The organism is Streptomyces sp. NPDC002004, from assembly GCF_053593975.1.
In genome coordinates, this window is record NZ_JBSFDP010000022.1 from 54493 (window position 1) to 110152 (window position 55660).

Below are 55660 nucleotides of genomic sequence, written 5' to 3' on the forward strand. Positions count from 1 at the left end.
GGCACTTCGACGCGCATCTGTCGGCGAACCGCATGTGCGAGATCGGCATGGACCGTGCGACGGGCCGGAAATACCACTCCGTGCTGGTGGAACTCGAGCGGGCGACACGACCGTGAGCGGGGCGCGCGTCGATCCCGGCCGGCGTGTCGACACCTCGGCGTCCCGGCCGGACGCACCTCCCTGCGCGCCACCGCACGTGCGGGCCCGGACAAGTGCGCGCTCGGGCACGTCCACGCTCGGACACGTGCACGCTCGGGCACATACGGGCTCCGCACCGCCGGCCGTACCCACAACGGGCTCGGCTGCCCCGCCGCACCCACAACGGGCCCGGCTGCCTTGGCGCTCCCCGGCCGGCTCAACAGCGCCGGCGGTCCTCGGTGAGCGTTCCCTGGACCGTGACAAGACTCCGGTCGTAGCAGCCGTCCGCCCCGTACAACCGGTATCGCTCGCTCGTCGTCGCGATCGCATGGCGCTGCTCACGCGGCACATTCGCGGTGTAGGCCGCGTCCCCGGAGTACGAGTCGTCCGACGTGGACCAGTCGGTGCGACGCCCGCCGCGCGTTTCCTGGAGCGTCGCGCGGTCGCCCAACGCGAGGACGGTCCGCAGCCGGTCCCCGGCGCCGAGCGTCGTGCTGCCGTCCATGGTGTACGTCCGGCTGGTGCTGGTCACACGCTGCGGGCCACGACCGTCCGTGGTGACCGTCTCGTCGTCGGTCCAGGCCGCCGTGAGCGCGTCCGTGGTCTCGCCGTCCGTCCAGCGGTGGGCGGACGTGTTGGCGAGCGCACGGGTCACCGTGGTGGTGACGCGACCGTGCGAGGTGTCGACGTATCCCGCGACCGTGAACTCGTGGGCGCCCCTGGTGTCCACGCGCGGCTCCGAACCGGGCGTATAGGTGGCGGTGTTGGCGAGCTCGCCCAGGTGGTGACGGGTGAGCGCACCGGTCACATGCGCGCGGTGGGCATCCTGCCAGACGAGGACGTTGACGGGTGTGCTCCAACCCGCCTGGCCCTGTGGGACGCCCACGACGGACACCTCGACGCGGTGCGCGCGGCCGTCGTTCAGTACGCCTGCGAAGGGCGTCAGGTCGTAGACGACGGGCCGCACGTCGAAGGCCCGTGGTCCCGGGATCACGTACCAGAGGAACGGATTGGACCAGCCACCGGTCCATACGGTCGGAAACGGCGCCGCGATCCCTGCGGTCCGCCCGTCGACCGTGATCTGCACCTCGCGGTAGGGGCCGCCGTCCGCCTTGCAGGAGTACGGCGCCGCGTCCGGCACCGTCAGGTACCAGAACTCCTCGCATCCGCCGCCCGATCCGGTGGCGTACACCTCGGCGAGAATCCGCTCGGAATTGCGGGGTGTGGTGAGGGTGCCGTCCTGGAGGGTGAGCACCCGGTCGGGTGCGGCTGCCGGGGTCTTCGCCGACCCGGCGGCATAGAACGTCAGGGTGGCCTTCACGTCGATGACCCCCGTGTAGGTGTCGTCGACGACGTTGCCGATCAGCATCTCCACCGGCTGGGCGTGCCGCAGCGTGTCGCTGTACCTGGTGACGTCCTTCTCCACGGACCAGGAGATGCCGTCGGGCGAGGGCTCAGGTGTCGATGTGCGGAGAACCTCGACGCCGCCGATGTGCAGATAGCCGAGCCGGTCGAACTGCCGCCCCTTGACTTTTCCGTCGAGCCGCAGCACCACCTTGCTCCAGCGGTCACCGCAGTCCCGCGGTGGCTCGTAGGTGCCCCGGTAGGGGGTGAAGTCCCGGAACTGTGCCTCGGCGACGGTCACTTCGCAGGACTTCGAGTGCGGCCTCGCCAGCGGCGGGGTCGCGGTGATCGGATCGTGCCAGTCGGTGCCGAACTCGGCCGGGGGCTGCGGTCCGGCGGCCGCCGCGAGGGGCACTCCGGCGAACAGCGCGCTCGCCGCCAAGGCCGTCACGGCGAGCATGAGCATGACCATCCGTCTCATCATGTGCGCCGTTCTACGGGCCCCACGGCCCCACGCGCAATGCGCCCGTCCGAGCCGGCGCTCCGGTTCGGTCAGGCCTTCAGTGACGCCTTGTCGCCCATCACGACGACCGGGTGCTGTCCGGGATCGAGGGTCCGGAGCAGATACTGCATCCCCGACTTCGACAGGCTCACACAGGCCGACGTGCCACTGCCGTGGTCCATGTGCAGCCAGATGCTGCCGCCCTTCGACTGCCCTTCCGGGCGTGCCTGGTCATTCGGCGGGGTGCCCTTGACCCGGTTGTAGTCGATGGCGATCACGTAGTCGAAGTCGTGCCAGTGCGACTTGGACCAGTAGTGCGGGGCCTGGAAGGCCGCCGACTCGGTGTACGGAAGCCGCGCCCCGGGGTCGGGCAGCACTCCGCCCGCGTCGCTGAGCGTGAAGACGCCGACCGGGCTGCGCCGGTCGCCCTCGTGATGGTCGAGGGTCCAGCCCCGCTTGCCGTTGTGCCCGGCCCAACTGCGCGTCCGGTGCCAGATGTCGCCCTGCTTCGTGTAGAGCACGACCGTCGAATCGGCCGAATCCTTGCCCTCGCCGTAGACCGCTATGACCTGACGCGACTCCGCGGGGATGCGTTGCTGGAGCTTGTCACCCACATCGGGGATGCGCTTGACGTCCACGGCGTCCGCGCCGGCGCCCCCGCCCGCAGCATGCCGGGCGCCGTTCTTGCGCGCGTCCCCGTCACCCGAACTCCCGCAGGACGTCACGGACGTGACCAGAACACCGCAGGCCGCAGCCACGACCGCCATTCGCACCGCACCAGCTTTCCGCATGGGATCCATGGTCGCACCACGCGGCCGGTGCCCCGACCCGGGCCCCTGCCCCGGGGCAGAACCATGGGCCGAATCTTTGCCCTGCGCCGGAAAACCGTTTGCCTCGCCCCAGGCCACGCGCGAACCTTTCACGGCTCGCACCGGCTCGCACCGGCCGGTGCGCTCCGCGGGAGCGGGGGATTTTTGGGGTTTTAAATGGTTTGCCTGTTTCACCAGGTATTCGACATTTTCTACTAGCCAGCTTGTGACTTGGGGTTCGGGGCCCCCTCCCCCTCCCCACCCCGCCCCTCTCCCCCTCCCCCTCCCCCTCCCCCTCCCGCAGTGCACCCCCTCCTCCGACCATCCCTCCCCATCCGTGCCCTGGGACGTCATGCAGATTCGAGATCTCCCCTACCCCGACCCCGGTGTCCCCGACGTGCGCTCGGGCCCCAGGTTCCTGCTGTGGCTCGGCCGGAATCAGCTCGGCGGACAGCTCAAGTCCCTCGCCTGGGGGCTGCTGCACTTCCTCGCCGTCGGCGCCCTCCCCTACGCCGTCGGCTTCGCCGTGCAGGCGGTGCTGGAGCGGTCCGGCACGCGGCTCGCCCTCGCGGGCGGGCTGATCGCCGTGGCCGGCGTGGGCATCGCGCTCGGCGACACGATGCTGCACCGCACTGCGGTCACCAACTGGATCACGGCTGCCGCGCGCGTTCAGCAGCTCCTCGCCCGGAGGACCGCCGTCCTCGGGTCCGCGCTCACCCGTCGGGTCGCCGCCGGCGAGGTCGTCGCGGTCTCCACGGGCGACGTCGAGAAGATCGGCTGGTTCGTGGAGGCGCTGTCGCGATTCGCCGCGGCCGCGGTCACCGTGGTCGTGGTGTGCGTCGGGCTCGTCGTGTACCAACCTGCACTCGGCCTCGTCGTGGCCGCGGGCATGCCGCTGATCGCGCTCGCCGTACTGCCGTTGCTGCCTCCCGCGACGCGTCGCGCCGATGTCCAGCGGGAGAAGGCGGGACGCGCCACCGAGCTGGCCTCGGACACGGTCGCGGGTCTGCGGGTGCTGCGCGGCATCGGCGGCGAGGAACTGTTCCTCGACCGCTACCGCCGTGCGTCGCAGGAGGTGCGAAGGGCGGCGGTGCGCAGTGCCCGTATGTGGTCGCTGATCTCGGCCATCCAGGTACTGCTGCCCGGGCTGCTCCTCGTCGTCGTGATCTGGCACGGGGTCGGCCTGGCTCGCGACGGCAGGGTCTCCGTCGGTGAACTGGTCACGGTGTACAGCGCGATCACCATCCTCAACTACCCTCTGCGGCACTTCGAGGAGATCGCCATGGCGTACTCCTTCTCCCGCCCGTCCGCGAAGCGCGCGGCACGGGTGCTGGCACTGGAACGGGACACCGGTCCCGACGACCGTGCCGAGGACACGTCCGTCGTCGTGCCCGGTGGTGAGCTGTACGATCCGGCGACCGGTCTGCTCGCACCCGCCGGCCGGCTCACCGCCGTGGTGTGCGGCGACCCCGACGCGGCCGGCCGGCTCGCTGAACGTCTCGGTGGACACCCTCCTTCCGACGACACCCCGCGGCCTTCCGTTCTCCTCGGCGGCGTCGCCCTGGACACGGTCCCCCTGGACGCCGCGCGCACCGCGGTCCTCGTCCAGGACAAAGACCCGATCCTGCTCTCCGGCACCCTGCGCGAACTCCTGGACGTGCCCGCCTCGGGATCGGTGGGTTCCGCGGCGGCACTGCAGGCGGCACAGTGCGTCGATGTGCTCGACGCCCTTCTGCAGGGCGCCGTCGGCGCGACGGACCCGCTGGACGCCCACATCACCGAGCGGGGCCGTTCGCTCTCCGGCGGACAGCGGCAGCGACTCGCCCTGGCCAGGTCCCTGATCACGGACCCGGAGGTGCTCGTCCTCGACGAGCCCACGTCGGCCGTCGACTCGCACACCGAGGCCCGGATCGCGGGTGGTGTGAAGGCTCTGCGGGACGGACGGACGACAGTGGTCCTCACCTCGTCGCCGCTGTTCCTCGACCAGGCCGACCATGTGGTGTTCCTGCACGAGGGCACCGTCGCCGCCACGGGAGTGCACCGCGAACTGGTCCACGCCGATCCCCGGTACCGCGCGGTGGTCTCCCGGGAGACCGACGAGGAAACCGCCCGCGGGGACGGCACTGCGGTCCCCGAAGCACCGGCAGCCCGCGAAGCCCTGAAGACGCTGCCCGACATCGGCGCACTGGAAGAGATCGAGGAGACCGCATGATCGGCGTGGCGCCCCCGGACTACGACCCGGCGGCCCCGACCACGGCGCACACCCTGCCCGTCGGTGCCCCCGCAACGGTCCGGGCGTATGCCCGTGGACTGTTCCGGCGTCACCGCCGGGCCTTCGTGGCCCTTGTCACCGTGAACGCGGTCGCCGTCGTCGCCTCCATGGTGGGCCCCTATCTCCTCGGCTCCCTGGTCGAGCACGTGTCGAAGGGCGGTGCGGGGCTGCGCGAACTCCATCTGGGGCGCACCGTCGCACTGTTCGTCGTCGCTCTGGGCGTGCAGGCGGTGTTCGTCCGCCAGGTGCGGCTGCGCGGCGCGGTGCTCGGTGAGCGCATGCTCGCCGATCTGCGTGAGGACTTCCTGGTGCGCTCGGTGGGTCTGCCGCCCGGGGTGCTGGAGCGTGCCGGCACCGGCGACCTGCTCTCGCGGATCACAACGGACATCGACCGGCTCGCGGACGCGATGCGGGAGGCCGTGCCGGAGCTGGCCATCGGCGTGGTCTGGGTCGCGCTGCTGATCGGTGGTCTTGCCGTGACGGCACCGGAACTCGCGCCGGCCGTCCTGGTGGCGGTGCCGCTCCTGGTCGTCGGCTGCCGCTGGTACTTCAGGCGGGCGCCCTCGGCATACCGGTCGGAGGCGGCCGGATACGCGGCGGTGGCAGCCGTTCTCGCCGAGACGGTGGACGCCGGGCGCACCGTGGAGGCCCACCGGCTGGGCGCCCGTCGCATCGCGCTGTCCGACCGCCGGGTCGCGGAGTGGACCGCCTGGGAGCGTTACACCCTGTGGCTGCGGTCGGTGCTCTTCCCTGTCGTCAACGTCACGCATGTCACCGTGCTGTGTTCGGTGCTGATGATCGGCGGGGTGTTCGTCCTGCAGGGCTGGATCGGCGTGGGGCAGCTGACGACGAGTGCGCTCATCGCCCAGATGCTGGTGGATCCGGTGGGACTCATCCTGCGGTGGTACGACGAGCTCCAGGTCGCCCAGGTGTCGCTGGCCCGGCTGGTGGGTGTGCGCGAGATCGCGCCCGACGAGGGGGACGGCTCGGTCGCCCCGGAGGGGCGCAGCGTCCGGGCCGACCGTGTCCATTTTGGCTACCGCCCGGGTCTCGACGTGCTCCGCAAGGTGTCGCTGGAGGTGGAGCCCGGTACCCGGCTGGCGCTCGTCGGGCCATCGGGGGCGGGGAAGTCGACCCTGGGGCGGCTGCTCGCCGGGATCTACGCCCCGCGGGCCGGACGGGTCACGCTCGGGGACGCCGAACTGTCGCGGATGCCGGCGGAGCGGGTCCGGTCGCATGTCGCGCTGGTCAACCAGGAGCACCACGTCTTCGTGGGTTCCCTGCGCGACAACCTTGTGCTGGCACGGACGGGCGCCGAGGACGCCGAGCTGTGGGCGGCGCTCGCCGCGGTCGACGCGGACGGCTGGGCCCGTGGGCTGGAGGGCGGGCTGGACACCGAGGTGGGTTCGGGAGGGCTCGCGCTGACGCCGGCGCAGGCGCAGCAGGTCGCTCTGGCGCGGCTGGTCCTCGCCGATCCGCACACGCTGGTGCTGGACGAGGCGACGTCGCTGCTCGACCCGCGCGCCGCACGGCATCTGGAGCGTTCGCTGGCCCGTGTGCTGGACGGGCGCACGGTCGTGGCGATCGCGCACCGTCTGCACACCGCGCACGACGCGGATGTGATCGCTGTCGTCGAGGACGGCCGCATCAGCGAGCTGGGCAGTCATGACGATCTGGTCGCCGCCGACGGGGCGTACGCGGCGCTGTGGCGTTCCTGGCACGGGTAGCGGGGTACCGGCGACGTCCACGCGGCGCCGCCGGTCGGCCGTGTCCGGCCGGCGGCCGGGGCCGGGGTGGCCCGGGCGGCGGCCGACGGGGCTCAGATGAAGTTGAGCGCCGCGGCCCCGCCGATGCCGCCCAGCAGCATGAACGCCGGCATCAGTACCTTCAGCTCGACCCAGCTGCCCGCCCGGAAGCGCAGGGCCTTGGGCGGGCCGAGGGGGTACCAGCGCTTGCGTCCGACGGGGATGGGCCACAGGATCGGGCAGCCCGATACGGTGAGGGCGTCGCCGATGTCGTGCACCAGGGCTCCGAGCAGGATCGGCAGGCCCAGCCACAGGTACTGCTGGCCGGGCGCAGTGAACAGCCAATCCGATCCGTTGCCCGGCTTGTCCAGCACTCCGGCGAGTATCCAGGCGCTGCTCGCGCCGAGCAGCCAGACGAGGACGTCGCTGGAGACCCGGGCCGCCCGCCACAGGAGGCCTTCGACGGCGAGCACCATGTGGATGAAGAGGATCACGAGGACCGCCCAGCGGCCTCCGACCGCGGCGAGGGCGGAGGCTCCCGCGCCGATCAGCACGGCCCACAGCCAGGTGTGCGTCAGGGTGCGATGGCCTCCGGAGCGCCGGGCGTCGCCCGGCTTGCGGGTGGCCTTGTAGACGGCGTAGGAGAGCTTGTCGACGATCTCGCACAGGCCCCGCGAGATCGGCCCGAAGGCGCGCGAGATGGTGGCCGCCTTGTGATCGAGGTCGGGGGCGAGCGCAGCTCCGGCAGAGATCAGTGCGCCGGCGAGGAGGACCGGCCAGGGCATGGCGTGTCCTGCGGCGGCTGCCGCGGCTCCCACCCCCAGCCAGGCCGCTGCCCCGGAGAGTGAGTGTGCCGGTCCCATCATCGCTGTGCCCCGCCCCATTCTTCTTGCGCGGACACGGTGTTGTCCGCGCACGTCGACGCTCTGTCGGCGCATCAGCGTAGCGTTCATGATCTTCGCACGGGCGTCCGATTCCCTGATCGGGTCGGAAGGCAGGCAAGATGGGTGCGTGACCCTTATCGATCAGCTGCCGCGGACCGCCGACCCCGATGCCCTGTACGAAGCCTTCGAGTCGTGGGCGCAGGAGCGCGGTCTCACCCTCTATCCGCACCAGGAGGAGGCGCTGATCGAGGCGGTCTCGGGTGCGAACGTGATCGTTTCGACGCCCACCGGGTCCGGCAAGAGCATGATCGCGGCGGGTGCGCATTTCGCGGCGCTGGCCCGTGACGAGGTCACCTTCTACACGGCGCCGATCAAGGCGCTGGTCTCGGAGAAGTTCTTCGAGCTCTGCAAGCTGTTCGGAACCGAGAACGTCGGCATGCTGACAGGCGATGCGTCCGTCAACGCGGACGCGCCTGTGATCTGCTGTACCGCCGAGGTGCTCGCGTCGATCGCACTGCGTGACGGCAGGGGCGCCGACATCGGCCAGGTCGTGATGGACGAGTTCCACTTCTACGCCGAGGGCGATCGGGGCTGGGCCTGGCAGATTCCGCTGCTGGAGCTGCCGCAGGCGCAGTTCGTTCTCATGTCGGCGACGCTCGGTGACGTCTCGATGTTCGAGAAGGACCTGACGCGTCGCACCGGTCGCCCGACCGCGGTGGTGCGCTCCGCCACGCGGCCGGTTCCGCTGTCCTACGAGTACCGTCTGACACCGCTCACGGAGACCCTGACGGAGCTGCTGGGGACGAAGCAGGCGCCCGTCTACATCGTTCACTTCACGCAGGCACAGGCGGTGGAGCGGGCGCAGGCGCTGATGAGCATCAACATGTGCTCGCGTGAGGAGAAGGACCAGATCGCCGAGCTGATCGGCAATTTCCGGTTCACCACGAAGTTCGGGCGGAACCTGTCCCGGTACGTCCGGCACGGCATCGGCGTGCACCACGCGGGGATGCTGCCCAAGTACCGGCGCCTCGTGGAGAAGCTGGCGCAGGCCGGCTTGCTGAAGGTCATCTGCGGTACGGACACGCTGGGCGTCGGTGTGAACGTGCCGATTCGCACGGTCATGTTCACCGCACTGACGAAGTACGACGGCAGTCGTGTCCGGACGCTGCGCGCGCGGGAGTTCCACCAGATCGCGGGCCGTGCCGGGCGGGCCGGTTTCGACACGGCGGGCTTCGTCGTGGCGCAGGCCCCCGAGCATGTGATCGAGAACGAGAAGGCGCTCGCGAAGGCGGGCGACGATCCGAAGAAGCGGCGCAAGGTGGTCCGCAAGAAGGCGCCGGAGGGCTTCGTCGGCTGGACCGAGAACACCTTCGAGAAGCTGATCGCGTCCGAGCCGGAACCGTTGACGTCGCGCTTCCGGGTGACGCACACGATGCTGTTGTCGGTGATCGCTCGTCCCGGCAATGCCTTCGAGGCGATGCGGCGCCTGCTGGAGGACAATCACGAGCCGCGCAAGCAACAGCTGCGGCACATCCGCCGGGCCATCGCGATCTACCGTTCGCTGCTCGACGGAGGCATCGTCGAGAAGCTCGACACGCCGGACGCGGAGGGTCGCATCGTCCGGCTCACGGTCGACCTCCAGCAGGACTTCGCGCTCAACCAGCCGCTGTCCACGTTCGCGCTCGCCGCGTTCGAACTCCTCGACCCGGAGTCGCCGTCGTACGCCCTCGACATGGTCTCCGTCGTCGAGTCGACCCTCGACGACCCGCGCCAAATCCTCGTGGCCCAGCAGAACAAGGCGCGCGGCGAGGCCGTTGCGGCGATGAAGGCGGACGGTGTCGAGTACGAGGAGCGGATGGAGCGCCTTCAGGACGTCAGCCATCCGAAGCCTCTGGAGGAGCTGCTCTTCCACGCGTACAACACCTACCGGCGCAGCCACCCGTGGGTCGGTGACCACCCGCTGTCGCCCAAGTCCGTGATCCGGGACATGTACGAACGGGCGCTGTCGTTCACGGAGTTCGTGTCGTTCTACGAGCTGGCCCGCACCGAGGGCATCGTCCTGCGGTACCTCGCGAGCGCGTACAAGGCCCTCGATCACACCGTGCCCGACGACCTGAAGTCGGAGGATCTGGAGGACCTGATCGCCTGGCTCGGCGAGATGGTGCGTCAGGTCGACTCCAGCCTGCTCGACGAGTGGGAGCAGCTCGCCAATCCGGAGGAGATGACCGCCGAGGAGGCCCAGGAGAAGGCCGACCAGGTCAAGCCGGTCACCTCGAACGCGCGGGCCTTCCGCGTCCTCGTGCGCAACGCCATGTTCCGCCGGGTCGAGCTCGCCGCGCTCGACCATGTGGACGAACTCGGCGAGATGGACGGCGACTCCGGCTGGGACGCCGATGCCTGGGGCGAGGCCATGGACCGGTACTGGGACGAGTACGACGACCTCGGCACCGGTCCCGATGCGCGCGGCCCCAAGCTGCTGCAGATCGAGGAGGACACGGCGGCCGGAGTGTGGCGGGTGCGCCAGACCTTCGCCGACCCGCGTGACGACCACGACTGGGGCATCAGCGCCGAGGTCGACCTGGCGGCCTCCGACGCCGAGGGCCGTGCCGTGGTGCGCGTCACCGAGGTGGGCCAGCTCTAGACGACGGTCGCGACGTGCGCCATGGTCGCGTCGCAGAGTCCGGCACGGCGGTGGGCACGGGAGGAGACAGGGCATGACGAATCCGGCAGAGCGGCTCGTCGATCTGCTCGACCTGGAGCAGATCGAGGTGAACATCTTCCGGGGCCGCAGTCCGCAGGAGTCCCTGCAGCGGGTGTTCGGCGGCCAGGTCGCCGGGCAGGCGCTGGTTGCCGCGGGCCGCACCACGGACGGCGACCGCCCGGTGCACTCGCTGCATGCGTACTTCCTGCGCCCGGGACGGCCGGGCGTGCCGATCGTGTACCAGGTCGAGCGGGTCCGTGACGGGCGTTCCTTCACCACCCGTCGTGTCACCGCCGTGCAGCAGGGCCGCACGATCTTCAATCTGACCGCCTCCTTTCACAAACCCGAGGAAGGGAACTTCGAACATCAGCTGCCGCCGGCCCGGGAGGTTCCCGATCCCGAGGCGTTGCCGACGCTCGCGCAGGAGCTCAGGGAGCACTTGGGCGCGCTCCCGGAGCAGCTGGAGCGGATGGCTCGCCGCCAGCCCTTCGACATCCGTTATGTGGACCGTCTGCGCTGGAAGCCCGAGGAGATCGAGGGAGCGGAGCCGCGCAGCGCGGTGTGGATGCGGGCTGTGGGAGGACTGGGCGACGATCCGCTCGTCCACACGTGTGCGCTCACCTATGCGAGCGACATGACGCTGCTCGACGCGGTCCGCATCCCGGTCGAGCCGCTGTGGGGCCCACGTGGTTTCGACATGGCGTCGCTGGATCACGCCATGTGGTTCCACCGCCCGTTCCGCGCGGACGAGTGGTTTCTCTACGACCAGGAGTCACCCGTTGCGACGGGTGGCCGGGGTCTGGCACGGGGTCGTATCTACGACCTGGAGGGCCGTCTGCTGGTGTCGGTCGTCCAGGAGGGGCTGTTCCGCAAGCTCGGCTCCTGACGCCACGGCCGGGCGGCTCCTGGTCGCGCTCTGTGCCGCCGACTACCGCCCCTGCCGGTTCAGCGGCGTGTACGGCGGAGCCAGGTGAGCAGGCCATGGGTTCGACGTCCCCTTGCCGACGCCGTCGTCTCGGATGTCCCCTCGGGGTCCTCGGTGGGCGGCGGCGTCCGTTCGTCGTCCGCGGGTGGTGCGGCAGGCGGGGTGGAACGGGGCGCCGGGCGCTTTCTGCGGGCCTCGGCGAGGGACAGTCCCAGGCCGGTGCGGAGCAATTGGATCTCGTCCGGGTCGTCCGCGGTGAGGAGCCGTGCGACCACCTGGGCCGCGGGTGAGTCGGGAGCCCTGCGGACCGGGCGGTCGGGTCGCAGCCGGTTGAGCAGAGCGCGTTCGTAGGGATCGCGGACGAGGTCGGCGACCTGCACCGGGCCGAGCATCGACGCGGTGATCGCGGCTCGCTTCCACGGGTCGTCCGTCTGCCGCAGGAGGGATCCGGCGCGCCGACTGCGCCAGTTGCGGGCCCGCCGGTCCACGCCCGCGTCGAGCTGGGTCAGCAGTCGGTGCGGCGTGCGGCCCGCGAGCAGGGGGCGGTTGATCTCGGCCGCCGCGAACTGTCGCAGTTCCCGGGCGAGATAGAGCCAGACGACGGCCCGGTATCTGTTCAGGTAGAACGTCGCGGGCGTGAGCAGTCCCACCCGTGCCAGCTTGGTGAAGCGTGCGGGCGTGATCGCCATGAGCTCGGCGCCCTGCGCGGTGCCCACAGTCCGCACCTCGTCGAGCAGCGCGTCGGGGAACCCCTCCGCGGAGCGCACCCGGGCGACCTCGTCGCAGGCGACGCGGCGCCCTCCGCCGCCGCCCTCGTCCGGGACGGTGCGGATCCGCCCGAGGTGCACGGCCAGGTCCAATTCGATGCGTTTCAGGCCCAGCTCCCTGGCGGCACGGCCCCGGCTGACGGAGCGCGGGTGCGGCGATCCGGCCGACAGGGCCGGAGCGGGCTGCGTGACGGTGTTGCCGGTCATGACGGTTCTCCCCGTGAGATGTGATCGCTCGCGGGAAAAACCGTAGCCCGATCGCCGCCCTTCGTGGTGAGCCTGTGGACAACTCCGCCTACGACTGCGTTTTTGCAGGTCAGACGCGCGGGGCGGACCGGTTCACAGGTCGATGTTCGGTGTGCGCTCCGGCTGTCGCGCGTCGACGCCGAGGTGCTCGCCGACGCGGTTCACCAGCAGTGTCATCTCGTAGGCGACCTGGCCGATGTCGGCCTCCGCCGTGCTCAGGACACAGAGGCAACTGCCGTCGCCCGCCGCCGTGACGAAGAGCACGGCGTCATCGAATTCGATCATGGTCTGGCGCACTGCGCCGGCCCCGAAGTGCCGTCCGGACCCCTTGGCGAGGCTGTGCAGCCCCGAAGAGACGGCCGCCAGGTGCTCGGCGTCCTCCCGCTTGAGCCCCCCGCTCGCTCCGGTGACCAAGCCGTCGTTGGACAGCACCAGCGCGTGCTGCACATGCTCGACGCGCTGGGTGAGGTCGTCCAACAGCCACCCGAGTCCTTGGTTCTGTGCCATGATCCGGTCTCCCCGCTCCCTGTTCCCCCACATCGACTCCCCCTGGCCGGAGGATCCGACCGCCAGCCTTCCCCACCGTCGCCGTCCCGGCAAGGAGGATGGAGGCATGGCACAGAAGATGAGCGACCAGGAATGGCGGGACTTCGTCTCGCACGGCACCCGCACGGGCAAGTTGTCGACCGTCCGGGCGGACGGAAGTCCGCACGTCGCACCGGTGTGGTTCGTGCTGGACGGGGACGACGTGGTGTTCAACACCGCCAGGGATTCCGTGAAGGGGCGGAATCTGGCGAGGGACGGCCGGGTGGCCCTCTGCGTGGACGACGACCGGCCTCCCTTCGCATTCGTCACCCTGACTGGTCACGCCGAACTGTCCGAGGACCTGTACGAGTTGCGGCGCTGGGCCGCCAGGATCGGTGGCCGTTACATGGGCGAGGACCGTGCGGAGGAGTTCGGGGCGCGCAATGGCGTCGCCGGGGAGCTGCTTGTGCGTATGCGGGTCGAGAAGGCCCTCGGCTACTCGGACGTGGCGGACTGAGAGCCCCGCGACGCGTGGGGACGCCGTGCGCGGGACCGCGCTCCTCCCGAATCTCCGGGAGGAGCCGGGGCGACATGCCGTCCGCCGTGTTCAGCCGACTGAGTCGAGCAGCCGGGCGGTGTGCATCCGCCCGGCGTACTCGACGAGCCGGACCAGCACCTCCTTTCCGGAGTCGCGGTCGCGCGCGTCGCACAGCACGACAGGGGTTCCCTGCTCGAGGTCGAGGGCGCAGGACACGTCGTGCGCGCCGTAGGTACGGGCGCCCGGGAAGCAGTTGACGGCGACGACGAACGGGATGTGCCGGTGTTCGAAGAAGTCGACCGCCGGGAAGCAGTCCTCGAGCCTGCGGGTGTCGGCCAGGACGACTGCGCCGAGGGCGCCCTGTGCCAACTCGTCCCAGAGGAACCAGAAGCGGTCCTGTCCCGGGGTGCCGAAGAGGTAGAGCGAGAGCCCCGACCTGATGGTGATGCGGCCGAAGTCCATGGCGACGGTCGTGGTGGTCTTCCGGTCCACGCCGACGGTGTCGTCCACCGCCACCCCGGCTTCGCTCAGCCGTTCCTCGGTGTGCAGGGGACGGATCTCGCTCAGGGAGCCGACGAGGGTGGTCTTGCCCACCCCGAAGCCGCCGGCGACCATGATCTTCAGGGCCAGGGCGGTCGTGTCGACGGCCGTGGTCTCAGAGTGCTCGGAGCCCATCGATTACTTCCCTCAGGATTCTTTCGTCGGGTAGCCGGGCGGGCGGCACGGGTCGTCCGACCGTGACGCATCCCAGCTCCAGCAGGTCGCCGAGCAGCACCCTCACCACGCCTACGGGGAGATCGGCGCCTGCGGCGAGTTCCGCGACCGACTGGGTCTCGGAACGGCACAGCTCGATGAGTGTGCGGTGTTCGGGTCCGAGAGCTGTGTCGTCGCCCGGGCCCGGTGCGTGCTCGTCGAGGGTGACGAGTGCGATCAGGTCGAAGCGCACTCCGGTCGTGGCGGGCTCGGTTCGGCCGCCCGTCATCGCATAGGGGCGCACGATGGGGCCGGCCTCGTTGTCGTACCACTGGCTGCCGGGCCGGGCCGGCGGATCGCCTCGGGAGTCCTCGGTCATCGCGGTCCGCCGCGCCCGTCAGCCGGCCACCGGCGGCCACGCCGCCGAGCGCGGCGGGGTGTGCAGGTGCTCGCCGACCCGCTTCACCAAACGCGCCATCTCGTACGCGACGAGCCCGATGTCGGCGGTGACCGTACTCAGCACCGCGAGGCAGGAGCCCTCGCCCGCTGCGGCGATGAACAGGAATCCCTCGTCCATCTCGACCATTGTCTGACGTACTCCTCCGGCGCCGAAGTGACGCCCGGTGCCCTTGGCGAGGCTGTGGAACCCCGAGGCGACGGCGGCAAGATGTTCGGCGTCCGCGCGGGTGAGGGCGCTGGACGCACCGACGGCGAGACCGTCGTTCGACAGCACCACGGCGTGCCTCACCTGGGCGACGCGCAGGACCAGGTCGTCCAGCAGCCAGTCGAGTTCGCCGGACCTGCGGGCCGTGCCCGCGCTCGATTCCTGGATCATGCGGATTCTCCTTCGCTGCCGTTGGTGCGCCGTGCGGGGTCGTCGGTACCGGGCCGGGAGGTCCGGCCGGGCGGTCGTCCGCCTCCTCGGGTCCATCCGTCCCGGTAGGCGGTCATGCGGTCCCGTACCGATTCGGGGGTGCGGTCCTCGTCCGGGCCTCCGCTCTCCGTGGCGGTCGCGGGCCCGTCCGGGTCCTGGGCACGCAGTTGTGGGGCGAGGTTCGCCTGCCGGACCCGTCTGGGCAGCCGGTCCGGCGGGTCGTCCCCGCCCTCCGTGGGCGGGCGATGACCTCTCAGCGTCGCGACGCCGGGCGGGAGTGATGCCTCAGCGGGTATGTCCGAGGCTTGGACGGTGGCGTTCAGGGGGGCGACCAGAACGGGACGCGGCGGGTGAGGGTGGTCCGCCGCTGCGGATGCCCCGGGCGGGTGAAGGGCGCCCGCAGTGGCGGGCGTTGCGGACGGATCTATGCCGGGCACGTGGGCGTGCCCGCTTTCGTGAACTTCCGGGAGGGCCGTCGCGGCCCGTTGGCCCGCAGGCTCCGTGGCGTCGCCGTGCAGGAGTGACGTGGGCAGCAGCACGACGGCTGTCGTGCCTCCGTAGGGGGAGGTACGCAGGTGCACCTTGATGCCGTGGCGTGCGGAGAGCCGGCTGACGACGAAGAGCCCGAGCCGGTCACTGTCGAACAGGTCCAGGCCTTCCGACTCCTCGATGCGGCGGTTGGCGTCGGCGAGCATCTCCTGCCCCATGCCGAGCCCGCGGTCCTCCACCTCCAGCGCGTAGCCGTTGCCCACGGGTTCGCCGCCGATGAGCACCCTTGTGTGGGGCGGCGAGAACTGGGCGGCGTTCTCGACGAGTTCGGCGAGCAGGTGTGTGAGGTCCGCGACGGCGCTCCCGACGACGGCCGCTTCCGGGAGGTGTCGTACCTCCACGCGCGCGTAGTCCTCGATTTCGGAGACTGCGGCCCGCACGACGCTCGTGAGCGGCACGGGGATCCGCCAGGCCCGGCCGGGTGCCGCGCCGGAGAGGATGATCAGGCTTTCGGCGTGGCGCCGCATCCGGGTCGTGAGGTGGTCCAGCCGGAAGAGGTCGCTGAGTTCGTCCGGATCCTCGGCCCTGCGTTCCATGGTGTCGAGGAGGCCCAGCTGCCGGTGGACGAGAACCTGGCTCCTGCGGGCGAGGTTGACGAAGACTGCGGAGATGCCGCCGGCGAGTTCCGCGCGCTCGATCGCGGCGCGCAGGGCCGCCCGGTGGACGCTGTCCAGTGCCTCGGACACCTGCCCGATCTCGTCCTCGGCGGGAGGGCCCAGGGGTGCCTCTGCGTCGATGTCGACCGCTTCTCCGGAGCGGAGTCTGCGGATGGCGTGCGGGAGTTTGCGGCGGGCTATGTCCAGGGCGTTGTCGCGCAGGCCGGTCAGTTCGACGACGAGACCCCGGCCGATGCGGACGGAGATGAACAGGGATGCGGCGACCGCGACAAGTCCGAGCAGGACGGCGGCGCCGGCGGCGCCGAGGAACTCCCGTGTGAACGGGTCGGCCCGGTCGGCGGCGCTGCGGACCGCGGTGGATTCGATGGCGCGGAGCCCGTCGCGCACAGTGGTGCGGCTTCGGTCCCAGGTGCTCCGGGTCGCGGCGGGGATCGCGCCGCGACCGGTCCCGGCTCCGCTCACCTCGTCCTCGACGCCGAGCACGCCGGTGTAGGCGCTGCTCTTCGCCAGGCGCTGCCAGGCGGCACGTTCGGGTCCGCGCAGATCGGCCGTGGCACCGTCGGTGAGGGTACGCCGGGTCTGCACGGCCCCGATGAACAGGCGCAGCCGCTGTTCGTCAAGGGTTCCGGCGGGTCGGGCGCTCGCCATCAGGGCGTCCTCACGGGCCAGTTGCTCGGCCGCCCGGAAGAACTCCAGCAGGACGCGGGCGTCGGGGCCGGGTCCGGCGTCCTGCACGACGGTGAGGGCTCCGGCGGCCGAGAACGCGCTCTCGATGGTGCGCGTGTACTGGCCGTATGCGTTGTCCCAGCCGCTGCGCCGGTCCAGCACGGCGGTGCGCAGGTTTCGCAGCCGTCGGACGTCGGAGACGAAGGCGGCGAGACGGGAGGCGACGGCGGGCGGGAAGCCTGCTCCGTCGGCAACGGTGTTGTGGTCGCCCAGGCGCAGTGCGGCGACGGCCCGGTCGGTACGGGTGGCGTGGTTCCTGAGGTCCTCGGCCCGATCGGCTGTCGGAGCAGCGGCACAGCGCACGGCCGTCGTGCGTTCGGCCTGCAGGGCAGCGACAGCTTCGGCCACGGGAGTCCCCACCTGTGTCTGTGCCCGCTGGACCTGACGCAGTCGGACCATGTCCTGCGCGGTGCTGACCGTGGCGTACGCCCAGAGGGCGAGCAAGGACATGACGGGCACCATCAGCAGGCACACGATCTTGGCGCGCACCGCGGCCGGGCGCAGTCGGCGACGTCCCCCGCGGGTGGGGGACGCGTGGCCTGCCGTCTCCGGAGGGTCTTCGGGTGCCCCGCTCTCGTCGGCCGGTGGTCCGGCATGGGCGCGGCGGCCGCGTACGGGGGGTGCGGTCGGCTGCGGCGCCGCGCTCGTGCGGGCTCTACGGGGTGTGCGCATGGCCTCCTCGCTCGGGTGGTGTTCGGGCGTGGTCCTGCGGGGACCGGCACCCGTGGCTAGGGGGCGGCGCTGCCGACGGGCCGTCGGGCCGATGCGAAGGCCCCGCGCCCACCCGCGGTCGGGGAGAGCGCGACGAAGGCACAGGTCAGGAAGAGAAAGGACCCGAGGCCGACGGCGAGGGGGAAGATGAACTGCATCGCCGTGGCCCCGGGCAGTCCCTCGGCGGCAGGCACGACGTGCACGCTCACCGCGATCATGCCGGTGTAGTGCATGCTGCTCACGGCCCCTCCCATGACGAGGGACGCAACGGCGACCGCCATGGGCGACTCGATGTTGAGCGCCGCCCACAGGGCCGCTGTCGCCGCGACCACGGCGATGGCAACGGAGACTCCGACGAGCACCGGGTCGTAGTGGATCCGGCCGTGGAGTCGGAGTGCGGCCATGCCGAGGTAGTGCATGCTGGCGACGCCGAGTCCGGTCGTGAGGCCGCCGAGGGCCAGGGCGCGTCTGCGGTCGTGGCCGTATCCCACGGCGAACACACCCGCTCCGACGACGGTCACGGCGACGAGCAGGCTGAGGATCGTGAGCGGCACGTCGTACCGGATGTCCGTGCCGGTGACTCCGAATCCGAGCATGGCCACGAAGTGCATGGTCCAGATGCCGGTGCCGATCGCGGAGGCGGCGGTGAGGAGCCAATTGCGGCGTGAGCGCCCGGTCACGCCGAGCGCCCGGACGGTGCAGCGCAGCCCGAGAGCCGCGCCGATGCAGGCCATTCCGTACGACAGCACGGGGGTCAGCCACCCGAAGGTGGCATGGTCCAGGTGTCCCATGGCCCAGGGACGCTAGACCCGATGGGGGGAACTCAAGGGGGCGCATTTCGAAAGCTATTGGAATATGACAGAGAGGAGCGCCAGGGCGATCGCATACGACTCGAACGAGTGCACCGAACTCGCGTTCACGTCCATGCGGGATCATGCGGTACATGAGCGACGACCAGACACACGTCCAGGAGTTCTTCGCGGCACGCGCGGCCGACTGGGACGCGCGCTTCCCCGGTGACGAGCCGGCCTTCCGTGCCGCCGTGGAGGAGCTCGGGCTGCGCGAAGGGGACAGGGTCCTCGACGCCGGGTGCGGCACGGGCCGCGCCCTTCCGGCCCTGCGCGGTGCGGTGGGGCACACCGGGGTGGTCCTGGGCATCGACCTGACCCCGGCGATGCTGGAGGCCGCCGTGCGGGCGGGCCGGGACCACGACGGGCAGCTGCTGCTCGGCGACGTGAGTCGGTTGCCGTTGCGTACAGGGTCCCTGGACGCGGTATTCGCGGCGGGGCTGATCGCCCATCTGCCGCGGCCGACCCAGAACCTGCGGGAGCTGGCGAGGGTCGTGCGCCCGGGCGGCCTGCTGGCGCTCTTCCATCCCATCGGCCGGGCGGCGCTGGCGGCGCGTCACGGACGGCAGCTCACCCCGGACGACCTGCGCGCGGAGGACAATCTGCGGCCGCTGCTCGGGGCGGCGGGGTGGCGCATGACGGCGTACGCCGACGAGGACACCCGCTTCCTGGCGCTGGCCGTCCGGGAGAGCTGAGGCCCGCCGCGAGGCCTTGGGGCCGCCGGGACACCCTGAGGCCCGCCGCGACGCACTGAGGCCCCGCGGGACGCGCCGAGGCCCGCCGGAACGACGGGCGGCGTCCTCACCGTGTGCGCGCGACGGCGGCGACGAAGGCGTCGGGGTTGTCGAACATGACGTTGTGGCCCGCGCCGGGAACGGACACGACCTGAACCCCTGCGACCTGCAGTCCTTCGTGACCGGACAGTTCACCGCTGAGCTCGCCGTGCAGAAGGATCCGCTCGACCGCGAGCTCCGACAGCAGGTGCCGCATCGTGGGCCGCGTTCCCTCCACGAGCCCCACGGCACTGCGGTGCAGGGCGAGCGGATCGGCGAGCCGCATGGTCGCCGCCCACAGGGGACCGACTCGTTCCAGCACCCGCGCGTGGCCGCCGCCTTCGACGAACTCCCGCTCGTCGTAAGCGGCGATACCGCTGCTGCCCTCCGTGAGCGGAGGGGCGGGGTCGAGGTTGGGCTCCGTGACCACGAGGCGCGACACGAGGTCGGGTCTGCGATGGGCCAGCACGATGGCGACCGAGCCGCCCATGCTGTGTCCGATGATCTCCGCCTCCTTCACCGACGCCGCGTCGAGGGCTGCCGCGAGCGCCTCCGCGTGGTCCTCGAGGGTGTAGCCGAAGCCGGCCGGACGGTCGCTCAGGCCGTGACCGGGCAGATCGACGAAGAGGGAACGCCGTCCCGCCAGTTCGGGGCGCGCCGCAATGTGGGCGTGATACGCCGCCGAGGTCGCGCCCAGACCGTGCACATAGATGCGCGCCGGCTCCACCCCCCGGGCCTCCGTCCAGCGAATACGGCTTCCGTGCGTGTCGAACTCGGCCTGCTGCATCCCGGCTCCCCCTCGTGTGCCCTTGCGCGGTGGTCGTGATGACGCACGTGGCCGTGTGCCGTCACCACACGCAATATACATCGGACCCGATGTATAGCGCATGCGATGTACGCCGACGTTGCGGCAAAATACAGGCATGCTGGAGTTGGCCATCCTCGGATTCCTCTGCGACGCCCCCCTGCACGGCTATGAACTGCGCAAGCGGATCACCGCGCTGACGGGCCATGTGAAGCCGGTGGCGGAGAGCACGCTGTACCCCGCGATCAAACGGCTGGAGAAGGCGGGGTTCCTCGCCCGGGAGACGCAGCCCGGCAGCGTGGCGGCACCCCGCCATGTCCTCAGCCTGACGGAGGCCGGAAGCAAGGAGCTGCGCAGTCGCCTCGCGGACCCGTCACGCTCCGACATCACGGACGAGAACCGGTGGTTCACCGTGCTCGCGTTCCTGCGGCACCTCGAAGAGCCCGGAATCCAGGCGGAGGTACTGCGCCGCCGCCTGGCCTTTCTGGAGGAGGAGACGAGCTTCTTCTACGAGGGGGACCGTCCGCTGCGCGCGGAGGAGCTGGACGACCCCTTCCGCCAGGGCGTGCTGACCATCGCGCGGGCGACCAGCCGTGCGGAACTCGCCTGGCTCAGGAAGACTCTGGCCGGACTCGAGTCACCACATCCCTGACGGACGGCGCCGGGAACGCTCAGTTCGGCGTCGCGGAATCGCTGTGCCGCATGGGACAGCCGCGCAGTCCGGGAACCGGGAACGTCCCGAGCTCCGACACCTCGTAGCCATTCGGATAGCCCTTGATCTCCCAGTTCTGGCGAGCGTAGTGCGGAGCCCTGCGGGGCGGCAGAAGGCGAACCGCGCGCCCCCGGAGCCGAACGGCGCCCCGGACCAGTGTGCGGACGGCAGGGCCCGGTTGCTCGTAGCGGAACGCGCGCAGCAGGGATTCGTCGAGCAGCGCCAGCGTCGCACCACGCAGGAGCGGCGCCAGCGGGCGCGGATACCAGGAGGTCATGAGGTCGAGCGTCGCGTCGGACACCCGCCGGGCGCCCTCGTCCCAGCCGAAGTGAGCCTCTTCGTAGGCGTCGAGACAATCCTCGAACTCGTCGTAGGAACGTGGAATGTCCTTGATCCCCATGTGCCGCCCCAAAGTGGCGTAGTAGCGCGCCGAGGCGGCGACCTCGTGACTCGACATCCGACGCCAGCCGTAGGCGTCGATCCACCGCTTGGGCATGACGACGAATGTGCACAGCACATACCGCATGTCGTCGTTGCTGATGTCGTAGCTCCGGTGCATCTGGTTGATGCGCCGGATCGCCGTACGCCCCTTCTCGTTGTCGAAACCGTGCTCGACGACGGTGTCCAGCAGCAGCGCCGTGTCGTCGTACCGCTTCTGGGAGCGTTCGGTCAGCTCCGCCGTCCTGTCGAGGAGGCGTCCGATACCGGGGACGGCGTAGGTGCGGTAGAGCGCGAGTTCCAGGGCGCGGGTGAAGTCCCAGGGGAACTCGTACGTCGACGACAGACGGTAGATCGTCAGGAAGTCCTTCTCCGGGTCGAGGCGACGGATCTCCTCAAGACGTGCGAAGCGCTTCACCGCACGGGCCCCCCTTCTGCCGCTGATGTTCCAACTCTACTTAGGATCACTGCACATGGGCGTCATCCGGGCGCCCGAAGAGGGGAAGGCGGCCGCGATGTTCGGCAGACTCCGCGAGATCTGGCATGCGCGCACGAAGGACAACGGGAAGCAGCGGTCGCACAACCTCTTCGAGGCGGCGGCGGTCTATGTGTCGGCGTCCGCGGAGGACGATCAGGAGCGCATGGAGGAGGCCGCGACCTGGGTCTCCCCGGAGGCGCTCTCGTTCGGCGTCAATGAGCTCGCCTCCCGGGCCCTGATCGCCCTGGCGCGCGAGCGCGGCGAGACTCCGGGCGCTGTGGCGCGGGCTCTGCTCGGCCTGCCCGCCGCGTGATGCACCCGTGGGGGTTGTGTGCATTCGGCAAGAGGAGCGCACCCGGCGTGCACGCGGGTGAAATTCCCGCTCGTCCGGCCTCGACGAGCCCGCTGACCTGTGGTTAGGGTGCGCCGACAGAAGAAGCAATGGGGAGGGCTGGCATGACCGGGACGGACGACTCCGCCGCCGCCGGGGACGATGCACTGTACGTGCTCACGGCGGTGCTGCTGACACCGGCGAAGTTCCCGAGCGTGTTGGGCGACGACTATCCCGAGGCGTGCGAGGCCCTCGGACTGGCGCCGCTGGCCGACGGCTACGGTCTCGTCCTCGGCCAGGACGGCGGGGGCGCCCGGTGGACGGTCGTCGTCGACGACGTGTCGCTGGTGGCCGTGGCGATCTCCTGCTGGGACTGCGGCATGGAGTACGACCTGTCCCCCGACGAGCGCTCGGTGGTGACCGCTCTGCCCGGCTGGCCGCTGGCGCTGGCGGTGGCTGCTCCGGACATCCCGGCCCCGCACGACCCCGAACCGGATGCCGAGGACCGCGCCCCCCTCACGCCGCCGGACACCACCACCTGGGGCCCGGCGCAACGCCGACTGGGCGCGGACGAGATCGCGCTCCAGTGGGCGGCCTGGCGGGGTCAGGTCGACGACGAGGACTTCCTGACCCCTTCGGGCGACGGCGCCTCCCCGGGCGCCGGGGAGTCCGAGGGTGAGCCGTCCCCGGCCGAGAAGTCCAACGGCTCCAGGGAGGGAGTCCGCCGGGTGCTGGCGGAGGTGCGTGCCTACCTGGACACGCCGCCGCCGCTCGGGCGGGTCCGCTCGTCGTTCGCGCCCGGCGAGGCCCGGACGCTGCGGGCCGACGGGCCTGGCTGGTCCCTGGTCGCCCGCACCGACGACATCGCCTTCGTGCTGCTCGACGAGGAGCCGGGCGAGGTGCTGCCTGTGGGGCGCGGCCCGGAACTGCCGGGGCTCCTGGAGGCGCTGGACAAGATGGCGGTACGCCCCGTCTGAAGCGCACCCGGTCCCGGCTGTGCCCGGCCCGCGCACCGGCACACCACCGCGTCGCGCGACGCACCGGTGGAGCGGGTCCGCGGGCAGCAGGGTCAGTGCCCGAGCTCCTTTCGGTTCATGCGGCGCAGCCTGCGCCGCTGTGAAGGGTCGAGCATCAGGTATGCCGCGGCGGGCACGCCGAGCACGATCAGGAGTGAGGCCCACCAGGGCAGCCAGATCAGCAGGATGAGCCCGACCGCCACGCCTCCCGCGGCGATCTTCGCGTTCCTCGACATGTGTGTCGCCTCCTTCGGAGCCACTGCCGCTCTCTGCTTCTAGGAACGGCTTCGCCTCGCGAACGGTTCCTGCCCCCCACCCTGAGAAGGCCCTGAGACACGCCCCCGACACGCCCCTGAGAGCGTGGCCCTGTGCATGCCGCGCCCGGCCACGCCGCGCAGGGGATCCGCCCGGGTCCGCTCCGCGTCCGGAGCTCTCACATTCCCCTGAGGGGTTCACCGACGTCCTGCATATGGCGCAGGGCCTGGCGGTAGGAGTCGAAGAGCCCGGTCTCGGTGTAGGGGACGCCCAGCTCACGGCAGTGGGCACGGACGAGGGGCTGGACGAGCCGCAGGTGGGGCCGGGGCATGCTGGGGAACAGGTGGTGCTCGACCTGGTAATTGAGTCCCCCGAGGAACCAGTCGGTGAGCAGGCCGCCGCGTATGTTGCGTGAAGTGAGGACCTGGCGGCGCAGATGACCCCAGCGCTCACCGTCGGGATCCGGCATGTCCATGCCCTTGTGGTTGGGGGCGAAGGCCATCCCCAGGTGGAGACCGAAGAGAGCCTGGTGGAGCGCGGCGAACGCGACGGCCTTGCCCGGTGACATGCTGCAGAACAGGAGCGCCACGTAGGCGGCTATATGGGCCAGGAGGAGCAGCCCCTCGACCGCACGCTCCCTGGGGGCCTGGCGGCGGAGGTCCTGAAACCCGTAGACCTTCAGGGCGAGCCCTTCGAGCAGGGTGAGCGGGAAGAAGAGCCATGCCTGGTGACGGGTCAGCCACCGCCGAAATCCGGAGCGGTCCTTGGCCTGCTCCCGTGTGAAGACCAGTACGTCGGCCGCGACGTCGGGGTCCTTCTCTATGTGGTTGGGGTTGGCATGGTGGCGGTTGTGCTTGTCGTTCCACCACGCATAGCTCATGCCCAGGAGCAGGTTCCCGTGGATCAGGCCGATGAGGCGGCCCGCGCGCCGGTCTGCGGTGATCTGGGAGTGGCCGGCGTCGTGGCCGATGAAGGCCGTACGGGCGGACAGCACGGCGAGCAGGGGGGCGAGAAGCAGGGTCCACCAGGAGTTGCCCATCAGGACGACACCGATGATCACGGCCGCGAGCGAGGCGGCGTTGACCGCGATGCCTCGTGCGTACCAGCCCGTACGGCGGTCGAGGAGGCCCTGACTCCTGACGGTGCGCAGGAGGGGCGTGAATTCGCTTCCGCCGTCGGCGGCTGAGGGGCGTTCCGCGACAGGTGCGGCGACCTGGGGCATGTCCGGGGCTCCCGGTTTCTGGAGGGACGGGCTCTGACCTCATGAAACGTACGGAACCGTGACCTTGGGCGACCATGGCGCCACCACCCGTGTGCACCCTGGGGCAACCCCGGGGGCGGTAGGGGGGCTGGCCTCAGTCCCGAGCAGGAGCAGGCACGCCTCGATGTCACTCCTTGACCGAAAACCACGCGGCGCCCACCGGCGCATCCGGGACCTCGGCACGGGCGCCGGGAACACGGGCCCACGCACTCCCTCTGATCAGCGATTGAGAGGGCACATGACATCCGCGATGGTGATCACACCGGCTCGACCTGCGTGGACCGCGGCCTCGGGGCTCGGACCGGCATCCCATCCGGGAGTGGTTCGACCGTCACATCAACGGGAGTGATACATGCTCGGCATCAACACGAAGCGCGCTGTGGCCCTGGCCGGTGCGAGCGCGGCCCTTCTCGGGGCCGCGGTGCTCGGCGCGTCCCCGGCGCTCGCGGACACCGCGGTCGTCGCCTGGACCCATGGCGACGTCCACGCCGGGCCGGCGCTCGGCGAGCGGGTCGTGAGCTACGTCAACGCAGGCTACAGCTACACCGCTCAGTGTTGGCTCGAGGGCGATCTCGTCAACGACCAGGGCATCTCCAATCGCAACTGGGTGCGACTGAAGCTCAACAGCGGCGGCATCGGCTATGTGAGCGCGGTCTACCTGAAGGGCGATGACAAGGGGAACGTGCCCAATCACTGCTGACCGGTAGGTGACCGACGGCGGCGCCTCCCGACCTCCCGGGAGGCGCCGTCCGCCTGGACGGCCCCGCGGGCGCAGGGGGCCTGCCCGATGCCCGGCCGCGCCCCGCAGAAGTCCTTCCTCAGCCGCGGGCTCCCAGGAGGTGGTCAATGGCGAGCTGGTCCAGGCGCTCGAAGGCCATCCCGCGCGCGGCGGCAGCCTCCACGTCGAAGTCCTCGAAGGCACCGCGGTCGGCGAGCAGTCCGGGCAGCCCGTCCTCGGCAGTGGGCAGCGCCAGCTCGTGCAGGCGCGAGGCCCGGAGCGCCTCCTGCACCTCGGGGTCGGCGCGGAACGCCGCGGCGCGCTCCCGCAGGATCAGGTAGTTGCGCATGCACCCGGTGGCGGACGCCCACACGCCGTCGAGGTCCTCGGTCCGCGGGGGCTTGAAGTCGAAGTGCCGTGGCCCCTCGTACCCGGCGCTCTCCAGCAGGTCGACGAGCCAGAAGGCGGCCCTCAGATCACCCGCGCCGAAGCGCAGGTCCTGGTCGTACTTGATGCCCGACTGGCCGTTGAGGTCGATGTGGAAGAGCTTGCCCGCCCACAGGGCCTGAGCGATGCCGTGCGGGAAGTTGAGACCCGCCATCTGCTCGTGGCCGACTTCGGGGTTGACACCGAAGAGATCCGGACGTTCCAGACGCTCGATGAACGCCAGGGCGTGCCCCACGGTGGGCAACAGGATGTCCCCGCGCGGTTCGTTCGGCTTCGGCTCGATGGCGAAGCGCAGATCGTACCCCTGGGACGTCACGTACTCGCCCAGCAGGTCGAACGCCTCCTTCATACGGTCCAGCGCCACCCGTACGTCCTTCGCGGCACCCGACTCCGCGCCCTCCCGGCCGCCCCAGGCGACATAGGTTTGCGCACCGAGCTCCGCCGCGAGGTCGATGTTGCGGATGGTCTTGCGCAGGGCGTAGCGGCGAACGTCGCGGTCGTTGGCGGTGAACGCGCCGTCCTTGAAGACGGGGTGGGTGAACAGGTTCGTCGTCGCCATCGGCACGACGAGGCCGGTGGCGTCGAGGGCCTGACGGAAGCGCTTGACATGCGATTCGCGCTCGCTCCCGGACGCACCGAACGGGATGAGGTCGTCGTCGTGGAAGGTCACTCCGTAGGCGCCCAGCTCGGCGAGGCGGCGCACCGTGCCGACCGGGTCGAGGGCGGGCCTGGTGGCGTCCCCGAACGGGTCCCGCCCCTGCCATCCGACGGTCCACAGACCGAAGGTGAACCTGTCTTCCGGGGTCGGCCGGTAGTTCATTCCGTGGCTCCTCTCGCACTCACCATTTCGTCATGGCGGTTTACAAATTAGTATGCCGGTGCGCCGCAGGGAAGGGATGACGGACCCGGGGCGCCCCACCCGGTCGGAGCCGCAGAAACGGAGAGCCCGATGTCAGAAGCCGAGGGACCGCTCGTCGTCGGCGTGGACAGCTCGACGCAGTCCACGAAGGCGCTGGTCGTGGACGCCGCAACCGGCAGGGTCGTGGCGAGCGGCCAGGCCCCGCACACGGTCACGACGGGCGCCGGGCGGGAGAGCGATCCCGAGCAGTGGTGGAGTGCGCTGGGCGAGGCGCTCCACCGGTGCGGCGAGGCCGCGCACGAGGCGGCGGCCGTGTCCGTCGCCGGCCAGCAGCACGGCCTCGTCACCCTGGATGCCCAGGGCGATCCGGTGCGTCCTGCGCTGCTGTGGAACGACGTGCGGTCGGCGCCGCAGGCCGACCGGCTCGTGGCCGAGCTGGGCGGCCGCAAGGCATGGGCGGACCGCGTCGGCAGCGTCCCCGGACCTTCGTTCACCGTGGCGAAGTGGGCCTGGCTGGCCGAGCACGAGCCGGAGTCGGCCCGTGCCACGGCAGCGGTACGTCTCCCCCACGACTATCTGACCGGGAGGCTGACCGGTGTCGGCACCACCGACCGCTCCGACGCGTCCGGCACGGGGTGGTGGGCGTCGGCCACGGAGTCGTACGACGAGGAGATCCTCGCTCTGGTGGGGCTCGATCCGGCGCTGCTCCCCCGTGTCGTGCGGCCCGGAGAGATCGCCGGCACCGTCCGCGGCTCGGGCGAGCTCCCCTTCTCCAAGGGAACGCTGGTCGCGCCGGGCATGGGCGACAACGCGGCCGCCGCGCTGGGTCTGGGCCTGCGTCCGGGTACACCGGTGCTGAGCCTGGGAACCTCCGGCACGGTGTACGCGTTGTCCACGCAGCGCCCCTGCGACCCTACGGGCACCGTCGCGGGGTTCGCCGACGCACACCACGACTGGCTGCCGCTGGCCTGCACGCTCAACTGCACCCTGGCCGTCGACCGGATCGCCGCGATGCTCGGCCTGGACCGCGAGGCCGTGGAACCGGGCGGATCGGTCACGTTCCTGCCGTACCTGGACGGCGAGCGCACTCCCGCGCTGCCGCGCGCCTCCGGCCTGCTGCACGGGCTGCGGCAGGGCACGACCGGCGGTCAGGTGCTCCAGGCGGCCTACGACGGCGCGGTGCAGGCACTGCTCGAAGCCCTCGAACTCGTGCTGGAAGCGGACGCCGACCGTTCGGAGCCGCTGCTCCTGATCGGCGGCGGAGCGCGCGGCACGGCGTGGCAGCAGACGGTACGCCGTCTGTCGGGCCGGGCGGTCCGGATCCCGCAGGCGCAGGAGCTGGTGGCGCTCGGCGCCGCGGCTCAGGCCGCCGGTGTGCTGACCGGTGAGGACCCGTCGGCGGTCGCGCGTCGCTGGGGCACCGCAGAGGGCCCGGTGCTGGATCCGGTGGAGCCGGACACGGCGGCACTGTCACGGATCGCCGGGGTACTCTCCGACGCGGCGCCGCTGCTCGACCGGGCACCGGACGCGACGTGACCGCACGCAGCGTGCCGCACGCATGGCCGGCCCAGGCGCGGCCGGCCCACGAGGACTGACGGAGGAATGACCGCACCGCCGCACGGGGCACGCCCCGAATCCGCCGACACCCAGCAGGGCATGCGCCGCCGCAATCTGGCTCGGGTGATGTACACCGTCGCGGCCGAGGGCCCGTTGTCCAGGGCCGCCGTCGCCGCCCGCATCGGGCTGACCCGGGCCGCCGTCTCCACGCTCGTGGACGAGCTGATCCGTACCGGACTCCTGGAGGAGCTGGGGCCGGAGCTCCCCGGTGCGGCGGGACGTCCGGGCCGGGGTCGGCCGGGGTCCGCCCTGACCGTCAGCCGGCACGGCCCGGCCGGGGTCGGCGCCGAAGTCGGCGTCGACCACCTGGCGGTGTGCATGGTGGATCTGCGCGGCGAGGTGCGGGCACGTGCCGTTCGGCACGGCAGCAACCGGGGACGGGCCGCGGAACCGGTCGCCGCCGAACTCACCGCGCTGATACGCCAGGTGGTGGACGAGGCCGGCCGTGCAGGCCTGCACCCGGCGGGACTGGCGGTCGCCGTACCCGGTCTGGTCGCACGGGGCACCACCAGAGTGGTCCGGGCGCCCAACCTCGACTGGCACGACACCGATATCGGCGCGCTGCTCCCGGTACAGATGCCGGTGTCCGTGGACAACGAAGCGAACTTCGGCGCACTCGCCGAACTGTGGCTGGGCGACGGCACACCGCACGACTTCGTCCATGTGTCGGCCGAGATCGGCATCGGCGCCGCACTCGTCGTCGACGGCCGGCTGCTGCGGGGCACCCGAGGATTCGCGGGCGAGCTGGGTCATGTGCCGGTGCGGCCCGAGGGCCCCGCGTGCCCGTGCGGTGGACGCGGATGTCTGGAGCAGTACGCAGGTGAGGAAGCGGTTCTGCGGGCAGCCGGTCTGGACCCCGGTGAGGGGCGCGTGGACCTGCTCGCCGAACGCGCGACGGCGGGCGACCGGGACGTACGCCGAGCCCTGCGCGGGGCGGGGACGGCGCTCGGCATCGCGCTGACCGGCACGGTCAATCTGCTCGACCCCGGCGCCGTGGTGCTCGGTGGATCACTGGCACGGCTCGCGCCATGGGTGCTGCCGTCGCTGGAGCGGGAGCTTCAGCGACGCACCGCGAGCCGGGCCTGCGGCGTGACCGTGTCCGGCCTCGGTTCGCAGGGCCCGCTGCTCGGCGCGGCGCACTCCGTGGTGCGGGCCGTGCTCGACGCCCCCTCGGCGGCAGCCCGCGTGTGAGGGGCATCCCGGGCGCCCCGCCCGACGTCGCTCAGCCCTGCCAGGCCCATTCGGCGACCTCCGGCAGATCGGTGCCGTGCTCACGGATCCATGCGTGATGACGCGTACGGACGTCGACCATCGCCTGGCGTACGGCGGCGGCGCGGACGCCGAGGCCTGGGACGCGGTCGATCACGTCCATGACCAGGCGGTACCGGTCGAGGTCGTTGCGCACGACCATGTCGAAGGGGGTCGTGGTGGTGCCCGACTCCTTGTAGCCGCGGACGTGCAGATTCGCGTGGCCCGCCCGCCGGTACGCGAGACGGTGGATCAGCCATGGGTAGCCGTGGTAGGCGAAGATCACCGGCTGGTCGCGGGTGAAGACGGCGTCGTACTCGGCGTCCGTCATGCCGTGCGGGTGTTCCCCGGCAGGAAGGAGCCGGGTCATGTCGACCACGTTCACCACACGCACGGCGAGTTCCGGGAGTTGGGTGCGGAGCAGGCCCGCAGCGGCGAGGACTTCCTGGGTGGGCACGTCACCCGCGCAGGCCAGTACGACGTCGGGGTCGTGCGTGGGGTCCTCGGAACCGGCCCAGTCCCAGATGCCGACGCCACGGGCGCAGTGCAGACGTGCCGCGTCGAGGGAGAGCCAGTCGAAGCAGGGCTGCTTGCCCGCGACGACGACATTGACGTAGTCCCGGCTGCGAAGGACGTGGTCGGCGACGCACAGCAGGGTGTTGGCGTCCGGGGGCAGGTAGACACGGACGACTTCGGGACTCTTGTTCAGGACGTGGTCGACGAATCCGGGGTCCTGGTGCGAGAAGCCGTTGTGGTCCTGACGCCAGACGTGCGAGGTGAGCAGGTAGTTGAGGGACGGGACCGGGGCCCGCCACGGGATGGTGCGGGCCGTCCTGAGCCATTTGATGTGCTGGTTGACCATCGAGTCGACGATGTGGACGAACGCCTCGTAGCAGGAGAAGAGTCCGTGCCGGCCGGTGAGGAGGTAGCCCTCCAGCCAGCCCTGGCAGAGATGTTCGGACAGGACTTCCATGACGCGGCCGTCCGGGGACAGATGCTCGTCGGTATCCATGACGTCGGCCTGCCAGGCCTTGCCGGTCGCGGTGAACACCGCGTCGAGACGGTTGGAGCTGGTTTCGTCGGGGCCGACGATCCGGAAGTCCCGTCGATCGGCGGTGGCGCCCATGATCTCGGCGAGCAGACCGCCCAGGACGCGGGTCGGCTCGTGGAGCGCGGCACCCGGTTCGTCGACCGGAACGGCGAACTGCTCCAGGTCCGGGATCGGCAGCTGCCGGGTGAGCAGCCCGCCGTTGGCGTGCCGGGACGCCCCCAGACGGCGTCCGCCCTCGGGGACGCACTCCAGGACCTGCGGGGTCGGCCGGCCCTCTGCGTCGAACAGTTCCTCGGGTCGGTACGAGCGCAGCCATGCCTCGAGCAGCGCCAGATGTTCGGAGTTCTCGCGCACAGCCGCGAGGGGAACCTGGTGCGACCTCCAGGTGCCCTCGACGGGCAGCCCGTCGACTTCGGCCGGTCCCGTCCAGCCCTTGGGGGTGCGCAGCACGATGACCGGCCAGCGGGCACGTCCGCTCATGCCTCCCCGGCGCGCGGTCCGCTGGATGTCGGCGATGCGGTCCAGCGCCTCGTCCATGGCATGCGCCATCAGGTGGTGGACCTCGAGCGGATCGTGGCCGGTGACGTGCAGGACGTCGTATCCGTACCCGGTCAGCAGTGCGTCCAGCTCTTCCTCCGGGATGCGGGACAGCAGCGTCGGGTTGGCGATCTTGTAGCCGTTGAGGTGCAGGACCGGGAGGACTGCGCCGTCGTGCACGGGATCGAGGAACTTGTCGGAGTGCCAGGAGGCGGCCAGCGGCCCGGTTTCGGCCTCTCCGTCGCCGATGACGCAGGCGACGAGAAGATGCGGATTGTCGAGGGCCGCTCCGTAGGCGTGGGCCAGGGAGTAGCCGAGTTCACCGCCCTCGTGGATGGAACCCGGGGTCTCCGGCGCCACATGGCTCGGCACGCCGCCCGGGAAGGAGAACTGCCGGAACAGCCGCTCCATCCCGGCCGCGTCCCGGGTCACGTCCGGGTACGTCTCCGAATAGGTGCCGTCCAGCCAGGAATTGGCGAGGACGGCCGGCCCACCGTGGCCCGGGCCCCAGATGCACATGGCCTCCTGACCTCGCTCCTTGATCACACGGTTGAGGTGGGTGTGGACGAGGTTGAGACCGGGCGACGTCCCCCAGTGGCCGAGCAGGCGCGGTTTGATGTGTTCGGGCCGCAGTTCCTCGGTCAGCAGCGCATTGGTCATCAGGTAGATCTGACCGACCGACAGATAGTTCGCGGCCCGCCAGTGGGCGTTCAAGGCTGCCGAATGATCCTTGACCACAGTCTCTCCCAGGTCGTGTGGCGCCGGAGCGCACGGTCCGGACTCCCACCGTAGAGGCACAGGGCACAAGATCGGGACATGTCGGGCGATGACGGGGCGGGCTCCTGCTCGGCCGCGCATTCCTCGGGGGGCGGTGTACAGATGGCCCGGTTGATCGTTCCCTGCCCGGCGATGGCGCGCCTGCCTCTCCGGGCTGCGCCTGCCCGGGATGACGCGCACGTATCCCACCACTCGTGTGGGTGAGCGAGTTGTCCCCGGTCACGGAGTTGTCCACGGGCTCGCGGCGGGCCCTTCCGGCCCCGGCACCGCCTCCCTACCGTGAATGGAGTCGAGACACCGCGGTGCCGCTCGGCGGCAGCGTGTCAACGGATGGGGGATGCATGTCGGGGGAGACGATGCGACGGCTTCGGCGCATCACCGTCGCGCTGCGCGAGGTCCTGTCGCGGAGCATCACGGCGACGACGCCCGCCGCGACAGCCGCGTCGATGTTCACGGTCACCGCCTTCGCGGGCGGCAGTCGGCCGCAGTCCGCGCTGACAGCGCTCGTGGCGCCGGGGCGCATCGGCGCCTTCCTTCCGCCCTTCGCGCGGGTCCGTCCCGTCGACGGCTCCCCCTCCGTCGGTGACGCACTGCCTTTCGCCGTCACCGTGGCGGTGACCTTCGGGCTCGGCTTCGAACAGGACCCGGTGACGGCCTTCCTGTTGCCGTCCACGGTGATCGTCACGGTCGTCATCGGCGTGTACATCGTGATGAACCTGGCACGCGCCGGATACTTCCTGCGGCACGGGCGTGATCCGCTGCGTCCGATGAGACATCCGCTGTTCCCGGTGCTGGGCACCGGCACGGGCCTGCCGGTCCTCGACTCCTCGTCGAAGCCGAGCTCGCCGGTGTCGTACGCGGGACCGGTGGTCGCCAAGTGGCTGCTCGTCGGCGTCGTGGTGCTCGCCGTGCCTGGACGACACCATCCGCGGCGCACGGCGGAGACCGCCCCTGTCCACCTCGACGACCACCCGACCGCAGAGCCCTCGCAGACGGGAGCCGCACATGACTGATCCCCGTGCGGTGGCAGTGTGCCCCGAACCGGGCGACTGCGCCCGGACGTTCGCAGGCCTGCCGCCCGTCGCAGGTATCGCGCCCCGTACGGCGTTCGATCTGCACCCCGAGGGCCGCTTCGCGGAGCGATTGCGGTCCCTGGCCTGCTTCCTCGGCGTCCACGCGGAGGAAGCGCTGCTCGGCCTCCTTGGCGGGCATGTCCGACAGGGCGGGGGCGCGACCTGCGGGGGGCGCCGACGAATACGCCTTGCACGCCGGCGCCATGGAGCTCCTCATGGGCATCGCCCCCACCCGGCCCGCCCATCGCACCTGACACGCACATCTCAGTGACGGGTTCCGCACGCCGCTTGGCGGACGCGTGCCGGGCATCCCGGCTCGGCCTGGTGCGCCGGCCGGTGCCGGAGCACGGATTCGATGAGTGAGCCGGACGCGCTCCCGTTCGCCGTGCACGCGGTGGGATCGCCGCTCGCCGACGTCTGCCCCGCCTACGGCACGTGTGCGAGGCAGCTCTGCCAGGAGCGGCCGGCGTCGCACGAGGCGCACCGCGGCGTGCACACCCGGCCGCGAGACCACTCCACGCCACTTTCCCGCTGACGGTCCGGCACACCACCGCCCACACGGGCGGACCCGCCGTCCCGCTTCACCACGCCGTACCCGCCCGGACCTGCATCGAACGACATCCAGCTGATCCCCACCGAGAGGCACGCCAGCCATGGACCGGACCAGACACCTGCCCAGCCGTCGCCAGTTACTGCGCGGCGCCGCCGTCGCCGCGATCCCGGGAGCCCTGTTCCACGCCCGGCACAACGGCGATCGAGCACGGGCCGGCGCCTACCCGCCGACCGCGTGGGTCCCGGCGAACTCGGCGAACTACACCTCGTCGAACCGACCCACCGCCTACCCCGTCGACTACGTGGTCATCCACGTCACCCAGGAGAACTTCGACACGACCCTGAACATCTTCCGGAACCCGTCCAAGAAGGTCTCCGCGCACTACGTGGTGCGCTCCACGGACGGCCACATCGCGCAGATGGTGCACCACACGGACGTCGCCTGGCATGCGGGCAACTGGGACTACAACACACGCAGCATCGGCATCGAGCACGAGGGCTGGGTGGACCGGCCCGGATACTTCACGGACGCGCTCTACGAGAAGTCGGCGAGGCTGACGGCGGCGGTCTGCAACGCCTACGGCATCCCCAAGGACCGGAAGCACATCATCGGCCACTACCAGGTGCCGGGCACTGACCACACCGACCCGGGGCCGTACTGGGACTGGACCCGCTACATCAGGCTGGTCAACATCGCCTGAGGACACCCGACCCGGAGCGGCTCGCGCCAGGACACGGGAAGAAGACGAAGGGACCGGCGCCGGGACGCTTGTCGGTCTCCTCGGCCGGAGCGACGATGTCCCCGGACCGCGTTGCCGTGCGGGGAGGCCGAGTTGACCGACACATGGGTGGCCCTGGGGCCGGGCTCCGATCCCGTCGAGCGGGTGCGGGTGCTGCGCCGCGCCCATGACACCTTCACCGCGGACGGGACGGTCTCCCGGCCGGTGCGCCGCGTCGTCGCCGACTCGTGGCGGCGTTCGGCGAGAGCGCGGGTCAGCCCGGACGGAGCGGCGACGGTCGAAATGAGCGACGGGGACCTGGACTCCTGCCGGGCGGAGCATCCACTGGCCAGGGTGATGCCGCTGTTCCGCGAGCTGATGGGGACGTTCGCCAGCGACGGGGAGCATCTGCTGGCGGTGTGCGACGCGCAGGGGCGGCTGCTGTGGGTCGAGGGCCACCCCGCGACCCGCCGGCAGGCGGGCAGGATGAACTTCGTGCCGGGTGCCCGCTGGGCGGAGTCGTCGATGGGGACGAACGCGCCGGGGACGGCGGTCGCCGTGGACCGGCCTGTGCAGGTGTTCGCCGCCGAGCACTTCGCCCGTCGGGTCCAGCCGTGGACGTGCGCGGCCGCACCCGTGCACGACCCGCGTACCGGCCGGGTGCTCGGCGCGATCGACATCACAGGGGGCGACGGGCTGGCCCATCCGCACAGTCTCGCGTTCGTGCAGGCCGTCGCGCGGGCGGCCGAGTCGCAGCTCGCCCTGCTGGCGCCGTCGGCGCCGGCCGGGGACGCGCTGGAGCTCACGGCGCTCGGCAGGGACGAGGCCCTGTTGCTTGCGGGTGGCCGCAAGGTGCGGCTGAGCCGTCGGCACAGCGAGATCCTGGTGCTGCTGGCGCGGCGTCCCGAGGGGCTGACCGGGGACGAACTGCTGTGCGCGCTGTACGAGGACGAGTCGGTGACGCCGGTGACCTTGCGCGCCGAGATGGCCCGGCTGCGGCGCACACTCGGGCCCGAGGTGCTGATGTCCCGCCCCTACCGACTGGCCCCGCCGGTGGAGTCGGACTTCGGGGCAGTCGAGCGGCGGCTCGCATCGGGGGCGGTATCGGCGGCGGCAGCGGCCTACGCGGGTCCGCTGCTGCCCGGCTCCCAGGCGCCGGCGGTCGTACGGACCCGGCAACGGCTGGCCGACGGGCTCCGGGCCGCGCTCATCCGCCGCCGTGATCCCGACCTGCTCGCGGACTGGGGACACGCGCCGTGGGGCGAGGACGATCTCGACGTGTGGAACACACTGGCAGCCGTACGGCCGACGGCTCCCGTGCTGGCCCGTGTGCAACAGCTGGAGCAGGACCAAGGAGGGGGCGACTGGATCTAGGGCACGCGCCCGAAGAGCCGGACGTACCCGCGGTGGATGACCGGCGCTTCCGGGGGCACCGCCGGAAACTCGGCACGCGGTGCTCGGCAACCGGCGCTCGGTACGCGGTGCGCAGAGCGCATGGCCCCGGTGACGCAACGTGGTTGCAACGTGCGCGTCCCTAGCCTCCGGATCAGAGCTGCCCGACGGCGGGCAGCCGCCGACGGGAGGCCAGTCACCATGACCCGTTACGCAGCGCCCGGCACCGAGGGTGCAGTCGTCTCGTACCAGGCACGCTATGACCACTTCATCGGCGGCGAGTACGTCCCGCCGGCCCGTGGCCAGTACTTCGAGAACCCGAGTCCGGTCAACGGGCGGCCGTTCACGGAGATCGCGCGGGGTACCGCCGAGGACGTGGAGCGCGCGCTCGACGCGGCGCATGCGGCCGCGCCCGCCTGGGGCCGCAGCTCCGTCACCGCCCGCGCCGACATCCTGCTCAAGATCGCCGACCGGATGGAGGCGAACCTCGAATCGCTCGCCGTCGCCGAGAGCTGGGAGAACGGCAAGCCGGTGCGCGAGACGCTGGCGGCCGACATCCCACTGGCCCTCGACCACTTCCGGTACTTCGCGGGCGCGATCCGGGCTCAGGAAGGGTCGCTCGGCGAGGTCGACGACGACACGGTCGCGTACCACTTCCATGAGCCGCTCGGGGTCGTCGCGCAGATCATTCCGTGGAACTTCCCGATTCTGATGGCGACATGGAAGCTGGCGCCGGCCCTGGCCGCGGGAAATGCCGTCGTGCTCAAGCCCGCCGAGCAGACGCCGGCCTCCGTCCACTACTGGATGAGCCTGATCGCGGATCTGCTGCCGCCGGGCGTGGTCAACATCGTCAACGGCTTCGGTGCGGAGGCGGGCAAGCCGCTGGCGTCGAGCCCCCGCGTCGCGAAGATCGCCTTCACCGGGGAGACCACGACGGGGCGGCTGATCATGCAGTACGCCTCCGAGAACATCAAGCCGGTGACGCTGGAGCTGGGTGGCAAGAGTCCGAACATCTTCTTCGACGACGTCTGGGCGAAGGACGACGAGTTCCGGGGCAAGGCCCTGGAAGGCTTCACGATGTTCGCGCTCAACCAGGGCGAGGTGTGCACGTGTCCGTCGCGTGCGCTGATCCAGCGGGGAAACTACGGCGAGTTCCTCGACGCGGCGATCGCACGCACCGAACAGATCAAGCCGGGGCACCCGCTCGACACCGACACGATGATCGGCGCCCAGGCATCCAACGACCAGTTGGAGAAGATCCTCTCCTATCTGGACATCGGCCAGCAGGAGGGCGCGAAGGTCCTGACGGGCGGTCAGCGCATCGAGTACGACGGGGAGCTCGCCGGCGGCTACTACGTCCAGCCCACGATCTTCGAGGGCGACAACCGGATGCGGATCTTCCAGGAGGAGATCTTCGGCCCGGTCGTGTCGGTGACCTCGTTCAACGACTTCGACGACGCCATCAAGATCGCCAATGACACGCTGTACGGCCTGGGCGCCGGGGTGTGGACCCGGGACATCAACACGGCGTACCGCGCGGGACGCGCGATCCAGGCGGGACGCGTCTGGACGAACTGCTACCACGCGTACCCCGCCCATGCGGCGTTCGGCGGTTACAAGCAGTCAGGAATCGGCCGCGAGACCCACAAGATGATGCTGGAACACTACCAGCAGACCAAGAACCTCCTGGTGTCGTACTCCCCGAAGAAGCTCGGGTTCTTCTAGACACAGGAAAAGGGCGCCCTACCAGGTCAGTTGCCTGGTCGGGCGCCCTCCTCGAGTCCGTCTCGGCCGCGAGTCGACGTTCGGTCCCACTCCCCGTTCCCCCGTCCATATGCCACCTCTGGCCAACCGTCCCGGACCATTCCCGGACCAAGCCCGGGTCGCGTTCGTGCGCGACGGCGGGAGATCGTCCGCCGCGAACACGGCCCACTCCGCCCCCACTTACGACCCGGGTCACGCGAGACCCGACGACAAGCGCCGTGCTCCCGCCGGGGCCGCGCCCGCGCAACGCCCGAGAAGATGATGACGGAGGTACGGGCCAACGGCGGAAGATCTCCCTCCGCCCGCCCCAACGGCCAGCAAATAACCGCCCGATAAGTGTGATCACCATCATTTCTACGGTCAGGCATTGACGGGTTTACAAGATCACGGATACAAACGGTGCACCCCCGCACCAGTCCTGCCCCTTCATCCGTGACCCGGAGATGCCGTCGTGTCCTCAGCCTCCCTGCCGCACACCCCTCGCGTTCTCGTGGTCGAACCGGCCTCCTCGGGCGGCACCACCCTGATCGGTGTCGCCGCCGAGTCGGGGCTGCGTGTCGTCGTGGCCAGCGCGGACGCGGGTGACCGCGCCCTCTCCGACGCCGTGCGCACCGCCGCCGAGCAGGTGCTGACCGTGGAGACCAACGACCAGGCGGCGCTGGAGGCGGCCGCACGGAAGGCGCACGAGCGGGAGCCGTTCGACGCCGTGCTGGCCGGTTCCGACATCTACGTCGCGGTCGCCGCGCGCGTCGCCCACGCCCTCGGTCTGCGCGGTCTGCCGGTGGACACCGTCGAGCGCGTCCGCGACAAGAGCGTCATGCGGGCCGCCGTGGCCACCGCCGGACTGCGCACCCCCCGCTTCGCCGAGGCGACCACCGAGGACGAACTCCGCGCCGCAGCCGAACGGGTCGGCTTCCCTTGTGTGCTGAAGCCTGTCGCCTGCTCCGGCAGCATCCATGTGAGCCGTGCCGACACGCCGGCCGAACTCTTCGCCGCATTCCGGCGATTGGTCACCGACCCGGTGCCCGACATGGGCAAGCTCCACGAACACCGGGTCCTGGTCGAGGAGTACGTCGAGGGCCCCGAGTTCAGCGCCGACGGATATGTGCGGGACGGCGTCACCACCGTGGTGGCCCTCACCCGCACCCTGCTCGGCCCCGAGCCCGACTTCGTCGAGATGGGCCACCTCACCCCGGCCGACGTCGATGACACCACCCTGAAGACGGTCGAGTCCTACGTGGCCGACGTGGTGGCCGCCGTGAACCTCACCTCGGGTCCCTTCCACTGCGAACTGCGGCTGGCCGCCGACGGGCCCGTCCTCATCGAGATCGGCGCCCGGCTGCCCGGCGACCGCATCGTGGAGCTGGTCCGTCTGGTGACCGGAGTGAGCCTGCCCAAGGTGGCGCTGGCCGACGCGCTCGGCGTGGACCCCGCCGGCATGGACGCGTTCGCCGAGACCGAAGCCGCCGCCGCGGGCATCCGGTTCTTCGCCGCCGAGAACCTCGCCGCCTTCCGGGGGCTGACCGGTTGGCAGCAGGTCACCGCGCTGCCCGAAGTCACCGAGTCCGCGCTCTACTTCGCGCCGGGCGACGAGATTCCGGCTGCCCGGGACTGCCGTTCCCGGCTCGGCCACGCCCTGTTCACCGCTGACTCCCCGGCCCAGGCACTGTCCCGCTGGCGGCAGCTCGGCGACACCGTCACGCCGAACTGACCCACGGCAAGGAACATGAACGATCACACAGACACACACATACTCGACTACGTCGCGGTGGGCGTCGGTCCGGCCAACATGAGCCTGGCCGCCCTGGCCCATCCGGTCGACGGCCTGCACGCCCTGCACCTGGAGCGCCGGGAGAGTTTCTCCTGGCATCCCGGCCTGCTGCTGCCCGAGGCCACCCTCCAGGTCTCCCCGTTGAAGGACCTGGTCACTCTCGTCGATCCGACCAGCCCCTTCTCCTTCCTGTCCTTCCTGGCCGCGCACGGCCGCCTCTACCGGTTCCTCGCCGCCCAGTTCCCCGCCGTCCTGCGCGCCGAGTTCAACCAGTACCTCCAGTGGGTCGCCGGACGACTGCCCGCCGTCGTCTTCGGCGCCGAGGTGCGCGAGGTGGACTTCCGCTCAGGCGCCTTCCGGGTGCGCACGGCCGACGGCGAGTCGGCCGCCCGGCATCTCGTGCTCGGAACCGGCCCGACCCCGAACGTCCCCGAGCGGTTCCGGGAACACCTCGGCAGGACGGTCTTCCACTCCGGCGAGTTCCTGCCGCGGCTGCCCGACGTCACCGGCCTGCGGGTCGCGGTGGTCGGCGGCGGCCAGAGCGGCGCCGAGGTGGTGCGCCACCTCGCCGCCGCCCCGGCCTCGCCCGCCACGATCACCTGGATCAGCCGGCGTCCGTCGTTCCAGCCGATGGACGACTCACCGTTCGCCAACGACCTCTACACCCCCGACTACGTACGCCACTTCCACGCCCTGCCCGGCGACGAGAAGGCCCGGCTGCTGGAACAGCAGACGCTCACCAGCGACGGCGTCGATCTGCCCATCCTTCGTGACATCCACCAGCTGAGCTACCGGGCGGACTTCCTCGACGGCACCCCCGGCCGGCTCCGCTTCGTGCCGGACACCGACGTCACCGCGCTCGACGGCGCGGACGGCGACTGGAAACTGACCCTGGACGGACGCGGCGGTGACATACCGACCGTGATCGGCGCGGACGTCGTGGTGCTGTGCACCGGATACGGCTACCGGATCCCCGACTTCATGGCCCCGCTGCTGCCCCGGCTGCACCGGTCCGGCCAGCTCCTGGACGTCCAGGCGGACTTCTCCGTCCGCTGGGACGGCCCCGAGGGGCATCGCATCTACCTCCAGAACGGCGCCCGGCATGCCTGGGGCGTCGCCGACCCCAACCTGAGCCTGCTCGCCTGGCGCAGCGCGGTCATTCTCAACAGCATCCTGGGCGAAACGAGGTACCCGGTATGACCGCGGATCCCACCGCGCACATCCCCTTTCTCCCGGCCGAGGTCGAGGAGGACGGTGTCACGGTCGCCGATGCGGACCTGACCAACTCCGTCGTGCCTCAAGCACCGTTCAGGATGGCCAGGTTCACCGTGCCCGCCGGCGGCACCAGTTCGCCCGACGTCCACGCGGTCCAGGAGATCTGGGTCGTGCAGGCGGGCACCGGCACCCTGGTCGTCGACGGAACGCACACCGGGCTGCGCGCCGGGTCGGTCGTCGGCTTCCCCTCGCACGCCGTGCACGAGGCCTTCGCCGACCAGGGTGAGGACCTCCACGTCCTCTCGCTGTGGTGGGACGCGCCCGATGCGTGACCCCTCTTCGGCCGACACCTACGACCTCGCCGTCGTCGGCACCGGCGTCATCGGCGCCCTCACCGCCTACTACGCCTGCCTTCGCGAACCCGGTCTGCGGATCCTGCTCGTGTCCCACGCCTCCCGCGAGCACGGCGCCACCGCCCTGTCGGCCGGCTTCGACACGCTGACCGGGCGCGATGCCGCACAGCGCGAACTGGCCCTGCGCAGCACCGAGTTGTTCGACAAGCTGGCCGGGGAAATGCCCGGGCTGCCGCGCCGGGACCTGCCGGTGCACTGGGTCGTCGCCCGCACCGGCGCGGCCGCACTCGACGCCACCCTCGCCGACGGCAGCCGCACCACGCCCATGGACGAGGGCCACCGCCGGGCGCTGAGCCAGGTCTTCCCCGGCCTGCGGGTCGGCGGCGACCAGGTCCTGCTGTCCACCGCCCCCATGGCGGTCGGCGGCCCCCGGGCCCTCGCCGACCTGCTCCTCGACCACGTACTCGGCCTGCCCGGCAGCACCCTCGCCGAGGGCTTCCGGGTCACCGGGATCCGCCGCGACGGCCGCCGGCTGGAACTCACCGCTGCCGACGGCTCCGTCCTCACCGCGCTCCGGGCCGTCGTCGCCCCCGGCCCCTGGGCGCTGGACGGACCCGTCGCCGACGCGGCCCGGGCCCGCGGCGCCCGGGTGAAGAAGGTGGTGGCGTTCCACGTCCTCACCCCGCCCCCGCCCGGGGCCCCCGCCCTGGTGTTCGAGGACGACGACGCCTTCCTGCTGCCGGACGAACCGGGCCGCCGCTGGATTCTCAGCATCACCTCGCCCGACTGGGACCGGGGCCCGGACGGCCCGCTGGCCATCGGCCCGCACGACCGCGCCCTCGCCCTGGCCCTCCTCGAACGTCACGTGCCGGGATTCGTGCCCCACCTGACCGGGGGCCGCGTCTTCAGTGACTGCTTCACGCCCGGCCACCTGCCCATCTTGGACACCGCCGGCGACCCCGACGTGGTCATGGTCATCGGCGGCTCGGGCTCCGGCTACCGGCTCGCCCCTGCCCTGGCCGAGCACGCCCTCACCCTGCTGTACGGGAGAACCACTGCCCCATGAGCACCCTGCTGACGACCGGGACCCACACCCCCCGGCACTACCTGCTCGTCCCGCCCGAGGCCACCCCCAACGGCCCGCTCCACCTCGGCCACATCGGCGGCCCGTTCCTGTGGTCGGACATGATCGCCCGCCATCTGCGGGTCCGTGGCGATCTGCCGCTGGTGATCACCGGCAGCGACGTGTACGAGTCGTACGTCACCCTGCGCGCCCATGCGGAGGACTCCACGCCGGCCGAGGTCGCTGCCCACTACGGGCGGCGCGTCCAGGACGACCTCGCGGCGATGGACATCGGCGTAGACGCGTTCATCACCCCCGACCAGGAGCCGTGGAAGGAGCAGTTCGAGGCCGAGGTCACCGCCTGCATCGGGCGCCTGGACGAGGGCGGCGCCGTGCTCACCCGCACCGAACGCGTCCCCTACTGCGCCGACTCCGGCCGCTGGGTCGTGGGCGGCTGGCTCCAGGGCCGCTGCCCCGAGTGCGGGGCCGGCGTGGCCAGTTACTTCTGCGAGGAGTGCAGCGCGCACTTCCTCCCCGAAGCCGTCCTCGACCCGCGTCCGCTGCTCGACGAGGGCCCGCTGACCTGGCGGGAGATCACCAGCCGTTTTCTCACGGTGCCCGCCGCCGACGTCCTGGACGACGTCCTGGCCGAGCGGGGCATCGCCCGCCGCTACCGCGACACCGTGGCCCGCTTCCTGGACCGGGACGGCCTCACCATCCGGCTCACCGCCCCCCAGGAGTGGGGCCTGGCCCTGCCCGCGCCCCAACCCGGCGTGCCGCACGCCCTGTTCCCGTACGCCGGCATCCTGATGTTCGCCCGGCTGGCCGGCGCCGTGCACGGGCAGCTGTCCGGCACCGGCGTCAACGCGTTCGACCCGGACTCGGGCGTCACCACCATCACCACCCTGGGCATCGACAACGTCATCCCCACGCTGGTCGGCATCGTCGGCACCAGCCTCCTGCACGGAGGCATGAAGCCGTACGACCGCTGCCTGATCAACCACTTCTACCAGCTCGCCGGCCGCAAGTTCTCCACCAGCGCCCGGCACGCGATCTGGGCCGCCGATGTGGCCGCCGCGCCGGCCCTGGACGTGGACGCCGTCCGCTACCACCTGGCCCGGGCGGACCTGGAAGCCGGTCCGGCCAGTTTCGAGCCGACGGACTTCCTGGCCACCGCCCGCACCACGCTCGCCGACGACCTCGGCAAGCGGATCGCGGACGCCTGCCGGACCCTGCCGTCCGCCGCTCCCGCCGCGCCGTCCCCCGCCCTGACGGCCCGTCTGGACGCTCTCCTGACGGAGCAGTCCGCCGCCCTCGACGGCACCCGGATCTCCACCCGTCGTGCGGTCGACGCCTTCGACGCCTGGGCCGCCGACACCGCCGCCGCCGAGGCCGGCGCCTACTGGTGGCTGAAGGGCCTCGCCCTCCTGGGCTTCCCCGTCATGCCCGGCCTGGCCGAGCGGATCTGGCACCTGCTGGGCGGAACCGGCGAGCCGCGCGCCCGCGCCTTCCACGCCGCCACCCGGCCCCTGCCCGGCGCCGAAACCCCGACGCTGTCCCGGCCGGCGGGCGCGGACCTCACCGCCTGCCTGCCCGCCACCCTGCGCCCGGAGAACCGCACGTGACCGACGCCCCCCTGTACGTCGTCCTCAACCGCTCCGGCGACGAGTTCGGCGAGTACCACCGCTTCCTCGACGGCGCGCCCGCCCGGATGGTCTACCTGACCACGCCCGGCGGGCTGCCCGCGCTCGACCGGAACGGCGCCACCGAGCTCCACGTCCTGGACAGCCTCGCCCACGACGACCTGCTGCCCCTCGTCCGGGCCGTCGCGGACCGGCACGGGCGGCCCGCGGCGGTCTTCGGGCAGTCCGAGTACGACATCCTCACCGCGGCCCGGCTGACCGCCGGCCTCGGTGTCACCGGCGGCTACGGCCTCGACCTGGTACGCCGGTTCAAGGACAAGCCCGCCATGAAGCAGGCCGTCGCCGAGGCGGGCGTACGGGTGCCCCGCTTCCGCCACCTGGACGACGCCCCCGACGCCGCCACGCTTCTCGCCGACCTCGGCGAGGTGTTCCCGCTGGTGCTCAAGCCCCGCTCGGCGGCCGCTTCGCAGGGCGTCCAGGTGGTCCGCACGCGAGCGGAACTGGCGGCCGCGCTCGACGGACTGGACCCGGCCGCCTACCAGTGCGAGGAGTACGTCGACGGTGACATCCTGCACGTGGACGGTGTCTTTCGCTCGGGCGCCCGCCACTTCGCCACCGCCTCCCGGTACGTGAACACCTGCCTGGACTACACCCGCGGGCTGCCGCTCGGCTCGGTCCTGCTGGACGACGGCCCGGAACGCGACCGGGTCACCGCCTTCGCGGACGACTGTCTGCGTGCCCTCGGTCTGGCCGACGGAGCCTTCCACCTGGAGCTCATCCGGCGCGCCGACGGCGAACTGGTCTTCCTGGAGGTCGGGTTGCGTCCCGGCGGAGCCCAAGTGCCGTTCCTGCACGCCGATCTGTACGGCATCGACCTGTTCGCCGAGGCCTTCCGCGCCGCCATCGGCCTGCCCCCGCTGTGGCACGGCGACCACGAGCCCGTGGCCGGCGGCTGGCTGATCTACCCGGCCCCCGGCCGGATTCCCGCCCGGATCAGCGAACGTACCGACCCTCCCGCCGACGTCGCCGAGCTGTATCACCACGAACTCCCGCCGCTCGGCAAGGTGTTCACCTCCCCCGGCAGCTACGACGAGGGAACCGGCGTCTTCCGCTTCCGCGGCGCGGACGCCGCGTCGGTTCACCGGGCCGTGCACAGGGTGCTCGCGGAGTACCGGGTACGGACGGAGCCTCAGGGCCACCCGGCGGCCGCGCCCGGGCGGCACGATGACTGACCCGCACGCCTCGGGGGTTCTGCGCGAGTGGATCCGGCAGACGGTACCGGCCCCGGGGGCCGCCCGCCGGCTCGGGCTGCTCACCCTCATCCAGTCGCTCGGCCTCGGGGTGTTCGTCACCGCCAGCGCGGTGTTCTTCACCCGCACCATCGGCATTCCCGCCCAGCGCGTCGGTCTCGCCCTGTCCGTCGCCGGGCTGTGCGGCCTGCTGTGCGCCGTTCCGATCGGCCGACTCGCCGACCGTCTCGGCCCACGCCCGGTGCTGATCGCGAACTTCCTGCTGGCCTCGGTCTGCTTCGTCGCCTACTGCCTGGTCGACGGCTTCGGCGAGTTCCTCGCCCTGGCCTCGGTCGTCGCCGTGCTGGAGACATCGGCGGGTGGCCTGCAGGCCTCGCTGACGGACGTCCTGATGGGCGGGGACGAACGGGTGCGGGTCAGCGCGCAGATGCGCAGCCTGTTCAACCTGGGGTTCCTCGGCGGCGCCGCGCTGGCCGGGATCGCGCTCTCGGTGGGCACCTCGGCCGCGCTGCACGGCACGGTGCTCGCCAACGCGGCGCTCCAACTGGTCTCGGTCGCCGTCCTGTGGCCGATGCGTGCCGCCCGGACGGCGCGCCGCTCGGAGCCCGCAGACGACCCCGCCCGGCCCGCCAACGAGCCCCCGCGTATGTCCCGCAACTCGGCCCTGCGGGACTACCGTTATGTCGCCGTCGCCCTCGTGTGCGGTGCGCTGGAGCTGTACCACCCACTGCTCACCGTCGGCCTTCCGCTGTGGATCGTCACCACCACCGACGCGCCCACGCCCATGGTGTCCGGCATCCTCATCCTGGACACCATCCTCGTCCTGCTCTTCCAGGTCGCCGTCAGCCGGGGCGCCGAAACACCCACCGCGGCCGCCCGGATGCTGCGCCGGGCCGGACTCTGCCTCGCCCTCGCCTGTCTGGTGTTCCCGCTGGGCTCCGGCCGCGGGGCCCTGCTCGACTCGGCCGTGCTGCTGGGCGGCGCGGGGGTCCTTATCCTGGGCGAGTTGTACCAGGCCGCCGGCGGCTGGGGCCTGGCCTTCGGACTGGCCCCAGCCGGCCGCCAGGGCGAGTACCAGGCGGTGTTCTCCCTCGGGCGGGGCTTGCAGCAGTTCGCCGGCCCCTGGCTGATGACCTCGCTGGTGGCCGGCGCGCACGGCACCGGCTGGCTGGTCCTTGCCGCCCTGTTCGCCGCTCTGGGGCTGCTGGCCCCGCCGCTCGTCCGCGCGAGCGGGCGCTCCGGCGACCGCCGCGTCCCGGTGACCACACCCTGACCCTCCGCCCACTCTCCGGGCCGGTACTGTCCACCGGTCCACCGCACCACACGTTGGGAACGAACCAGCATCATGACCGTGACACGACGGCACGACCCCGAGGCCCGCGGCTTCGCCAGCGACAACTACGCCGGCGTTCACCCCGAGATACTCCAGGCCATCGCCGAGGCCAACGGCGGCCACCAGACCAGCTACGGCGACGACGTCTACACCGAGCGCCTCCAGAAGGTGTTCCAGGACCACTTCGGCCCCACCGCCCGGACCTACCCCGTCGTCAACGGCACCGGCGCGAACGTCGTCGCCCTGCAGGCCATGACGAGCCGCTGGGACGCCGTGGTCTGCGCGGAGTCGGCGCACATCAACGTGGACGAGTGCGGCGCACCGGAGAAGGTCGGCGGGCTCAAGCTGCTCACCGTGCCGACCTGGGACGGCAAGCTCACCCCCGAGCTGGTCGAGCGGCAGGCCTGGGGCTTCGAGGACCAGCACCGGGCCCGCCCCCGGGTGCTGTCGATCACCCAGTCCACCGAGGTGGGCACCTGCTACACCCCCGAGGAGATCCGCGCCCTGTGCGACCACGCCCACGGGCTCGGTCTGCTGGTGCACCTCGACGGGGCCCGGCTGGCCAACGCGGCCGCCACCCTCGGCGTACCGCTCGCGGCCCTGACCACCGAGGCGGGCGTCGATGTGCTGTCCCTCGGCGGCACCAAGAACGGCATGCTGTTCGGGGAGGCGGTCGTCGTCCTCAACCCGGAGTCGGTGCGGGGCATGGCGCACATCCGCAAGTCGAGCATGCAACTGATCTCGAAGATGCGTTTCCTGTCGGTCCAGTTCGAGGCGCTGTTCGGCGGCGACCTCTGGCTGCGCTCCGCCGCCCACGCCAACGCCATGACCCAGCGCCTGTACACGGCGGTACGCGACCTGCCCGGTATGTCGATCCCGCGTCCGGTGCAGGCCAACCAGATCTTCGCGGTACTCCCGGCCCCGGTGACGGAGCGCCTGCGCAAGCGCTTCCGCTTCTACGTGTGGGACGAGCAGGCCGGCGAGGTGCGGTGGATGACGTCGTACGACACGACCGAGGAGGACGTGGACGCGTTCGCCGCCGCCATCGCGGAGGAACTGGCGGCGGGCTGACCGGTCCGTCGCCCGCCGGCGGCCGCCCGGGCCATGGGCGGGCGTCGGCGCCGGGTCCGCGTTCCAAGCCGTCAGCGAGCCGTCGGCTCCAGCTGCCCTCGCCGCGCGGGCAGCGCCACCGCGGCCACGGCCTCGACCGCACCGCATGGGGGATCGAGAGGGCCCGATCACCGTGGTGACGAGCTGAAGGCCCCGGACGCGGGGAGACGGCCCGGGGCACGCCCTTGACCGTAGGTCCTCTTCCGGCCCCCCGGATGTCTCCCTGACGGGACCCTGGCGGGTTTCCGGCCGGCACTGACACGCCCTTGACGCAGCTGGGCGGGTGGCATGCAAGCGGCGTCAGAACGGCGCCAAGAAGTGACGCGCGGGCTGGTCGAAAGCCCGGGCCGGCAGTGGAATGGACAGGGTTCCGCCGATGAGCATCGGCGGAACCCTCTGTCGGTCGTGGAGAGCGGTGAAGTGATGTCCGGGTCCGGTGCGTCCTCGGCTGCCCGCGTCGTGGTCGGAGTGAGCGGCTCGTTGGGAAGTCTCACGGCGTTACGGATGGCCGCCGAAGAGGCTCGGCGCCGGGACACCGGGCTGTGGCCGGTACTGGCGTGGGAGCCGCCCGGCGGCGATCCGGCCGCACGCCGGTCTCCCGCCGCCTGCTTCATGGTCGAGCAGTGGGTGCGCCTGGCACAGGAGCGGCTGGTCACGGCGCTTCATGCCGTGTTCGACGGCGGCAGCCCGGGAGTGCCCGTGCACGCCCTCGTCGTGCGGGGCGCCACCGGACCGTCGCTGGTGGGCGTCGCCGATCGCGAGAGCGACGTCCTCGTCGTCGGCGCGGGCCGCCGCGGCCGCCTGCACCGCACGCTCCGGCCGTCGGTCGGCCGCTACTGCCTCGCGCACGCCGGCTGCCCCGTGCTGATGGTTCCGCCGTCACCGCTGGAGGCGGCACTGGCGGCCGCGCACCGACGGAACGTCTGGCGGCTGCGGCTGGACACGGGGCATCTGAAGAGGGAGTTCGACATCGTGCCGCCCGAGGCGTGACGCCGGTGACGGACGCCGCGGGGCCGTCCTTCGGGCGACGACGGGAAAGTGACGACAGACCCTAGGGGCGCGGCAGCCGCGTGGTCGTGTCGAAGTAGAAGGCGTCGATGCTCTGCACCGCGCGTTCGAAGTCGTCGAGATTGACGGGCTTGGTGACGTACGCGCTGGCGTGGCGGCGGTAGGCGTCCAGGACGTCATCGGGTGCGGCGGACGTGGTGAGCACGACGACGGGGATGGACCGCAGGCGTTCGTCGGACTTCAGGACCGCAAGGAGCTCCCGGCCGTTCATGCGGGGCATGTTCAGGTCGAGGACGATCAGGTCCGGGCGCGCGGCTCCGGGGGCGCGCAGGTACTCGAGGGCCGCGATGCCGTCCTCGACCTGGGTGAGCTTGCGGCTGCCGCGCGTGATCAGAGCCTCCTGGATGAGCATCGCGTCGGCTGCGTCGTCCTCCACCAGCAGGACGTCATGGGGGCGAGCGGGGGCGATCGTCAACGGATGCTCCGGGGGGTGCGATGAGCCGGCGGTTGCTGGGTGATCACTCCAGGCCCTGGGCGAGGGGCCCCTGTCCTGGTGATCGTGCCTGGGAGAGCGGGCCGGGGCCTGTTCTCGTGCGGTCACCGGCCCCGCCCTCGACCGGCGAGGGGTGCAAGGCCCGGCGGGCCGGACGGCGAGCCAGGTCGTCGAACGCTTCGGCGGCGAGCACGGCGGTCTCGTCCTGATCCATGGGGAACGGGAAGTGGACGCCGGGCATGAGTTTCAGTCTAGGGTTCCGGGTTCCCGCCGACAACAAGCGTTGACCTGGGGATGGCTAGAGTGGGTTTGCCGCGTGCACTTCAGGGCGGCTCCGCCGACACTCGAGGGAACGCACAGTATGACGACCGTCGAGAGCCTGCCGCACCACCGGCGGCTGCCGAGCTGGACGACCCGGCGCTGGCTGCGTGTGGGCGTGAGCCTGGCGCTGGCGGTGCTGACGGCACTGGGCGGCCTCGGATTCTGGGCTCTGAGCCGCACCACGTCGATCACCGACGAGTTGGTGGACGTGAAGTCCCCCTCGCTGATCAACGCGGTGCGTCTGGAGACGGCGCTGGTGAGCCAGGAGACCGGGATCCGCGGCTACGGCCTGACCGGTGAGAGGCAGTTCCTGCGGCCCTACGAGCAGGGCCTGGTCGACGAGAAGACCGCCGTCGCCCGCCTCCGCGAGCTGCTCGTGGACGATACCCGGGGCCGCGCCGATCTCCAGGCCGTGCTGAGCCGGGCGGAAGCCTGGCAGCGCCGGTTCGCCCGCCCGGTCGCCGCCGCTCCGAGCGGCTCCCCCGTACAACTGGCCGCCGACCGTGCCGGTGAGGGCAAGACGGCGTTCGACCGGCTGCGCGCGGCGATGACCACCCAGCAGGACCATCTCCGTGCCCAACGCCTCGCGGCCGGAGAGAACGTGAAGCATTCCCTGGCTCTGCGCGACTGGGTGTTCGGCGCCGCGGCCCTGGTGATCGTGCTGCTCGCAGCCCTGGTGTTCGAGGGACTGCGCCGTGGCATCACCGACCCGTTGGAGCGCCTGGGCGCCGACGCGCGCGAGGTCACACGCGGCAACTTCGACCATGGCATCACCCCCAGCGGACCCGCGGACCTCCACCGGCTCGGCGCCGACATGGACTCCATGCGGCGCCGCCTGGTGGACGAGCTCGCCTTCAGCGAGCGCGCCAGGAGCCTGCTGGACGAACAGGCGGCGGACCTGCGCCGTTCCAACGCCGAACTGGAACAGTTCGCCTACGTGGCCTCCCACGATCTGCAGGAACCGCTGCGCAAGATCTCCAGCTTCACCCAGCTGCTCCAGCGCCGGTACGGCGACCAGCTCGACGAACGTGCCGACCAGTACATCGCCTTCGCCGTGGACGGGGCGAACCGCATGCAGATCCTCATCAACGACCTGCTGGCCTTCTCCCGGGTGGGCAGGGTGCACAACGAGCGTCATCCCGTCGATCTGAACCGCCTGGTCGACGGCACACTGGACGCGCTCAGCGTCGCGATCGAGGAGACCGGAGCCGAGGTCGACCGGGATCCCCTGCCCTCGGTCGTCGGGGACAGCTCACAGCTCGGCATGCTCTGGCAGAACCTGATCTCCAACGCGGTCAAGTTCCACAGCTCCGAGCGTGCGCCGCGGATCCGTATCGAGGCGGTGCGCGACGGCGAGGTGTGGCGCTTCGCGGTCAAGGACAACGGCATCGGAATCGACCCGGAGTTCGCCGAGAAGGTCTTCGTCATCTTCCAGCGGTTGCACACCAAGGAGGCGTATCCCGGCAGCGGCATCGGTCTGGCGATCTGCAAGAAGATCGTCGAGTTCCACGGCGGCACCATCGCCATCGACCCCGGCCACCGCCCCGGTGCGAGCATCACCTTCACCCTGCCCGCCGCGGTCCCGGAATCCGAGGACACCGGCGTGGACCTCGCGGTCTCCGGGACCTGAACCGCCCTGCCGCCCTGCCGCCCTGGGCCGTCGTGACACCGACGGCGGCCTCTCGGGAACAACCCGGCGGACGGATTCCCGGTCCGAGGAGTGCTCTTGACGATCCGGGGTAGACGGCTCCCGCCCGGGAAACTCCAGGGCAGGCTGGGGGTTGCAACCATGGCAGCGGTGACGGCGGACAGAACTACCGCACACGGAGCGGAGGCAGTGGTGGGTACGGCAGGGCTCGCGCCCGTCGTCGACCCGACGCATGTGGCTCCCCGGGACGCCCGTGGTCTCTCCCGCGGGTTCTTCGCCCGCCTCGCCGAGCTGGAAGAGGGCACGCACGAGCATCAGTACGTGCGCAACACCCTCATCGAGATGAACCTCTCGCTCGTCACCTATGCCGCCGGCCGCTTCCGCAGCCGGGGCGCGGACGAGATGGAGGACATCGTGCAGGTCGCCACGATCGGCCTCATCAAGGCCATCGACCGCTTCGACCTCACACGCGAGGTGGAGTTCGCCACCTTCGCGGTCCCCTACATCGTCGGCGAGATCAAGCGCTTCTTCCGCGACACCAGTTGGGCCGTCCACGTTCCGCGCCGGCTCCAGGAGGCACGCGTCGAGCTGGCCAAGGCCACGGACGAGCTGCGCAGCCGCCTGGGGCGCACCCCCACGGTGCGGGAGCTGTCGGAGTTGATGTCCCTGTCGGAGGCGGAGGTCATCGAGGCCCGCAAGGCCGCGAACGCCTACAACTCCGCCTCGCTGGACGCCACACTGACCGGCGAGACGGCCGAGGACGGTGAATCCGCACTCGCCGAGTTCATAGGCCAGGAGGAGCAGGCCCTCGAACTCGTCGAGGACTTCCACTCGCTCGCTCCGCTGATCGCACTGCTGGAGGACCGTGATCGCCTGATCCTGCATCTGCGCTTCGTCGACGAGCTCACACAGGCACAGATCGGTGAGCACCTCGGTCTCTCCCAGATGCATGTCTCCCGGCTGCTCACCCGCATCATCAGGCGGCTTCGCGAAGGGCTGCTCGAGACCGACGGCTGAACGCATCGGCGGACCGGCCCGCGGCCGGTCCGCCGGTCCCGCCGGCCCCGCAAGGGGTTCGCCCCAGCGGGTGCGCCGGGGCCGTGCCCCTCGGTCCCGTCAGTCCCGGTCCGCACCGTCCGGTGATTCGACGACGAGAAACGCATCGAGCTCCAGGTCCATGACCACGGTGACCGCAATTCCCTGCTCACAGGTACGGGCGGCCAGTTCCTCGGCGGGCCAGGAGCCGTGCGGCCCGCCCGCAGGGAACGATTCGACAACTCGTCCGATCATGCCGGTTCACTCCTTCACAACCACGCGCCGGTACCGCTGCCTTCGGCCGCCACGACCCGCTGACGCGGCGGGGAACCTCCCGGAATCCGGTTACCCGGGAGTGCGCGACGCATACGCGCCCGGAGACACGGCACTTCAGGAACGGGGGCGTCCTCGGGACCACGGCGCCCGGGGAGCAGGGCCGTCCGGAAGCTGACCCGTCGGGGAGCGGACAGGTTCAGGAGCGAACAGCTCAGGAGCGCGGCAGTCGCACCACGGTGACGAAGAAGTCGTCGATCTTGCGGATCGCGGTGATGAACTGCTCCAGGTCCACCGGCTTGGTCACATAGGCGCTGGCGTGCAGTTGGTAGCTGCGCAGGATGTCCTCCTCGGCCGCGGAGGTGGTCAGCACGACGACGGGGATGTGTGTGAGGTCCTCGTCGGCCTTGATGCGTTCGAGCACCTGCCGGCCGTCGTACTTGGGCAGATTGAGGTCGAGGAGGATCAGGTCGGGGCGCGGCGCCTGCGTGTGCCTGCCCTGCCGGTAGAGGAAGTCGATCGCCTCCTGCCCGTCACGGACCACGTGGAGGCTGTTGCCGATCTTGTTCTCCTCGAATGCCTCACGCGTCATCAGCTCGTCGCCGGGGTCGTCCTCGACGAGCAGGACCTCGATGGGCTGGGGGCCGACGTTCATGCGGTTTCTCCTGCGGGTGGGCGCGGTGCTGTGGTCCGCGTCCGGGTCGGGCCCGGATGCGGACAGGGCGTCTGTTCAGCACCCTAGGGGCTGCGGGACGGCAGCGGACACGGGCGAACGCCCGCGGGACCCGCTCCGGTGAGCGCCGGGCTGCGACAGAGCCCGCCGGGCCTGGCGCGTCGGCCGGGCCGTTCGCCCCCGCCGTGCCGGCCGGTCCGTCACGGCCGCCGGTTCCATTCGAGGTGCAGCAGGGCGACGTCGTCGCTGTGGCCACCGTGGCCGGCGGACAGGGCGCGCGTCTCGGAGATCAGTGCGGCGACGAAGTCCTCGGCCGTACGGTGTGCGTTGCGCTCCGCCAGGGCCAGCAGGCCGTCCTCTCCCAGCCGCTTCCCGTCGTCGCTGATGCGCCCCTCGAAGAGCCCGTCCGTGAAGAGGGCCAGCGAGCCGGCGGTCGGCAGGTCCAGACGGTCCTCGCGCCAGCGGCACGGGCCCTCCGGCAGAAGACCGAGCGCCGGTCCGACGGCGGTCTCCACCAGCCGTACGCCGGCGGTTTCGCGCAGGAGCAGCGGAGGGTGGCCCGCCCGGACCACCTTGGCCCCGTCGAGGCCGGGCGGGAGTTCCACGGTCGTGACCGTGGCGAAGATCTCCGCACCCGTGCGTTCGGCGACCAGGACCTTCTGCATGAGTTCGCACACGTGGGTGCCCGTGACGCCCGCCAGCGTGAACGACCGCCAGGCGACGCGCAGGCAGACGCCCAGCGCGGCTTCGTCGGGGCCGTGTCCGGAGACGTCTCCGATGACGGCGTGGACCGTGCCGTCCGGGGTCTCGACGACGTCGTAGAAGTCGCCGCTGAGCAGCCCCAGGGACCTGCTGGGCTCGTACCGGGACACCACCTCGACCGCCCCGTTGTGCAGCAGCGGGGAGGGCAGCAGGCCTCGTTCGAGCCGCGCGTTCTCCTGGGCGCGGATCCGGCTCGCCTCCAGGGCCAGCGCGGCCTGCTCGATCTGCCGGCGCTGTACCGCGTATCTGATCGAGCGTGCCAGTACGGTCGGCTCGATGACGCCCTTGCTCAGGTAGTCCTGGGCGCCGGCCGCTACGGCCGAGAGTCCTGCGCCCTCCTCGGCGAGTCCGGTGAGCACGACGACCGCGGCACCGGGCGCCGCGGCCAGCACCTGTCCGACGACGTCCAGGCCCTGGCCGTCGGGCAGATGGAGGTCCAGCAGGACGCACTGGGCGGGTGCGCCGTGTTCGCCGCTCAGGCTGGTACGGGCCTCCGCGAGCGTCCGGGCCCGGGTCAACCGGGCGGTCAGACCACTGTCCAGGAGCGTCTCCTCCACGAGGAGGGCGTCTCCCTCGTCGTCCTCGACCAGCAGAATGGTCACGTACGGATCGATGTCCGTCCGGAGGTCGGACGGCGACGTCCGGGCCGGAGGCACGGCGGGGCCGGACGTTCCCGGTCCCGTCGCTTCCGGGCCTTGCCCGCCGACAGGGCTCCTCACAGCCGACCCCCTATCCCCTCGGCCGCGCGCGGGCCTCGGGGCGTGAGAAGAATACTTGCCGCTCACCAATAATTGCAGTCGCGTCCCTCCTGACCGGGCAGGCAGCCCCGGTCGGGTCGGACGTGCGGGGCCGGCGCCCCCGGCCTCCACGACCGGGGCGTTCACCTCGCCGGCCCCGCTTCCGAGGCCGACCGGGCGGCAGTTCGACGTGGCCGGCCCCGGACACCGGGTTCCCGCGTGGCGCGACGTGCACACGGGCCGTGCCGCTCCCGCCGTGCGCACCCTACGGGACCACTCGCCACGCAACCTTCCCCGGGCGCCCCCGACTCCCCGTACGAAGACCGTATGATCCCGTCACGGCGGGCGGCGCACACGGGGGTGTTCCGGGCAGCAGCAGGCCGTGGCCGTCCGGAACGACGGGAGTGAATCCAGCGCGTTTCTGGGTAGGCGACTGTTCTCGATCGAAGATGTGGCACGGGGGTGGACATGCTGTCGGGCGATGTGGCCGGGGACCAACAGCCTTTGCCGCAGCCCCTTCCCTCGAGCGCCGCCGACGCCAGGGACCAGGTGGAAGGGCTGCTGAGGGAGCATTTCGGCCGGCCGTCCGCGAGTGCTCCGCACAGTCTCGCGCTGACCGACGCCCTGCTCGTCACCTCCGAACTGGTGACCAATGCGATACGGCACGCGGGCGGCGTCACCGGCTTCACCGCCCAGGTGACCGACGACGGGCTGGTCGTCACGGTGAGGGACGGCAGCACCGCCACCCCTGCGGTGCGCCGGGCCGCCGACACCGGCTTCCCGCCCGGCGGCTACGGCTGGCCGCTCGTCCAACGCCTCGCCCTTCGCGTCGAGATCGCGCCTCTGCAGGACGGAAAGAGCATCCGCGTGCTGCTCCCCCTCGCACCGCGCCCCGACCGATGAACCCCGCCTGCGGGCGACCTACCCGATGTACCCCGGCGCGGCAGTCCGCGGCGAGCCGGCCGCGGGACCGTCACCGGCCTTCCTGAACCTCCGATGCTCCCGGTATCCCCGATGCACGCATCGACGGCGGCCGGTTGACGCAGCGCGGTACGCGTCGCACATGGAGGCCGGGCACGTTCCCGCCGCTCGCGGCCGCCCCGGAGTGCCGGGTCGGGCCCTGTCGCACGGCCGATTCCCTGCACTCCCCGCCCGGCGGAACCACGCATCTGAGAGGGTGTGCTCATGGTCAGCGAAGCGAGAGTCGTGACGACCGTCGTCGACCGCGGAACCAGCGTGGTGCAGGTGACGGGAGACGTCGACGAGGACAGTGCGCCGCTGCTGGAGGAGGCGTTCTCCCGGGCGACGGCGGGCGCACGGCCCAGGACCATCGTGGATCTGTCCGGGGTGGACTTCGCCGACTCCAGCGTCCTGCACGTCCTGCTCAGGGCGCAGCGCACCCATCGAGCGGCCGACGGATCGCTCGTCCTGGCGGGCCCGTTCAGCACGACGGTCGAGCGGCTGTTCGTCGTCACCGGCACGGAGGCCTTCTTCGACATCGTCGCCTCGCGGGAGGCGGCCGTCTCCCGGCTGGGGGCGCCGCGGGACGGCTCCGGCGCCCCCTCGTCCGGGGTCGCTTGGGGTGAGTGACGAGCGGGCGGGGCGGACTCCCTGAAACACCGCGCGCCCGTCCCGGGTGTGCTTCTCGCGGGCTGCCGGGCACGCGGCCGTGCCCGGCCTCAGTCGCGTCCACCGTCGTTCGCGCCCGGCCAGATGCCGGTGGCGCGGTGCACGA

Annotated in this window: 52 protein-coding genes (2 of these 52 running past the window's edge); 30 read left to right on the forward strand and 22 right to left on the reverse strand. The window is 71.3% G+C overall.

Annotated features, from left to right (window positions below):
- On the forward strand, window positions 1–116 hold the end of the coding sequence (locus tag ACWCP6_RS26240; protein WP_450935006.1) for an FAD-binding and (Fe-S)-binding domain-containing protein. 2812 nt of this gene lie to the left of the window's left edge; 116 of the gene's 2928 nt are visible here — the last part of the coding sequence; its start codon lies beyond the left edge, outside the window; it ends in the stop codon at window positions 114–116.
- 239 nt (window positions 117–355) lie between these two features.
- Here ACWCP6_RS26240 and ACWCP6_RS26245 read toward each other — a convergent pair whose 3' ends face one another.
- On the reverse strand, window positions 356–1966 hold the full coding sequence (locus tag ACWCP6_RS26245) for a peptide-N4-asparagine amidase (protein WP_450935007.1): 1611 nt from the start codon (window positions 1964–1966) through the stop codon (window positions 356–358).
- A 68-nt stretch (window positions 1967–2034) separates the two neighbouring features.
- Entirely contained in the window at window positions 2035–2775 is a 741-nt protein-coding gene (locus ACWCP6_RS26250; RefSeq protein WP_450935008.1) for a L,D-transpeptidase family protein, read from the reverse strand.
- Window positions 2776–3145: 370 nt separating this feature from the next.
- On the opposite strand from ACWCP6_RS26250, the gene ACWCP6_RS26255 reads away from it, so the two are divergent.
- Window positions 3146–5005, forward strand: coding sequence for an ABC transporter transmembrane domain-containing protein (locus ACWCP6_RS26255; RefSeq protein ID WP_450935009.1), 1860 nt, complete (start codon window positions 3146–3148; stop codon window positions 5003–5005).
- On the forward strand, window positions 5002–6792 hold the full coding sequence (locus ACWCP6_RS26260; RefSeq protein ID WP_450935010.1) for an ABC transporter ATP-binding protein: 1791 nt from the start codon (window positions 5002–5004) through the stop codon (window positions 6790–6792). The genes ACWCP6_RS26255 and ACWCP6_RS26260 overlap by 4 nt, the downstream gene beginning before the upstream one ends.
- A gap of 92 nt (window positions 6793–6884) precedes the next feature.
- On the opposite strand, the gene ACWCP6_RS26265 is transcribed toward ACWCP6_RS26260, so the two are convergent.
- Window positions 6885–7676 (reverse strand): metal-dependent hydrolase, encoded by a 792-nt coding sequence (locus ACWCP6_RS26265; RefSeq protein ID WP_450935011.1) that lies wholly within the window; start codon window positions 7674–7676, stop codon window positions 6885–6887.
- Between the two features lie 145 nt (window positions 7677–7821).
- Here ACWCP6_RS26265 and ACWCP6_RS26270 point away from each other — a divergent pair, with 145 nt between their 5' ends.
- Together ACWCP6_RS26270 and ACWCP6_RS26275 are read left to right on the forward strand one after the other, a co-directional pair.
- Window positions 7822–10335 (forward strand): DEAD/DEAH box helicase, encoded by a 2514-nt coding sequence (locus ACWCP6_RS26270; RefSeq protein WP_450935012.1) that lies wholly within the window; start codon window positions 7822–7824, stop codon window positions 10333–10335.
- A gap of 73 nt (window positions 10336–10408) precedes the next feature.
- Window positions 10409–11281, forward strand: coding sequence for an acyl-CoA thioesterase (locus ACWCP6_RS26275; RefSeq protein WP_450935013.1), 873 nt, complete (start codon window positions 10409–10411; stop codon window positions 11279–11281).
- A gap of 59 nt (window positions 11282–11340) precedes the next feature.
- On the opposite strand, the gene ACWCP6_RS26280 is transcribed toward ACWCP6_RS26275, so the two are convergent.
- Window positions 11341–12294, reverse strand: coding sequence for a DUF6397 family protein (locus tag ACWCP6_RS26280; RefSeq protein WP_450935014.1), 954 nt, complete (start codon window positions 12292–12294; stop codon window positions 11341–11343).
- Between the two features lie 132 nt (window positions 12295–12426).
- Entirely contained in the window at window positions 12427–12840 is a 414-nt protein-coding gene (locus tag ACWCP6_RS26285; protein WP_450935015.1) for a roadblock/LC7 domain-containing protein, read from the reverse strand.
- Window positions 12841–12946: 106 nt separating this feature from the next.
- Here ACWCP6_RS26285 and ACWCP6_RS26290 point away from each other — a divergent pair, with 106 nt between their 5' ends.
- On the forward strand, window positions 12947–13375 hold the full coding sequence (locus tag ACWCP6_RS26290) for a PPOX class F420-dependent oxidoreductase (protein WP_450935016.1): 429 nt from the start codon (window positions 12947–12949) through the stop codon (window positions 13373–13375).
- 90 nt (window positions 13376–13465) lie between these two features.
- Here ACWCP6_RS26290 and ACWCP6_RS26295 read toward each other — a convergent pair whose 3' ends face one another.
- From ACWCP6_RS26295 to ACWCP6_RS26315, 5 genes are read right to left on the reverse strand one after another with little or no spacing between them, the layout of a single operon-like run.
- Window positions 13466–14071, reverse strand: a complete 606-nt coding sequence (locus ACWCP6_RS26295) for a GTP-binding protein (protein WP_450935017.1) — start codon at window positions 14069–14071, stop codon at window positions 13466–13468.
- The gene (locus ACWCP6_RS26300; RefSeq protein WP_450935018.1) at window positions 14052–14468 is read right to left on the reverse strand and encodes a DUF742 domain-containing protein; all 417 of its coding nucleotides are present in this window, start codon (window positions 14466–14468) and stop codon (window positions 14052–14054) included. Before ACWCP6_RS26300 ends, ACWCP6_RS26295 begins: the two co-directional genes overlap by 20 nt.
- A gap of 18 nt (window positions 14469–14486) precedes the next feature.
- Window positions 14487–14924, reverse strand: a complete 438-nt coding sequence (locus ACWCP6_RS26305) for a roadblock/LC7 domain-containing protein (RefSeq protein WP_450935019.1) — start codon at window positions 14922–14924, stop codon at window positions 14487–14489.
- Complete coding sequence (locus ACWCP6_RS26310) at window positions 14921–17527, reverse strand: nitrate- and nitrite sensing domain-containing protein (RefSeq protein WP_450935020.1); 2607 nt, start codon at window positions 17525–17527, stop codon at window positions 14921–14923. Before ACWCP6_RS26310 ends, ACWCP6_RS26305 begins: the two co-directional genes overlap by 4 nt.
- 56 nt (window positions 17528–17583) lie before the next feature.
- Window positions 17584–18357 (reverse strand): MHYT domain-containing protein, encoded by a 774-nt coding sequence (locus tag ACWCP6_RS26315; protein ID WP_450935021.1) that lies wholly within the window; start codon window positions 18355–18357, stop codon window positions 17584–17586.
- A 152-nt stretch (window positions 18358–18509) separates the two neighbouring features.
- Here ACWCP6_RS26315 and ACWCP6_RS26320 point away from each other — a divergent pair, with 152 nt between their 5' ends.
- The gene (locus ACWCP6_RS26320) at window positions 18510–19109 is read left to right on the forward strand and encodes a class I SAM-dependent methyltransferase (protein ID WP_450935022.1); all 600 of its coding nucleotides are present in this window, start codon (window positions 18510–18512) and stop codon (window positions 19107–19109) included.
- Between the two features lie 106 nt (window positions 19110–19215).
- On the opposite strand, the gene ACWCP6_RS26325 is transcribed toward ACWCP6_RS26320, so the two are convergent.
- A complete protein-coding gene (locus ACWCP6_RS26325; RefSeq protein WP_450935023.1) occupies window positions 19216–19974 on the reverse strand; it encodes an alpha/beta fold hydrolase in 759 nt (252 codons plus the stop codon).
- 136 nt (window positions 19975–20110) lie between these two features.
- Between ACWCP6_RS26325 and ACWCP6_RS26330 the strand changes: the two genes are divergently transcribed.
- Window positions 20111–20644, forward strand: coding sequence for a PadR family transcriptional regulator (locus ACWCP6_RS26330; protein WP_450935024.1), 534 nt, complete (start codon window positions 20111–20113; stop codon window positions 20642–20644).
- Window positions 20645–20663: 19 nt separating this feature from the next.
- Here ACWCP6_RS26330 and ACWCP6_RS26335 read toward each other — a convergent pair whose 3' ends face one another.
- Complete coding sequence (locus ACWCP6_RS26335; protein ID WP_450935025.1) at window positions 20664–21560, reverse strand: oxygenase MpaB family protein; 897 nt, start codon at window positions 21558–21560, stop codon at window positions 20664–20666.
- Between the two features lie 97 nt (window positions 21561–21657).
- On the opposite strand from ACWCP6_RS26335, the gene ACWCP6_RS26340 reads away from it, so the two are divergent.
- Entirely contained in the window at window positions 21658–21933 is a 276-nt protein-coding gene (locus ACWCP6_RS26340; protein ID WP_450935065.1) for a hypothetical protein, read from the forward strand.
- A 143-nt stretch (window positions 21934–22076) separates the two neighbouring features.
- Window positions 22077–22928 (forward strand): hypothetical protein, encoded by an 852-nt coding sequence (locus ACWCP6_RS26345; protein WP_450935026.1) that lies wholly within the window; start codon window positions 22077–22079, stop codon window positions 22926–22928.
- Between the two features lie 92 nt (window positions 22929–23020).
- Here ACWCP6_RS26345 and ACWCP6_RS26350 read toward each other — a convergent pair whose 3' ends face one another.
- Both ACWCP6_RS26350 and ACWCP6_RS26355 read right to left on the reverse strand, forming a co-directional pair.
- Window positions 23021–23203 carry a hypothetical protein gene (locus ACWCP6_RS26350; RefSeq protein ID WP_450935027.1) on the reverse strand — a complete coding sequence of 61 codons (183 nt, stop codon included), beginning with the start codon at window positions 23201–23203 and terminating at the stop codon, window positions 23021–23023.
- Between the two features lie 197 nt (window positions 23204–23400).
- A complete protein-coding gene (locus ACWCP6_RS26355) occupies window positions 23401–24444 on the reverse strand; it encodes a fatty acid desaturase family protein (protein WP_450935028.1) in 1044 nt (347 codons plus the stop codon).
- 391 nt (window positions 24445–24835) lie between these two features.
- Here ACWCP6_RS26355 and ACWCP6_RS26360 point away from each other — a divergent pair, with 391 nt between their 5' ends.
- Window positions 24836–25183, forward strand: a complete 348-nt coding sequence (locus ACWCP6_RS26360; protein ID WP_450935029.1) for an SH3 domain-containing protein — start codon at window positions 24836–24838, stop codon at window positions 25181–25183.
- A 118-nt stretch (window positions 25184–25301) separates the two neighbouring features.
- Here the strand turns inward: ACWCP6_RS26360 and xylA are convergent, their stop codons facing one another.
- Window positions 25302–26468 carry a xylose isomerase gene (gene xylA, locus ACWCP6_RS26365; protein ID WP_450935030.1) on the reverse strand — a complete coding sequence of 389 codons (1167 nt, stop codon included), beginning with the start codon at window positions 26466–26468 and terminating at the stop codon, window positions 25302–25304.
- 129 nt (window positions 26469–26597) lie between these two features.
- Between xylA and xylB the strand changes: the two genes are divergently transcribed.
- A complete protein-coding gene (xylB, locus tag ACWCP6_RS26370; protein ID WP_450935031.1) occupies window positions 26598–28043 on the forward strand; it encodes a xylulokinase in 1446 nt (481 codons plus the stop codon).
- A 66-nt stretch (window positions 28044–28109) separates the two neighbouring features.
- Window positions 28110–29315 (forward strand): ROK family protein, encoded by a 1206-nt coding sequence (locus ACWCP6_RS26375; protein ID WP_450935032.1) that lies wholly within the window; start codon window positions 28110–28112, stop codon window positions 29313–29315.
- 31 nt (window positions 29316–29346) lie between these two features.
- Here ACWCP6_RS26375 and ACWCP6_RS26380 read toward each other — a convergent pair whose 3' ends face one another.
- Window positions 29347–31710 carry a phosphoketolase family protein gene (locus tag ACWCP6_RS26380; RefSeq protein ID WP_450935066.1) on the reverse strand — a complete coding sequence of 788 codons (2364 nt, stop codon included), beginning with the start codon at window positions 31708–31710 and terminating at the stop codon, window positions 29347–29349.
- A gap of 368 nt (window positions 31711–32078) precedes the next feature.
- On the opposite strand from ACWCP6_RS26380, the gene ACWCP6_RS26385 reads away from it, so the two are divergent.
- The 13 genes from ACWCP6_RS26385 to ACWCP6_RS26445 all read left to right on the forward strand — a co-directional run bounded on the left by ACWCP6_RS26385 (window position 32079) and on the right by ACWCP6_RS26445 (window position 47965).
- Window positions 32079–32750 (forward strand): hypothetical protein, encoded by a 672-nt coding sequence (locus ACWCP6_RS26385; protein ID WP_450935033.1) that lies wholly within the window; start codon window positions 32079–32081, stop codon window positions 32748–32750.
- A 713-nt stretch (window positions 32751–33463) separates the two neighbouring features.
- Window positions 33464–34063, forward strand: coding sequence for an N-acetylmuramoyl-L-alanine amidase (locus ACWCP6_RS26390; protein ID WP_450935034.1), 600 nt, complete (start codon window positions 33464–33466; stop codon window positions 34061–34063).
- A 132-nt stretch (window positions 34064–34195) separates the two neighbouring features.
- Window positions 34196–35455 carry a GAF domain-containing protein gene (locus tag ACWCP6_RS26395; protein WP_450935035.1) on the forward strand — a complete coding sequence of 420 codons (1260 nt, stop codon included), beginning with the start codon at window positions 34196–34198 and terminating at the stop codon, window positions 35453–35455.
- A gap of 219 nt (window positions 35456–35674) precedes the next feature.
- Entirely contained in the window at window positions 35675–37198 is a 1524-nt protein-coding gene (gene exaC, locus ACWCP6_RS26400) for an acetaldehyde dehydrogenase ExaC (protein WP_450935036.1), read from the forward strand.
- Between the two features lie 490 nt (window positions 37199–37688).
- Window positions 37689–38948: an ATP-grasp domain-containing protein gene (locus ACWCP6_RS26405; protein ID WP_450935037.1), complete on the forward strand. Its 1260-nt coding sequence runs from the start codon at window positions 37689–37691 to the stop codon at window positions 38946–38948.
- A gap of 15 nt (window positions 38949–38963) precedes the next feature.
- Window positions 38964–40208, forward strand: a complete 1245-nt coding sequence (locus ACWCP6_RS26410) for a lysine N(6)-hydroxylase/L-ornithine N(5)-oxygenase family protein (protein ID WP_450935038.1) — start codon at window positions 38964–38966, stop codon at window positions 40206–40208.
- On the forward strand, window positions 40205–40555 hold the full coding sequence (locus ACWCP6_RS26415) for a cupin domain-containing protein (RefSeq protein ID WP_450935039.1): 351 nt from the start codon (window positions 40205–40207) through the stop codon (window positions 40553–40555). The genes ACWCP6_RS26410 and ACWCP6_RS26415 overlap by 4 nt, the downstream gene beginning before the upstream one ends.
- Window positions 40548–41642 (forward strand): NAD(P)/FAD-dependent oxidoreductase, encoded by a 1095-nt coding sequence (locus ACWCP6_RS26420; protein WP_450935040.1) that lies wholly within the window; start codon window positions 40548–40550, stop codon window positions 41640–41642. The genes ACWCP6_RS26415 and ACWCP6_RS26420 overlap by 8 nt, the downstream gene beginning before the upstream one ends.
- Complete coding sequence (locus tag ACWCP6_RS26425; protein WP_450935041.1) at window positions 41639–43264, forward strand: class I tRNA ligase family protein; 1626 nt, start codon at window positions 41639–41641, stop codon at window positions 43262–43264. Before ACWCP6_RS26420 ends, ACWCP6_RS26425 begins: the two co-directional genes overlap by 4 nt.
- On the forward strand, window positions 43261–44514 hold the full coding sequence (locus ACWCP6_RS26430) for an ATP-grasp domain-containing protein (RefSeq protein WP_450935042.1): 1254 nt from the start codon (window positions 43261–43263) through the stop codon (window positions 44512–44514). The genes ACWCP6_RS26425 and ACWCP6_RS26430 overlap by 4 nt, the downstream gene beginning before the upstream one ends.
- Window positions 44507–45805 carry an MFS transporter gene (locus ACWCP6_RS26435; protein WP_450935043.1) on the forward strand — a complete coding sequence of 433 codons (1299 nt, stop codon included), beginning with the start codon at window positions 44507–44509 and terminating at the stop codon, window positions 45803–45805. The genes ACWCP6_RS26430 and ACWCP6_RS26435 overlap by 8 nt, the downstream gene beginning before the upstream one ends.
- A gap of 72 nt (window positions 45806–45877) precedes the next feature.
- Window positions 45878–46936, forward strand: coding sequence for a threonine aldolase family protein (locus tag ACWCP6_RS26440; protein WP_450935044.1), 1059 nt, complete (start codon window positions 45878–45880; stop codon window positions 46934–46936).
- 462 nt (window positions 46937–47398) lie between these two features.
- A complete protein-coding gene (locus ACWCP6_RS26445) occupies window positions 47399–47965 on the forward strand; it encodes a universal stress protein (protein WP_450935045.1) in 567 nt (188 codons plus the stop codon).
- Window positions 47966–48026: 61 nt separating this feature from the next.
- On the opposite strand, the gene ACWCP6_RS26450 is transcribed toward ACWCP6_RS26445, so the two are convergent.
- Both ACWCP6_RS26450 and ACWCP6_RS26455 read right to left on the reverse strand, forming a co-directional pair.
- Complete coding sequence (locus ACWCP6_RS26450; protein ID WP_450935046.1) at window positions 48027–48458, reverse strand: response regulator; 432 nt, start codon at window positions 48456–48458, stop codon at window positions 48027–48029.
- Window positions 48459–48501: 43 nt separating this feature from the next.
- A complete protein-coding gene (locus ACWCP6_RS26455) occupies window positions 48502–48717 on the reverse strand; it encodes a hypothetical protein (protein ID WP_450935047.1) in 216 nt (71 codons plus the stop codon).
- Window positions 48718–48837: 120 nt separating this feature from the next.
- Here ACWCP6_RS26455 and ACWCP6_RS26460 point away from each other — a divergent pair, with 120 nt between their 5' ends.
- Window positions 48838–50427, forward strand: coding sequence for a sensor histidine kinase (locus ACWCP6_RS26460; RefSeq protein WP_450935048.1), 1590 nt, complete (start codon window positions 48838–48840; stop codon window positions 50425–50427).
- A 159-nt stretch (window positions 50428–50586) separates the two neighbouring features.
- The gene (locus ACWCP6_RS26465) at window positions 50587–51462 is read left to right on the forward strand and encodes an RNA polymerase sigma factor SigF (RefSeq protein WP_450935049.1); all 876 of its coding nucleotides are present in this window, start codon (window positions 50587–50589) and stop codon (window positions 51460–51462) included.
- A gap of 99 nt (window positions 51463–51561) precedes the next feature.
- On the opposite strand, the gene ACWCP6_RS26470 is transcribed toward ACWCP6_RS26465, so the two are convergent.
- From ACWCP6_RS26470 to ACWCP6_RS26480, 3 genes are all read right to left on the reverse strand, one after another.
- On the reverse strand, window positions 51562–51735 hold the full coding sequence (locus tag ACWCP6_RS26470) for a hypothetical protein (protein ID WP_450935050.1): 174 nt from the start codon (window positions 51733–51735) through the stop codon (window positions 51562–51564).
- A gap of 232 nt (window positions 51736–51967) precedes the next feature.
- The gene (locus ACWCP6_RS26475) at window positions 51968–52408 is read right to left on the reverse strand and encodes a response regulator (RefSeq protein WP_450935051.1); all 441 of its coding nucleotides are present in this window, start codon (window positions 52406–52408) and stop codon (window positions 51968–51970) included.
- A 218-nt stretch (window positions 52409–52626) separates the two neighbouring features.
- Complete coding sequence (locus tag ACWCP6_RS26480) at window positions 52627–53907, reverse strand: PP2C family protein-serine/threonine phosphatase (RefSeq protein ID WP_450935052.1); 1281 nt, start codon at window positions 53905–53907, stop codon at window positions 52627–52629.
- 522 nt (window positions 53908–54429) lie between these two features.
- Between ACWCP6_RS26480 and ACWCP6_RS26485 the strand changes: the two genes are divergently transcribed.
- Window positions 54430–54828: an ATP-binding protein gene (locus tag ACWCP6_RS26485; protein ID WP_450935053.1), complete on the forward strand. Its 399-nt coding sequence runs from the start codon at window positions 54430–54432 to the stop codon at window positions 54826–54828.
- Between the two features lie 282 nt (window positions 54829–55110).
- Window positions 55111–55515 (forward strand): STAS domain-containing protein, encoded by a 405-nt coding sequence (locus tag ACWCP6_RS26490; protein WP_450935054.1) that lies wholly within the window; start codon window positions 55111–55113, stop codon window positions 55513–55515.
- Between the two features lie 89 nt (window positions 55516–55604).
- Here the strand turns inward: ACWCP6_RS26490 and ACWCP6_RS26495 are convergent, their stop codons facing one another.
- Window positions 55605–55660, reverse strand: the final stretch of a protein-coding gene (locus tag ACWCP6_RS26495) for a DUF4235 domain-containing protein (protein ID WP_450935055.1). Its footprint extends 244 nt past the window's final position; the window shows 56 of its 300 coding nt (coding positions 245–300); the start codon falls outside the window, past its right edge; it ends in the stop codon at window positions 55605–55607.

Coding starts and splice junctions, on each gene's coding strand:
- ACWCP6_RS26355 (WP_450935028.1), bottom strand. CDS start 24,444: ATGCCCCAGGTCGCCGCACCTGTCGCGGAACGCCCCTCAGCCGCCGAC.
- ACWCP6_RS26490 (WP_450935054.1), top strand. CDS start 55,111: ATGGTCAGCGAAGCGAGAGTCGTGACGACCGTCGTCGACCGCGGAACC.
- ACWCP6_RS26460 (WP_450935048.1), top strand. CDS start 48,838: ATGACGACCGTCGAGAGCCTGCCGCACCACCGGCGGCTGCCGAGCTGG.
- ACWCP6_RS26280 (WP_450935014.1), bottom strand. CDS start 12,294: ATGACCGGCAACACCGTCACGCAGCCCGCTCCGGCCCTGTCGGCCGGA.
- ACWCP6_RS26255 (WP_450935009.1), top strand. CDS start 3,146: ATGCAGATTCGAGATCTCCCCTACCCCGACCCCGGTGTCCCCGACGTG.
- ACWCP6_RS26445 (WP_450935045.1), top strand. CDS start 47,399: ATGTCCGGGTCCGGTGCGTCCTCGGCTGCCCGCGTCGTGGTCGGAGTG.
- ACWCP6_RS26350 (WP_450935027.1), bottom strand. CDS start 23,203: ATGTCGAGGAACGCGAAGATCGCCGCGGGAGGCGTGGCGGTCGGGCTC.
- ACWCP6_RS26375 (WP_450935032.1), top strand. CDS start 28,110: ATGACCGCACCGCCGCACGGGGCACGCCCCGAATCCGCCGACACCCAG.
- ACWCP6_RS26420 (WP_450935040.1), top strand. CDS start 40,548: ATGCGTGACCCCTCTTCGGCCGACACCTACGACCTCGCCGTCGTCGGC.
- ACWCP6_RS26310 (WP_450935020.1), bottom strand. CDS start 17,527: ATGCGCACACCCCGTAGAGCCCGCACGAGCGCGGCGCCGCAGCCGACC.
- ACWCP6_RS26245 (WP_450935007.1), bottom strand. CDS start 1,966: ATGATGAGACGGATGGTCATGCTCATGCTCGCCGTGACGGCCTTGGCG.
- ACWCP6_RS26475 (WP_450935051.1), bottom strand. CDS start 52,408: ATGAACGTCGGCCCCCAGCCCATCGAGGTCCTGCTCGTCGAGGACGAC.
- ACWCP6_RS26390 (WP_450935034.1), top strand. CDS start 33,464: ATGGACCGGACCAGACACCTGCCCAGCCGTCGCCAGTTACTGCGCGGC.
- ACWCP6_RS26300 (WP_450935018.1), bottom strand. CDS start 14,468: ATGACCGAGGACTCCCGAGGCGATCCGCCGGCCCGGCCCGGCAGCCAG.
- ACWCP6_RS26410 (WP_450935038.1), top strand. CDS start 38,964: ATGAACGATCACACAGACACACACATACTCGACTACGTCGCGGTGGGC.
- ACWCP6_RS26455 (WP_450935047.1), bottom strand. CDS start 48,717: ATGCCCGGCGTCCACTTCCCGTTCCCCATGGATCAGGACGAGACCGCC.
- ACWCP6_RS26275 (WP_450935013.1), top strand. CDS start 10,409: ATGACGAATCCGGCAGAGCGGCTCGTCGATCTGCTCGACCTGGAGCAG.
- ACWCP6_RS26285 (WP_450935015.1), bottom strand. CDS start 12,840: ATGGCACAGAACCAAGGACTCGGGTGGCTGTTGGACGACCTCACCCAG.
- ACWCP6_RS26425 (WP_450935041.1), top strand. CDS start 41,639: ATGAGCACCCTGCTGACGACCGGGACCCACACCCCCCGGCACTACCTG.
- ACWCP6_RS26385 (WP_450935033.1), top strand. CDS start 32,079: ATGTCGGGGGAGACGATGCGACGGCTTCGGCGCATCACCGTCGCGCTG.
- ACWCP6_RS26360 (WP_450935029.1), top strand. CDS start 24,836: ATGCTCGGCATCAACACGAAGCGCGCTGTGGCCCTGGCCGGTGCGAGC.
- ACWCP6_RS26325 (WP_450935023.1), bottom strand. CDS start 19,974: ATGCAGCAGGCCGAGTTCGACACGCACGGAAGCCGTATTCGCTGGACG.
- ACWCP6_RS26470 (WP_450935050.1), bottom strand. CDS start 51,735: ATGATCGGACGAGTTGTCGAATCGTTCCCTGCGGGCGGGCCGCACGGC.
- ACWCP6_RS26415 (WP_450935039.1), top strand. CDS start 40,205: ATGACCGCGGATCCCACCGCGCACATCCCCTTTCTCCCGGCCGAGGTC.
- xylB (WP_450935031.1), top strand. CDS start 26,598: ATGTCAGAAGCCGAGGGACCGCTCGTCGTCGGCGTGGACAGCTCGACG.
- ACWCP6_RS26320 (WP_450935022.1), top strand. CDS start 18,510: ATGAGCGACGACCAGACACACGTCCAGGAGTTCTTCGCGGCACGCGCG.
- ACWCP6_RS26305 (WP_450935019.1), bottom strand. CDS start 14,924: ATGATCCAGGAATCGAGCGCGGGCACGGCCCGCAGGTCCGGCGAACTC.
- ACWCP6_RS26315 (WP_450935021.1), bottom strand. CDS start 18,357: ATGGGACACCTGGACCATGCCACCTTCGGGTGGCTGACCCCCGTGCTG.
- exaC (WP_450935036.1), top strand. CDS start 35,675: ATGACCCGTTACGCAGCGCCCGGCACCGAGGGTGCAGTCGTCTCGTAC.
- ACWCP6_RS26440 (WP_450935044.1), top strand. CDS start 45,878: ATGACCGTGACACGACGGCACGACCCCGAGGCCCGCGGCTTCGCCAGC.
- ACWCP6_RS26265 (WP_450935011.1), bottom strand. CDS start 7,676: ATGATGGGACCGGCACACTCACTCTCCGGGGCAGCGGCCTGGCTGGGG.
- ACWCP6_RS26465 (WP_450935049.1), top strand. CDS start 50,587: ATGGCAGCGGTGACGGCGGACAGAACTACCGCACACGGAGCGGAGGCA.
- ACWCP6_RS26330 (WP_450935024.1), top strand. CDS start 20,111: ATGCTGGAGTTGGCCATCCTCGGATTCCTCTGCGACGCCCCCCTGCAC.
- ACWCP6_RS26435 (WP_450935043.1), top strand. CDS start 44,507: ATGACTGACCCGCACGCCTCGGGGGTTCTGCGCGAGTGGATCCGGCAG.
- ACWCP6_RS26260 (WP_450935010.1), top strand. CDS start 5,002: ATGATCGGCGTGGCGCCCCCGGACTACGACCCGGCGGCCCCGACCACG.
- xylA (WP_450935030.1), bottom strand. CDS start 26,468: ATGAACTACCGGCCGACCCCGGAAGACAGGTTCACCTTCGGTCTGTGG.
- ACWCP6_RS26340 (WP_450935065.1), top strand. CDS start 21,658: ATGTTCGGCAGACTCCGCGAGATCTGGCATGCGCGCACGAAGGACAAC.
- ACWCP6_RS26290 (WP_450935016.1), top strand. CDS start 12,947: ATGGCACAGAAGATGAGCGACCAGGAATGGCGGGACTTCGTCTCGCAC.
- ACWCP6_RS26345 (WP_450935026.1), top strand. CDS start 22,077: ATGACCGGGACGGACGACTCCGCCGCCGCCGGGGACGATGCACTGTAC.
- ACWCP6_RS26250 (WP_450935008.1), bottom strand. CDS start 2,775: ATGCGGAAAGCTGGTGCGGTGCGAATGGCGGTCGTGGCTGCGGCCTGC.
- ACWCP6_RS26295 (WP_450935017.1), bottom strand. CDS start 14,071: ATGGGCTCCGAGCACTCTGAGACCACGGCCGTCGACACGACCGCCCTG.